The following is a 57,671-nucleotide window of genomic DNA, read 5'->3' as shown; positions in this document are numbered from 1 at the left end:
CAGCCAAGCGCTTGCCTGCCTCGACGCGAGTGAAGGTTTCAAGCGCCAGGCGTACCAGTTCAGGCACAGCAATACCGGGCGCTGCAACAGCGCGGGCACGGTTCACGACTTCGTCGTCGATCGTAAAGGTCGATCTCATGGCAACTCCTTTAACATCAAGTTTGATGCATTGTCGCATCAGACGGGATGTTTGTGAATGATGATTTGTATTGCACAATACAAATATGACCCAGCAGCCAAACCAGCTTGACCTTGTGCCCACGCCCTCACCCCGCTTGGCACCTACGCAGGAAACCTACAACGAGCTGCAGATGGCCTACGACCATTTCAACGAGCGGCTGTTTGAGGGGCAACTTCCAAGCTGCTTGATTACGCTGCAGCGGGAAAAGCGGACTTTCGGATATTTCTCGGCTGCCCGCTTTGCCTCAGTGGACGGCTCAACGACCGACGAGATTGCGATGAATCCGACCTACTTTGCTGTGGTACCAATCATCGAAACACTCCAGACCCAAGTTCATGAAATGACGCACTTGTGGCAGCACCACTTTGGCAAGCCAGGCCGAGGCCGGTACCACAACGAGGAATGGGCACGAAAGATGGAAAGCATTGGGCTCATGCCCTCTTCCACCGGGCAACCCGGTGGCGCGCGAACCGGTGATTGCATGGCGGACTACGCGGTCGCAGGCGGCAGGTTTCTGACTGCTTGCCAGGAGCTGCTGACGGCAAAGTTTCAGCTCAGCTGGTACGATCGTTTCCCTTCGGTAGATCACGTACTTGCAGGCCAAGCCAGCATGGCCAACCACATTCAAGGAATTGAGGGCAGCAAGCCGCCGATGGTCAGCATGCCCGCATTGGCAGAAGCTTTGAAGCCCGCCGGCCAAGCTTTCGCGACCGCTACCGATGAAGAGGGGGGACTAACTGCACCTGCGAACAAGTCGAACCGAGTGAAATACAGTTGCACCGGCTGCAAAGATTCGATATCCGTCTGGGGAAAACCGGGCATTAAGCTGATATGCGGTGAGTGCAGAAAAAGTTTTGACGTTCAATAAATCATCAACGACTGGAGATTCATCAAGCGCACGCATAAACTTCGCTCGTTTGACCGGACTGGCTAACATCTGCCTGCATTCCATTCTGGCTTGCCTTAGAAAGAACAACTGACAATCATTCGGTTTCCGGTATGGAAACCGACTGGACTGTCCCGCTACAGTAGTTAATTCCCAGCCTCTTGCTCAGGCACGCTCAAACGTTTTGAGCGCAGTCCGGCACCATCAAGCTCAGTGCTTGTATTCACCCGATGAATGACCCCGAGGCATTGAGCGGAACGGCCGCGTAAGTAAACTGAAAATCACCAATGTAACCGCTACCTTCTTAAACGCAGTGCATTGAAGATCACAGACGCCGAACTCAGGCTCATAGCAAGTGCCGCGATCATTGGCGACAGAAGCCACCCTGTGAACGGATACAGAACTCCCGCTGCAATTGGCACACCAATTCCGTTGTAGATAAAGGCAAACAGCAAGTTCTGTCGCATATTGCGCACTGTGTCAGTTGAGATTTCACGAGACTGGGCAATGCCACGCAAATCACCCTTGACCAGCGTGATCTGACCGCTGTTCATTGCTACGTCAGTCCCTGTTCCCATGGCTACACCTACATCAGCTTTTGCCAAGGCTGGCGCATCGTTGATCCCGTCACCAGCCATGGCAACCACATGGCCTTCACTTTGCAATCGCTCCACGAGAGCTAGCTTGTCGGCGGGCTTGACTTCGCCATGGACTTCATCAATTCCAAGCTTGGCACCAACAGCCTTGGCTGTGGTCAGACCATCTCCCGTTGCCATGACAATTCGCAAGCTGCTTGCATGAAGTGTTTGAATGGCATCCAAAGTGCTAGCTTTGATAGGGTCTGTTACTGCCAGGATGCCTGCGAACTTCCCATCAGCCGCTAAATGCATGATGCTTGCACCCTCTCCTCGCAGGCGTTCTCCGTCCGCTTGCAAGGAAGATACAGAAACGCCTTCTTGAGCCATCAGTGTGGTGTTGCCTAATGCCAAGCGCCGCCCCTCAACGGTTCCACGTACACCAATACCGCTGGCGGAATCGAAGTCCACAGGTTTAGCGAGTTGCAAGCCTTGTTCACGTGCAGCTCGGACGATGGCGTCCGCAAGCGGATGCTCGCTACCCTGATCCAAGCTAGCGGCAAGCCTCAAAACTTCGTCAGCGGTGAAATCTGGAGCAGGAATCGCTTTATCGAACGCAGGCCGACCTTCTGTAAGGGTGCCCGTTTTATCTACGATGATCGTATCCACTTCGCGCATTTTTTCGATGGCGCCTGCGTCACGGAACAAAACGCCTTGCTCTGCAGCGCGCCCCGTGGCCACCATTACTGACATGGGTGTGGCCAAGCCTAGCGCACATGGGCAGGCGATGATGAGTACCGCGACGGCATTAATCAACCCAAAAACCCAACTGGGCTCTGGGCCAAAAATTCCCCAGACGAAGAAGGTCACTACAGCGACTAGCACGACAACCAGAACGAACTTTCCAGCCACTACGTCGGCCATTCGCTGCATCGGTGCCTTCGACCGTTGGGCCGATGCAACCATCTGAACGATCTGGGAAAGCATGGTGGCAGCCCCCACCTTTTCTGACCTCATGACCAGAGCTCCACTCGTATTGAGTGTGGCGCCGATCAGTTTGTCGTCAACGCGCTTTGTCACAGGTATTGGCTCGCCCGTGAGCATCGATTCATCAACGGCGCTTTGACCTTCCGTGACAATTCCATCCACGGGTACTTTCTCGCCTGGACGTACGCGCAGCAGGTCTCCGACATGCACGTGGCTGAGGGGAACATCTTCCTCACTCCCATCTGAATTGATACGCCTTGCCGTCTTAGGAGCTAGGCTAAGCAATGATTTGATAGCGGCCGAGGTCTGAGAACGAGCCTTCAGTTCGATGATCTGCCCCAACATCGTCAAAGAAATGATGACTACCGCTGCCTCGTAATAAACCGCTACACGACCCATAGATACGAACGAGTCGGGAAACACGCCTGGCGCCAGCGTCGCTACGAGGCTGTAGACAAAGGCGGCTCCCGATCCCAAGCTGATCAACGTCCACATGTTCGGACTGCGGTGGATGATTGACTGCCAGCCTCGAACAAAAAAGGGCCAGCCCGTCCATAGCACCACGGGCAGGGAAAGTGCCAACTCGACCCACGTTTGGGTCTGCATAGTGAACCAGCCGAACTTGTGTCCGAACATGGCCAGAGTGGTAACAATCAGCGTGAGTGGCAGCGTCCACCAGAATCGCCGTTGGAAGTCTTGCAACTCACTGTTGTCCTCTTCTCCAACCGGGATCAGTGGCTCAAGAGTCATTCCACACTTGGGGCAGTTTCCAGGATGATCTTGCCGGACCTCCGGATGCATCGGGCAGGTATAGATCGTTCCGGCCGGAACCACGCCCGAGTCATCAAACGATTTCTGATCTGAATGACTTGCAGCCACATGAGCATGTTCGTGCGAGCTGAGCAACTGGGCCTCAGGCACCAAATTCATTTGGCACTTGGGGCAGCGCCCGGGATGATCTTGATGGACTTCAGGATGCATTGGGCATACATAGACTGTGCCCCCTCCTGCGTGATCAGTCTGCTCGTTACTCGATATGAATTGCGCGGGGCCATGAGCAAATTTTTGCTGGCAACCGTCACTGCAGAAGCGATAGATCCGTCCTTCGTGAACTATCCGATGGGGCGACTGTAGAGAGACAGTCATGCCACAAACAGGATCCAGCAGAGGCTCGGCGTCAGTTTTGGTGTTTTCCAACTCAACTGATTCTGAAGAAGATCGATGCTGATGATGTTGCATGCAGATGGCCCTTCGCGATGTTGGATCGATTCTTGGCTCTTACACCATGTGAATGTCAAGCCAGAATCTGCTTGAGAAATAACTCTGTCCACCTCTTCTGAGGTACCGCAACTTGAGTACGGTGTTTGTGGCCATCTCAATCCACGAAATGATTCTGGGGTTGAGGTGGCCTTTGCCATGACTACATGACACGGAGATCATCCAAGCATGAATCCTCCGAAGCGATGTACCCTTCCTCTGCGTGTGCAGTTCTGCCTTGTGCAGTCCCCGTGTCAGCTGTCGGTGGGTGATCTAAAGGTTCAAATTCCTTTTGGCGAAAGAATCCCTAGCCAAGCCACACTCGCCAAAACCAGAACTGCCAGTGTTGCTTCCATGAACAGACTCTGGCGTAGCTTGGCGACTGCTTGTGCATGATTTCCAGAGGTCAACGATGCCTCCAGACTTGGACTTAGCCTGAACCGATTTGCCGCAGCCAAAGCAAGCATTCCGAGAACCAGCATTAGCTTGCCTAACAGCAACTGACCATAAAGTGTCGAAACAAGCGGATCAAGCGAAGGCCCTGCGATCAATACGTAGTTGAGTACACCACTGATCCCCAGAACGACCACGATCAGCGTCCCGATCTGGGCGAAGCCATTTGATGTACGGCTCAATATTGCTACTGTGTTTGATGCCTTACTCGCACCCGTTACGGCCAACATCAAAAAGGCGAGTAACGCACCGACCCATGCCCCTGCAGCCCAGAGGTGCGAGATGTCCGAAGCCAGGTGAATGTATCCGCGCATTCCATCGTCCATCGCACCATGACCAGTCCAAGCCAGGGTCGCCAGTGCCACACCGCTAGATACGGACATGGCAACAAAGCGCAACGTTGGATTGAAGTTCACCAATGCGATCAAGATGCAAAGCACCAACGCAAGAATACGAATGCACCAAGCAAGGCCCATGTGGGTGCCGGTGATGAGCATCTCGAAAACATGTGTTGATAACTCGGCATATGTTTGCGCACCAGACATCGCCTTGGCAAGGACTGTCATGCTGACCACGGACAGCCCAATTCCGAATGCAGCAAATGCACCGACACATATTCGATAGCTGCGCGCAATTGCCAAGGATCGCTCGTCACGGCCAAGGGCATAAACGCCAAAAATGGCGACGCCAAAGGCCGCTGCCATGTCCAGATAAAGCGCAAGGCGCAATACGATGGTGAACCAATCCTCGGCCATTTGCTTACTTCACCTGGAATGTGACGTTGCCATTGATAGGGTGTGTGTCTGACGACACTGCACGCCAATCCACGCGATAGGCACCGGGTTGAAGTGCTTGCGCAGGAGTAATGATCATGGTTTTGCCATCGCTAGCGCCAGAGACGCTTGCGCTGACCTTCATTGCACCGTGACTCGGCATTCCGGGCATACCCGTCATGATCAAGTTCGCAGCCGAGAACTGAGGAACCAGCGTTTCCGAGAACTTCAGCTCAATCGTTGCAGGTGCAGCAACCTGCGACTTATCCGCAGGTGACGAGGAGACTAGCGAAGGATGGGCAAATGCTGCAGAAGCGAACAGAGTTGCGGCGATTGGTGCGATGAACTTAGCGACCAGGTTTGAGCGGTTCATAAGGACTCCTATCTAAGTGTGATGGTGGTTTGAAAATCGATGTCGAATCTAGCTCTATTGGGTTGGCGCCCCCGAGAACACGCCAACTAGGAAGTGCACATTGGTCTGGCTAGAACCAGAAGCGGACACCGGCCACCCAACGTGTTTGCTGAGCACGGCCGCCGTCTGCGCGAACGAGATCTGCAGTACGCCCGAAACTGCCTGCACGTTCGACACCGATATAGGGTGCGAACTGACGGCTGAACTCGTAGCGCAGTCGCAGGCCAGCAGATGCTTCAGCTAGGCCCTTGCCGATATGGCGCTCTGGATCATCCTTGCCGTAAAACTGCATTTCAGCCCTAGGCTCAAGGATCAGGCGCTGAGTCAACAATAGTTCGTAGCTTGCATTTAGGCGAAGCGCTGTTCTGCCGCCACTGCCGACATAAGCCGTAGCCTCAACCTCGAACCAATAAGGGGCGAGTCCCTGCACGCCAAATGCCAGCCATTGACGGCTAGGCCCCACTCCGTTGTCTAAGCGCAGACCAAGCTGTGTATCCCAATAGGTTGTTGCCGCGCGGCTCCAAAGTAACTCTGTGCGCGACTCTTCGATCTTTCCTTTGGATACATCGCCTTCTGCCTTCAATACAGCTTTGTTGAATGTGGTTCCATACCATGCCTGCAAGTCATAGGCCGTTGAATCATCACCCCTGCGTGAAAAACGGCGCTCCAGGGTCTCACCACGCAGCGAGGCAAAGGTATGTTCGTCCGCAAGCATCAAGCGCGGGACGCCAGGCACCGCGTAATCGCCCGATCCTAAGGTCAACCCATTGGAATACCCATGAGGGTCGCGAGCATCTGGAGGTGCGGATCCCCCTTGCATCTGCATGCTGCCGTGATCCATCGCAGGGCCGCTTGCAGCGCTGCCAGTCATAGCACCATGACCTGCATGTGGATCAGCTGTAGTTGTGGCAGGGCTTGCCGGTGCTTCCATTTGCATATCCGCTTGGCCATGCGATGAATGGTCGCTTTGTGCCTGGGCCGCAATGCTCACCAGAGCGAGGAGCGCAGTGGACAATGCACGAATTGGGAGTGCTTTGGACATTTTTGATCTTCCTTGTGAGGTTTGTTCAAGACACTACGACTTCGCGGAACATGCCTGCATCCATGTGGAACATCAGGTGGCAATGCCATGCCCAGCGCCCCAGAGCATCTGCTGTCACCAAGAAGCTGATGCGTTGTGCAGGCTGTACTGGCAAGGTGTGTCGACGGGCCAGGAATCGACCATCAGGGCTCTCCAGTTCACTCCACATCCCATGCAAGTGCATAGGGTGAGTCATCATGGTGTCGTTGTGCAGGATGACCCGTAAACGCTCACCGTGACGGAAGTGAACAGGCGTTGATTGCCCGAACTCCAATCCATCAAGAGACCAGGAATAACGCTCCATATTGCCCGTCAGGTGCAACTCCACTTCTCGCCCAGGACCGCGCGAGTCCATCGGACCTGAAGGTGTATGCAGATCTGCCAAGGTCAGCACCCGCCTGCCGTTATTGCGCAGACCGATACCGGGATCGTCGAGATTGGTGCGGGCCATATCGACTCGCATATCTGTTCTCGCGCCATATTCAGTGCGAGCATGGCGTGCGGTGGTGCTGGGCACTGCCAAGCCCCCCGCAGACATGGCATGCTGACTATGGTCCATCGCCATACCACCGTGATTCATGCCGCCCATCGCACCATGATCCATGCCGGCCATTGCCCCCGACATACCAGCCATACCCGTCATCCCAGACATGCCAGTCATGCCGGTCATCCCAGACATGCCGGTCATCCCAGACATGCCGGTCATGTCCATGTCGGCTCCGGAAGTGCCATGGCTCATGGCGCCCATCATGTCGCTCATACCCAGCCATTCGACGGGATCGAGTGCGGGGACAGGAGCTTGCAGACCTTCGCGCACTGCTAACGTAGCGCGTGCGTAGCCTGTTCGGTCCATCGACTGAGCAAAGATCGTATAGGCGTCATCACGTGGCTCGACAATCACGTCTATGGTTTCGCCAGGGCCGAATCGGAATTCATCGACAGTCACAGGCTCTACGTCGACGCCGTCAACATGCACCACCGTGAGCTTCAGACCCGGAATACGTACGTCATAGAAAGTATTGCCCGCGCCATTGACCATGCGCAGTCGGACACGCTCGCCTGGGCGGAAAAGAGCAGTCCAATTGCCGGCAGGTGTGACGCCATTTGCGAGGTAGGTCAGGGTCGCAGAAGAGAGATCGGCTAAATCCGTTGGATTCATGCGCATCTCGTTCCACATCTTGCGCTTGTCTAATGCCGCTGACACGCCATCACGCGATGCATCACGGAAGAAATCAAAGACCGTGGGCTGGTTGTAGTTGTAGTAGTCGCCCTGAACCTTGAGCTTTGCGAAAACGCGCATGGGGTCTTCGTCAGTCCAGTCAGAGAAGAGCACGACATGGTCACGATCTGCACGGATAGTCTCAGGTCCTGCGGGATCAATGATGATCGCTCCATACATGCCGGTGAGTTCCTGCATGCCTGAATGTGAGTGATACCAGTAGGAACCGCTTTGCTGAACCTTGAAGCGGTAGGTAAACGTCTCTCCAGGAGGAATGCCCGCAAAGCTGATGCCTGGAACTCCATCCATCTGGTAGGGCAAGATAATGCCGTGCCAATGAATAGAAGTGGCCTCGCGAAGCTTGTTCGTGACGCGAATCGTCACCGTCTCACCCTCTCGCCAGCGCAGGGTTGGTGCAGGAAGCGATCCATTGATCGTTGTCGCCATGCCAGGCTTGCCCGTAAAGTTCACTGCGGACTCGGCGATCACCAGATCGAACTCGTTACCCTTCAGCACCGGCGCGGCCCCACGGACTGTTGAGCTCTGCTGCGCGAATGCCATGAGCGACTGCGTTGACAGGCCCGCCAGCACGCCTCCTGCGGCCAGTCCCTGAACGAAGCGCCGACGAGAGAACCCTTGAGTGGGAGTGACAAAAAATGGCGAATGACGCGGCATAAGGTGAAATCCTCCAGAGCTTTCAACAAAATCGTTTTCGGCGACGCTTGCTTGAAGCAAAGAGCGCTCGATATGTTCAGTATGCTAGGGCGCGCTGAATTTCGGTGGAGTGACTCGCTCATTACATTCATGTAATGCTCGCGTCATGTTCACTGCGACTGGAGGCGTCTATCAAGAAATGCCTTCGTTGCAGCCAGGAGGTTCACTCTGCTCGCCACGCTTGATGACTGACCAGGAGGGAGCAACTAGGCAGTGTTAAGTCTTTCTATCGCCAGGATTTCAGGAGCATTACATTTTTCTTATCTTCATGTCAGAGGGCGTCAAACTAGGCACACTCTTGAGCATCTACTGCAGCGGAGCGATTACATGAGGGTTTTGATTGTCGAGGATGAGCCTAAAACAGGTGAGTACCTGCGCCAAGGATTGACCGAAGCTGGCTACATTGCTGATCTGGTTCCAAATGGTTCAGATGGCTTGCATATGGCTCTGCAAGGAGAATACTCATTGGTGATCTTGGACGTCATGCTGCCGGGTCTCAATGGTTGGCAGGTCCTCCAAGCTCTGCGTGATCGGGGACTACATATGCCGGTTCTGTTCCTTACTGCACGGGACCATGTCGAAGATCGCGTCAAAGGGCTAGAGCTCGGTGCAGATGATTACCTGGTGAAGCCGTTTTCGTTTGCGGAGCTACTTGCCAGAGTTCGCATCATTCTTAGACGCGGACATCCGGCCAACGAAGGCACTACTCTGACTGTTGCAGATCTTGAGCTAGACCTGCTGCGTCGCCGCGTATCTCGCAGTGGCAAACGTGTTGATCTCACTGCCAAAGAGTTCGGACTCCTGGAGTTGTTGATGCGCCGACATGGGGAGGTGCTGCCACGTTCATTGATCGCATCACAGGTATGGGACATGAACTTCGATAGTGATACCAATGTCATCGAGGTGGCCATGCGCCGTCTGCGAGCCAAAATTGATGAAGGCCACTCGATCAAACTGATCCAGACCGTACGGGGAATGGGCTACGTGCTTGACGTTCCTGAGGAGGAATAGGTGCAGCGTCTCAATCGCAAGGGAAAGCTCTCTTTAACTAGTCGTTTGGCCCTTTTCTTCACGTCTGTTGCGGCAGCCGTAGTGCTTGGCTTAGGTGGTTTGTTCCTAGTTGTTACAGAAAAGCATTTCGTGGAACTGGACCGAATGACGCTTCAGGACAAGCGCCATTTGATTGAGAAAATTCTCCAGAACACCAAGTCGGTCGATGATGCTCGTTGGCGTTTAAATGAGGCACTGAACTATCACGAGGATCTTCAAGTCCAGGTGAAGGATGCCCAAGGAGAAACCGTATTTCAATCGCCCGCATCCGGCTTTGCAGTGCCGGATCGCAACTCGGGTTTTATCGACAAGGAAGGATCGTTTGGGGTGTGGCGGCACGCAGATGCAGAATTCCACACCTTGAGCTTTGAGACGCTACCGGCCTACGCACCGTCACCATTAAAGGTACTGATCGCTGCAGACACAAAGCATCACATTCAATTTCTCGACGGAATTCGAGCAAGCTTCGCCATTTATGTGATTGCCGCAATTTTGCTGTGCTCGCTTCTGTCTTGGCTCGCCGCTCGACAAGGGCTGGCACCGCTGCGAGAGATGAAATCACGGGCGGCAGTTGTGACCGGGCAGAAGATGAGTGAACGCATGCCGGTCGAGGCTGTGCCCGTTGAAATGGCCGATCTGGCGCATGAGCTCAATCGCATGCTGGATCGGTTGCAGGATGATTTTCAGCGACTGACAGATTTCGCGTCTGACTTGGCCCATGAACTACGTACACCCATCAGCAACCTGTTGACCCAGACTCAGGTTGTGCTGGCGTCCAAGCGTGATGCCGCGACATACAGAGACATTCTTGCCTCGAATGCCGAAGAGTTTCAGCGTTTGGCTCGCATGGTGTCAGATATGCTGTTCCTGGCCAAAACCGAACGGGGCGTGAGCTTGCCGCGTAAGGAGCAGTTCTTCGCAAAACAAGAAGCATATGCATTGCTGGAGTTCTACGAGGCTGTCGCGGAAGAAAAGCAAATTCATTTGAAATTAAAAGGCGATGGACTCATTGATGGTGATCGGCTGATGTTTCATCGTGCTGTGAGTAATTTGCTATCTAATGCTTTGCGCTACACGCCGCAAGCAGGCATGGTCACCATCGACATTGAGACCGCAGCTTCTTGGACACTTGTCACTGTGGAAAATACAGGACAGGACATTGATCCCAAAGTCCTGCCCAGGTTATTTGACCGATTCTACCGAGCTGACCCTTCCAGGGCTCATCCGGACTCAGACGGTAGCGGATTGGGTTTGGCGATCACCCGAGCGATTGCTGAAGCCCATGGCGGCGCCATTACCGCCACTTCAGCCGATGGACGAACTCGCTTCACTTTGAAATTCCCCACTCCGCAGCCGAATTCCTCAGCAGATCAGAAAACAGGTTTTTCTTGAAAGAAAGAAGACACTATCCGCAGCAAGATGTCTTTGCTGAACTTGAGCCGCAGCATTTCGTCTGCGGCTTCTCAGCGTTAGCCAGCTCGGCTGCGGCTAACGCCAATAATTCTGGAGTGTATCCAGCTGCGAGCGCTGGTCTTCACTGACCATCATTCCGATACGAGATGACTGGTCTACTTGTACTGACCACTGCCAGCAATCGACCCGAAGCAGAAATCGGTGCATTTAAAGTAGATGACCTTGGATTCAACCGGCCAATACAACATGTATCTGAACGCATATGCTCCCCCAAAGCGAATTCAAGAGAACCAGCAGCAATAGTCAATGTTTATGGTCGTGCTGGTGATGAATGTCCGGGAAATGCTCATGGGTGTGCGTCATAGGCTCATGAGTGTGTAAATGCGCGTGCTTACCCGTTGGCATCGACCCATCCTCATGGACATGCTGATGATGCTCATCATGTTCGTGCTCATGACTATGTTCCAGCAACTCATGGGTGTGCTCGTGCTGATGGGTTTCAGTAAGGTGTAGCCAGACCCCGATACCCATCAGAACGCCAGCAACGAGCAGTCGAGGCGATGCAGGCTCTCCCAAAAAAGCGATGGCCAGCACGGCTCCAAAAAATGGCGCGATGGAGAAATACGCGCCTGTGCGGGCTGTTCCCAAGTAGCGCAAGGCGATCACGAACAAGACCAGACTCGTGCCATAGCTCAGGAAGCCAATCACCGTACCCAAGGCCACGACTCCTGGTAACGGCCAGACTGCGCCAGTCGCCAGAGCCAACAGCAAATTGGTAGCGCCGGCAGCCAGGCCCTTCATCATGGCAATGAAGGATGCATCGGCAATCGACACCTTACGGGTCAGATTGTTGTCAATGGCCCAGGACAGACAAGCACCGAGCACTGCAAACGTGGGCCAGAGGCTGGCAGTGCCTGTTTGGCTCGGCCAGCTGAGCACGATTGCACCAGCGACGATCGCCACCATACCCAAGGCGATACGGCGATCAAAGTTTTCTTTGAACACAAACCACGCGAGAACGGCTGTCAGTACGCCCTCGGCGTTGAGCAGCAAAGATGCGTCGGTCGCAGCCATCCCAGACAAGCCTGTCATCAAAAGCAGCGGCCCCATCATGCCGCCTGCTACAACGGCTCCGGCAAGCCAGCCCATCTCATTACGTTTCAGGGCTACGGCAGGAGCTTGCGTAACCAGCCTGTAGATCAGCAAGCCGATGCCAGAGCCGAGGTAGAGAATGCCTGCCATCAACCAGGGACTGGCATGCTCCAGCAGCATCTTGACTGCTGGTGTACCTGCACCAAACAGAACTGCTGCGCTGAGTGCGGCCACAACTCCACGGTTTGCCAAAACATTCATAACTACCTCGTCTTACCTATGCCTTGTCGAGCTGGGTATTACTTCACCGAAAAACGCACGGTGACAGTTTGGCCTTCAACGCCGGTGATTGCTGCAACAACTTTGCTGCCCTTGGCAACCTTGATGCCCATTGCTTCAAGTTTGTTGCCACCGGCAGGCTTGATGTCGGCTTCAGACTTTTCCGCACCGTTGAGCACGGTCAGTTTTCCGCCCATCTTGCTCACGTCAGCAGGATCGTCGTGATCAATTACGTAGATGGCCGCACCATTGGCTTGTGGAACCAGTTCAAAGGACAGATCGCTGGCCGATTGGACAATGCCGCCGTGCTGAGGCTTGGCAGTGCCATGAGCCATGGCGTTCATGCTGATCAGAGAAAGGCCGAGGACAGCTGCAGACAGCAGTTTTTTCATAACTATTCCTAGCTAAAGCGAGGCGCATCAAGGGCTGCGCCTCAAAGCCCGTAATTGCTTTAAAACGCTTCTTGCTGCTCAGGCGTGCCTTCGGCTTCTGGATTTGAAGCCAGAAGCTTTTCGGTGGCCTTTCGGCCAAATGCCAGGTACATCAGTGGAGTCAACAACGTATCTAGGAGCGTGGAGCTCACCAAACCACCGAAGATGACCACCGCGACAGGGTGCAAGATTTCCTTGCCTGCGGCATCTGACGACAGCAGCAAAGGCGTCAGGGCAAACGCAGCTACCAGCGCAGTCATCAGCACAGGTGTCAGGCGCTCCAGTGAGCCGCGGACAACCATGGACTGGCCGAACTGCTCCCCTTCAAACTTGCAGAGGTTGATGTAGTGGCTCACCTTGAGGATGCCGTTGCGAACTGCAATGCCTGTCAAGGTAATGAAGCCCACCATGGAGGCCACGGAGAGCGTGATTCCCGAAAGCCACATTGCAAGCACACTGCCCACCAGAGCCAACGGGATATTGGCCATGATGATCAAGGCCAGCGTCGTGGAGCGGTAGCGTGTGTAAAGCACCAGGAACACCAAAGCCAGAGACATCAGCGATAGCCACGCAATCTTCTGCGCAGCCTGCTCCTGAGCCTGGAACTGCCCCTCCAGAGAGATGGAGTTGCCTGTCGGCAGCTGGGTGCGATCTATCGCTGCGCGGATGTCACGCACGATACGACTCATGTCTGATCCATCCGTATTGGCATAGACCACGATGCGACGACGACCGTTTTCCCGGCCAATCTGGTTGGGTCCATCCGTCTCGGAGACCGTCGCAATCGCTGAGACAGGAATCCTGCCAGCCGGCGTGTCGATCAGGGTTCTAGCCAGGTCTTGCGGGCTGCGACCTTCATCGGGCAAACGCAACACCAGCTCGTAGCGACGAGTGCCATCCACGATCTGTGCACCATGAGCACCATCCGTCAGCGCTTGCAGCACACGAATAGCCTCACCGGGAGCCAACCCCACCTGGGCGGCTTTCTGATGGTCAAGACGCACAGTAATCTGAGGAATCAGCACTTGCTTCTCGACGGTCAGGTCAACCAGGCCAGGGATGCTCGAAAGGCTTTGGCGCATCTGCTCGGCCAAACCACGCAGCGTGTCGGTATCGTCACCGGAAATTTTCAGGGCGATCTGAGCGCGGACACCAGATAGCAAGTGATCCAGCCGATGAGAAATCGGCTGGCCCACCGCGACTTGTGCGGGAAGCACAGACAGCTTTGCACGAATATCGGCCATCACGGCTTCACGATCACGCTCGCTGCGCTTCAGATCAACGTCGATCTCTGCAGAGTGAACCCCTTCTGCGTGCTCATCCAGCTCTGCGCGACCTGTTCTGCGCCCAACCTGGGTGACCTCGGGCACTTCCATGATCAAGGTCTCAGCCAAGGAGCCCATTCGATTGGCTTCTGCCAAGGACGTCCCCGGATTGAACACCATGCCCAGAACCAGAGAGCCTTCATTGAAGGCTGGCAGGAACGCTCTCGGGAAGAAGGGAACGCTGGCCAGTGCAATCACTACTGCAGCCAAGGCCGCAGCCATCAGTGCCTTGCTTCTTGTGAAAGACCAAGCCAGCAGCTTTTCATCCCATTGCTTGAGGCGTCTGACGATGGGGCTGTCGCCGTGATCAATGCGCTTCATTCTCGGCAAGAGGTAGGAACACAGTACCGGCGTCACCGTCATCGACACCAGCATGGAAGCCAGAATGGAGATGATGTAGGCGATGCCCAGCGGCGAGAACAAGCGGCCTTCGACGCCTGGCAGAGCAAACAGGGGCACGAACACCAGCACCACGATGGCTGTGGCATAGACGATGCCGGAGCGAACCTCCACACTGGCTTTGCGGACAACCTCAAGCGTCGGCGCCGGGTGCTCCAGCTCCCGGTTTTGCTTGAGTCTGCGCAGAATGTTTTCTACATCCACCACCGCATCGTCAACCAATTCACCAATGGCAATGGCAAGTCCACCCAAGGTCATCACATTGATGGATTGGCCCAGCCAGTGAAATACCAGCGCCGTGGCAGCCAGCGACAGCGGGATCGCGACTAGTGAGATCAGAGTGGTTCTGGCTGAAAGCAAGAAGGCAAACAGAACGATGGCGACCATGATGGCTCCATCACGCAGTGCCTCTGTCACGTTGCCAATGGAGGCTTCAATGAAATCCGCCTGTCGGAACAGGGCTCTGGGTTCGTTGATGCCTTCAGGACGGCCCTTGCTGAGTTCTCGAAGCGCTTGCTCGATGTCACGCGTCACGCGAACGGTATCGGCCTCAGGCTGCTTCTGAACGCTGACGATGACCGCAGGAGAGCCGTTGTAACCACCGTCACCGCGCTTCATGGCCGGAGCAAACCGGACATTGGCAACTTGCTCCAGGCGGATCGAACGGCCATCTCGCCATGCCACCGCCGCTGACTGCAGGTCTTCGACCTTGTTGGTACGCCCAATGTGGCGGATCAGATATTCCCTGCTATTGAGGTCTATGAAACCGCCGCCTGCGTTGCCAGCAAACCCCTTGAGAGCCGTTTCCAGCTGAGAAAGGGTGACGCCGAACTGAGCCATCCTGGCGGTGTCAGGCTCGACACGCAATTGACGTACTTCACCCCCGATGGGAATGACTTGCGAAACCCCTTGGACCGCCAACAAGCGGGGACGCAGCACAAAGTCTGCATACTCCCGTGCCTGCATGGGTGTTGCGGCAGATGCGCCTTTTTCGCTCACATTCAAGGGCAGGGCCAGCAGCATGACCTCACCCATGATGGAGGACACAGGGCCCATCACCGGCACCACATCAGCGGGAAGTCGCTCGCGTACGAGCGCAAGCCGCTCCGCCACCAACTGGCGATTGCGGTAGATGTCAGTTCCCCAGTCAAACTCGGCATAGAGAATCGACAAACCGACCCCGGACATGGAGCGCACGCGAGTGACCCCCGGCATGCCATTCAATGCTGTTTCAATGGGGAAAGTCACCAACTGCTCGACTTCTTCGGGGGCCATGCCCCCGGCTTCGGTCAAAACAGTGATCAGAGGTTTGTTGAGGTCCGGGAAGACGTCAACAGGCGTTTTGACCGCCGTGATGATTCCGTAGACCATCAATATCGCAGCGAACGCCAGCACAAACAGCCGGTTATGCAGGCTGTTACGAACAATCCAGTTGAACATGTGTCACCTCACAGTTCAGCGGATTTGTGCGATCAGCGCCGCACCTTGAACCACGACCCGGTTTTCATCGCCAAGCCCCTTGGTGACGACGATCCGGTTCGCATCCAGCGCTTGGTACTGCACGGGTTGCGGGATATAGCGCTCTGCACCTGACTTGATCCAGACGACAGGCTCATTGGCAGGGTTGCGAGTAATCGCCTGTGCGGGAAGAACAAAGCCTTTGACACTTTGCTTGGAGTTGGCAATCACGGTGACAGGTTGGCCAATAGCAATCGGTAGCTGTTGAGTGCCATCGGACGCAACCGCCTTGAATGTCAATGGCAACACACCGTCGCGCAAGCTTCGACCAGCACCAATGAGCTCCAAACGGACTCCCGGCGTCGCTTTGATCGTTGCTGCACTGATGTTGGCTGCTAGAGCAGGATCGGCCGTTGTGGCCTCCACCATGACCTTGGCTGGATCGGTGATCTCAAACAAGACATCCTTGGATTCGACAACCTGGCCGAGCACCACATTGGCGCTGGCGATGACACCCGAAACCGGTGCGACAACGTTTTCCTTGGCTGCAAGACCGCCACCGATTGCGCTTTCACGTGCCCTCAGGCTTGCAAGTTCTGTCTGAGCTGCTTCAATCTCTTTGCGCGGGACAGTGCCTTCAAGCCCTTTAAGCCGCTCCACACGCTTTTGTGCGATTTCTCGGGCACCTCTGAGTTCGGCCAACTGGGCACGCTGTCCCGACAAGGCAAGTGGCTCTGCGTGATGGGCTACGACCGCCAGGACCTCCCCCTTACGTACAGTCTTGCCAGCGAACGGCAAGCCTTGGGCTCCGGCCTCGATCTTTCCGCCCACAACCGTCTGAACCAGGCCGCTTGCATTGGGGTCCGCAATGACTTTGGCGGGCAGCTCGGTGGTTGCGCTTGCTTCGGACATCAGGGCAATTTCCGTGCGAATTGCCAATCGACGCTGGGACAGCATGGGCACATTGACGCTGCCATCAGGCAGGCGACTCAAACCTGCTGCCGATGGAGTGGCCGAGGCCGTATCCAGATGCTCTCCGTTGGGGCCATGAGCGCCCGGAGAGGCTTGAGCCATGGTGACGGCCAAGACCGCAGACATGATGACGATGCGTTTCATTGGGCGCCTCCCTTTGCTACCTTGCTGTTAGAGCCGCGGCCCAAGAGCCATCCCAATCCACCCACTGCGGCCAATGCGGCAATTGCCAATGCGCCAAACAGCAAAGCGTTTTCATCTCCATGAGCATGGGTGGCCTCAGCTGCAGCTTGGGTCGCCCCGACTTCCAAAGTGCCGTCCAGCAGGTCAGACTCTTTGCCGTCCAGAATCGTGATCACCAGCGCGTGTGACCCTTTCTTGCCGAGCTCTGCCAAGAACTTCTCGTCAGCCACTGCATAGTCACCCTGGTCCGAGTGATAAGGCGCAGCGGCTTTCAGTTGACCCAGCTCGACTTCCACCTTGGCTTGATCCACGGGCTCATTCGTAGCAAATCGATTAATGAACATCGAAAACTCGCCCCCCTGCAGACGACCAACCAGCTCGTAGTCTTCGGACTTAGCCTCGAACCTGGGTGCAGAAGAAGTGGCTCCTGCCGTGGGGGCAGCATCCAAATGCTCTCCATTGGGACCGTGTGCACCAGGGGATGCCAAGGCGATCCCTGTAGTAAGGGCGAAGCCACCCAGTAAGAGCAAGCGCTTCACGGCGCAAGGAGTTGAAAACGGAGAATTCATGGCAGTTGTCCGTAGGCTTGTTGAAGACGTGCACGTGCGAGGCCAAATGCAGCCTCCTGCCGAGCAGCGCTGTAGTCGGCTTGAGCTGCGGCACTGGCTGCGCGCAGAAGCTCTGGGAGCGATGTCTCGCCTGCATTGAAGGCGGCACGAATCAGCTTGGCTCGTTCGTTAAGCAACGCGGCTTTTTCACGCTCGGTCTGCAACTGCAACTGACTTGCCGCTGCTGCAGCCTTGGCGCTTTCCATGCGAGCAGACAACTGAGCACGAAGCACCTGTTCCTTGCGCTGAGCTATGTCCAGTTCGGTCAAGGCGGCAGCTTGCAAGGGTGCATTTCTATCGTCTGTGCCGAACGGAATACGCACAGCAAGGCCCAGGCTGTAGGCGGAACCCTGACCATGGCCTGGAATGTCTTGCCTGAACTTGGTGATCAGCTCTGGAGCACTGCGATTCGATTTGGCAACCAAATCCAAACGCTTACGTGCCAGGTCTACTTGTTGTTCTGCACGCAACAGTTCGGGATGCTCAGCCAACTGGCGAGGCGATGGGCTTTCAGCACTCGCAAACGTAGCGTCAGGTGTTTGGGCCAATCCTGTCAGGGCTGTCCACTGGCGCTTTGCTGCTTCAAGCTGGGTTTCAGCCTGTGACTGAGTTGCTTGTGCGCTTAAAAGCTCCCCCTTGGCTGCCAAGGCATCTGCTCTTGCCAGATCACCGGCTTTGACACGTTTATCCACGTCTGATGCGATGGCCGCAAAAGTGCTGGTCTGCTGCTTTGACAAAGATTGGCTGGCCTGCAACTCGGCAATCTGCCAATGCAACTCACGGACGACCTCTGCAACACGCAGTTTTCCCTCGGCTTCAGATAACTGAGAGAGAGATGACAACGAATCTGCGGCTTGTTGCTTGGCGCTTTTCTGGCCAGGAAGCCAGAGCGGCACCGCCAAAGCTACCTCAGTCTCACGAGCGCCATTGTTGCGTTGCAGGCGGTCATTGCGGTGGCTTAACTCCACCGAGGGAGGTGCAGCCCAAAGAGCGCTTGACGCTTTCTTTGCTGCGGTGGCCTGCCGAGAAATGCCTGCCGCCTCAGCAGACGCAACGGCGCGGTTCCAGGCCCCTTCAACGGCAGTCGCCAAGGTTGTTTTTTGAATGTTGCTGCTCGATTTTGGCGCAGCAACGCTTTCCATTGGATGTGCGTACGACGTGCACGCCAACGTCAGCCCTGCAAGAATGCAGAGCCTCCATTTAATTTTGGGGTTCACAAAGCCTCTAAATGCTCTGGGTACATAGCAATACCGTCGCGAGGTACTGCGACAGATATGACATGCACGAACGAAGGGATGGCTTCAGACGGATGAAGCCGACCTAAAGAGAGCTAGGCTGTGAGTCTGGGAGGCCGTCGAAGACCTTCCAGGATGGGGTGTGGGAGTATGGAGTAGAGGGCTGCACTGGGTGGAGAACTTCCCCAGTCGGGCGCAGGAACGCTCAAGGTGGAAGCTTCAACCGCTGCAGATGGCATCCCATTGGCCATCATGTGCAGTTTGGAATCAGAGGATTCATCAAGCTCAACTGCACCATCGTCATTGTGATGGTGACCTTCCTCTTGAAGATGCATCGCCGCATGCTCAAGTGCTTCATGAGACGCAAAAACAGGCATCTGGCCAGCCACAGCAAGGGCTTGCCAGAAGACGCTCAGCATCACGAAGAACATGGCCAGACGGCGGATCATAGTTCAGGAATTATATGCAGCAGAGTTACCCCACGACATTTGTGGCTGCTGAGAAATTGTTGATGGCAATGGCCAAATCGGCATGGCTCATCGTGGCTGAGATTGAGCAACGCCTCCTTTGAGGCAGGAAGCTGTCACTCGATAAAAAGTCATGAAAGTCAGCTTCTGGCCGAACACAGCCGGTCACAACCAGCAGCCTGGTTAGCCGTAACCGGCACAGCTGATCAATTCAACCGGAATACCCATCCAGCGGCCTGGATAGCCAACATGTAGTCGGCGTCGCTCAGATCGCCGGAGACTTGCACTGTATATCTCGAGGACTCACTCCGATCTTTGCGGCATCATCTATCGCCAAAATGGAGCGCTGAATCCGCGCGGCACAGGCACCACATTTCATGTCATTGATGCGAAAAATAGCCATTACGTACTCCTCGAAAGCTTGTGGCTAAAGTTACATCCTTCACATGATGTGAATGTCAAGTATCTGCCTGCACAAGCACTGGAGCACGCTGTGTACACCAACTAGGTTGGTCTTCACTATTCGCTTTGGGCTTTTGGTGTACAGATTTGGGATAAGAACTGCCGCGAAAAAGCTGACAACAATGTCACCGGACAGTCCTGTTTTTGTTGGGCTCTGCTTCCTAAGATCAACCCATCTTCTCCTCACCTTGATCAAGGCCCAGGAGATGTGTTCATCAACTTTCTTAGGAGCCAACCATGTCTCAAAACCGCATCTCCATTTCCTCTGTACTCGCAAGCGTTGCTGCTGTTATCACACTGGCTCTTCCTGGAATTGCGTCCGCAGGCTATGAGCATCCAGCCAACAATGAACAAGGCGTGATCGTGCATCCAGAGCACTTTGTAAGCCAGAAAACCCGAGCTCAAGTCAAGGCCGAGACTGAAGCCGCCATGAAGCAAGGCCGCCTTTCTTACGGTGAAAGCAATTTCCCACGTGGAACTCCCGAGACAGGATCGAGCAAAACCCGCGCGCAAGTGATCAACGAAATGCGTAATGAATCGCCAGCTGAGCGAGATGCTCGCCTCCAATCATTTGCAGGCTGATCTCCATCAGAGACGCATGCATCGTGGATGCAACTCTTTCCTGCATCTTTGTGCCGATCTACCGCAGAGGCCTCAAGCAACAGAGGCCTCCGCGTGTAGAACATCAGCTTGAGCGAACTACAAATTGCCCGGAAGAATTTCGGCCCAGATGATTGCAATCATCACTTAGGGGGCCGACACTGGGTTCAACGATGCGCGGACTCACCGAGGTGGATATCGCTACCGAGCATCACATTGCATGTTTCCTCATCCATTAACTTGAGGATGGGACAGGACACCGCCTTCTTCAGAACTGCGTTGTACATACGGTGTCGCGCTTCATTCAGTCACGGCTGTATCGTTCGCTCTTAGGATGCGAGTTAACCGCTGGCTTGCCAAAGATCTGTAGCATTTTAAGATCGGTAGTCACGTATGGCCATCACCGCATACCACTGGTAGATTGACTACACTAACTGCTCCCATGCTGCAAAGTCGCATTTACCGCCTATCCACCGCAGTCCTTGTGGTGCTTTCGCTGCTGTTCGCACAGCTGGCGTTGGCGGGCTACGTCTGCCCACAGGAGGAAGGCGTTGATGCAATGACGGCCAGGATGGAGGCCGGCATACCATGCGAAGGTATGGACCAACAGCAACCGGTTCTGTGTCATCAGTACACCAATGCCCCGGATGTGACCTTCGAGGCAGTCAAACTGCCCGTGGCGTCATTACCTGCCATCGTGCAGGTATTGGAGCTGCCGCTAGTGCTCGAATTTGATGCTGCGCTTGCAGTGTCTTGGCCCATCACCTTGGAGGTTCGACCGCCTCCGGACCCTCTTTTTCTCTCTACTCTCAGACTCAGAGTCTGATCACTCCGTCGACTGACTGGTGCTGGCGTGGCTTGTCCATACGCCGGCAGTGCCCTCGTTCGTCTACGGAGTTTCCATGTCCCATATTTTTTTGCGAGCTGCCTCCTTGGCTGCCGTCTTTCTGCCGGCCGTTGCTGCTGCAGAATCGATTTCATTCGACCAGGCAATAAGCTTGGCCGTCCAACGCTCCGAAGCAGCCCGCGCAGCCCAGGCGGCGATGCAAGGCTCTGTCCATTCCATCCAGGCTGCGGGTCAGTTGCCAGATCCCATGCTGCGGGCCGGCATCGACAATTTGCCGGTTACCGGCTCAGACCGCTTCAGCGGCACCCGTGAGTCCATGACGATGAAGCGCATCGGTGTCAGCCAGGAGTGGCTCTCTGCAGATAAACGAGCCGCGCGCGAAGGTGTGGCTCGTGCACGGGCCGACCGCGATGCCGTACAAAAAGACATTGCCGAAGCCGAGGCTCGCCTGCAGGTCAGCATGGCGTATGTCGATGCGTGGTTCGCCACTGAAGCACTCAAGCTAACCACACAAACCGAGCATCACTTGCACGAGGAGCTGAATGCGGCAAAAAGCCGCATAGCAGCTGGCACAGGCAACAGCGCAGAAGCGTTGCAGCTCCTATCCGCCAAAGGGATTGCAGAGGATGAAAGCGAAGAGGTTCGCCAACAGCAGTCTGCAGCCATGGTCAGTCTGCAACGCTGGATCGGCATTCTTCCCGATGCCCTCAACAAGCCGCCTGCCTTCCCGGTTCCCGAGGAATGGGACTACGTGGCGAGATATCCAGCCGTCGCAGGCTTAAAAAGCGACGTCGAAATTGCTCGCCAGAGTGCAAACGTCGCAGCCAAGGAGCGCTCTCCCAACTGGACCTGGGAAGTGTCCTACGGCCAGCGCACCGGCTATTCCGATTTGGTTTCGGTCGGTGTCAGCATCCCGCTCCAAATCGCACCAAGCCAGCGCCAAGACCGCGAAACCTCGGCCAAGCTGGCCATGGTCGACAAAGCAGAGGCTGACCTGACGGAGGGAATGCGCGCAGCCATGGCCGATTACCGCACCTTGACTAGCGACGCCGCGCGCCTGCAGCAGCGTATCGAGAGATACCAAGGCTCCGTAGTGACCCCGGCCAGACAGCGCACTTCCGCCGCCCTGGCAGCCTACCGCTCCAATCAATTGGCCCTGACCGCTGTGTTTGAGGCACGACATGCCGAGGTCGAAGCTCAGAGAAAACTCCTCGCACTGCAGCGTGATTTGGTACGTACGCAGGCCCAACTGAACCTCAAACCCATCGCTCAAGGAGGTGCCCAATGAAGCGCACAGCACTGGTCACTTCATTGGTTACGGCAGGCGTACTGCTGGCAGCCGGTGGCTTCTTTATTGGCCGCTTGACCTCCGAAGGCGCTGCCCCCAAAGCCGTAGCCGCCTCGGAATCCAAGGCTCCCGCAGGCGAGCGCAAGATCCTCTACTGGCATGACCCCATGGTGCCGGGACCACGCTTTGACAAACCGGGCAAGTCGCCATTCATGGACATGCAACTGGTGCCCGTCTATGCGGACGATGCCAATGACACAGGCGTCAAAGTCAGTCCAACGGTGCAGCAGAACCTCGGCATCCGGACCGCGACGGTCAAGCGAGCCGACATCGGCGCGTCGTTCGACGCCGTTGGCACGGTGCAGTTCGATGAGCGCCTGAGTGTTGCCGTCCAGACCCGTGTCGCTGGTTATATCGAGCATTTGGCAGTGCGCGCTCCCATGGAACAGGTTCGCAAAGGTCAGGCTTTGGCCACTATTTTTGCACCTGAGTGGCTAGGGCCACAAAACGAACTGCTCGCACTCAAGCGTTCAGGTGTACCCCAGGAGCTTATTACGGCAACTCGTGAGCGCATGCGCGCCATGTCCATCCCTGCAGAGCTGGTCCGCAAGAGCGAGGAAACCGGGATAGCCCAGGCCCGCTACACCTTGCAGGCTCCGGTAAATGGCGTGGTGACGGAACTTGGTGTCCGAGATGGGGCCCAGGTGTCGCCTGGCCTTACGTTGTTCCGCATCTCCGGCTTGGAGAAGGTCTGGGCTGTGGCCGAAGTGCCGGAAGCACAAGCCATACGCCTGACGCGCGGCCAGAAGGTCAAGGCCGTTCTGCAAGCCGATGCCTCCCAAACCTTCGATGGCGAGCTGAAGGAAATCCTGCCGCAGGTCAACGCCAGCACGCGCACCCTGCAAGCGCGATTCGAGGTCGATAACCGCAGCGGCAAACTGATTCCGGGACTGCTGCTGCGCCTGCAGGTCGGCGTTGCTCCAACCTCCCGCCTGGTCCTGCCTGCTGAAGCCGTCATCCGTACCGGCACCCGTGCATTGGTTATCGTCCGCAGGGAGTCTGGCAACTTCGAGCCTCGGGAAATCAAACTGGGAGAAGACTTGGGCGATCAGTTGGAGGTGCTGCAAGGCTTGCGCGAAGGCGACGAAGTGGTCACCAGCGGCCAATTCCTGGTGGACTCCGAAGCGCGGCTCAAGTCAGCCCTGGGAGCCATGGAAGCCCGCCAATCCCAGCCTGCACCCACTGCAGCCACCGACGCCCCGGCCATCTATCGCGCCGAGGGCAAGGTAGAAAGCATCGATGACGACGGGATCACGATCTCGCATGGTCCCGTACCCGAACTCAAGTGGCCCGCCATGACGATGAACTTTGGCAAGGCCGACTCGATGACGCTCACGGGCTTGAAGCCAGGCGATCCGGTGCGCTTCGAGTTCCGAAAAGGCGGGCCCATGGATTGGGAAGTCGTCTCCGTGCAGAAAAGCGGCAGCGCCGCAGGAACCACCGGAGGCGCCAAGTGATTGCTACTCTGATCCGTTGGTCCATCACCAACCGCTTTCTGGTGCTGATTGCCACCGCGTTCCTCGTGGCGGCAGGCATCTGGTCAGCATCCCGCACGCCGGTCGATGCATTGCCGGACCTCAGCGACGTACAGGTGATCGTTCGCACCACCTATCCAGGCAAACCACCCCAGGTGGTGGAGGACCTCGTGACCTACCCGCTGACCACGACCATGTTGAGCGTGCCCGGCGCTAAAACCGTCCGAGGCTATTCGTTCTTTGGCGATTCCTTCGTCTACATTCTGTTCGACGACAAGACCGATCCGTACTGGGCACGGTCACGGGTGGTGGAGTATCTGAACCAGGTTCAAAGCCGCCTGCCAGCAGGCGCGACAGCCGCGCTGGGCCCGGATGCCACAGGTGTGGGCTGGGTCTACGAGTATGCGCTGGTCGATCGCAGCGGCAACAACGATATTGGCCAGCTGAGAGCCCTCAACGACTGGTTTCTGAAGTTCGAGCTGAAAACCGTGCCGGATGTGGCGGAAGTCGCCAGCATCGGTGGCATGGTCCGTCAATACCAGGTGGTGCTCGACCCGGACCGCATGCGAGTGCTCGGCGTTACGCAGTCCATGGTCGTGCAGGCCCTGCAGAAGGCCAATCTGTCGTCGGGCGGCTCGGTAGTGGAAATGGCCGAGACCGAGTACATGGTGCGCTCGCGCGGATTCCTTGGATCGCTGGAGCACTTCCGTACCATCCCGCTCAACCTCAGCGGAGCGACACCTTTGCTGCTGAGAGACGTAGCCACCGTCCAGATCGGCCCGGAAATGCGCCGGGGCATCGCCGAGCTGGATGGCGAGGGTGAAGTCACGGGCGGCGTGGTGGTCATGCGCTCCGGCAAGAATGCCCGTGCCACTATCGAGGCCGTCAAAGCCAGGCTGGAGACGCTCAAACCCAGTCTGCCCAAAGGCGTTGAAGTGGTGGAAACCTATGACCGCTCCAAACTCATTGATCGTGCGGTCGACAACCTGCGTGTCAAGCTCCTGGAGGAGTTCGCCGTCGTCGCCGTCGTCTGTGCCATCTTCCTATTCCACCTGCGCTCCGCGCTGGTGGCAGTTGTAACACTGCCTATTGGGGTGCTAGCGGCTTTTGGCGTGATGCACTGGCAAGGCGTGAGCGCGAACATTCTCTCGCTGGGCGGTGTGGCCATTGCTCTAGGGGCTATGGTCGATGCCTCGGTGGTCCTGGTCGAAGCTGCGCACAAGCATCTGGAGCACTTTGAAGAACGACATCGACGCCCACCGTCCGTGGCCGAGCGCTGGGAACTGATCGCGCAATCAGCCGTGGAGGTCGGTCCTGCGCTGTTCTTCTCGCTGCTGGTCATCACGCTGTCGTTCCTGCCCGTGTTCACCCTGGAGGCCCAGGAAGGACGGCTGTTCTCGCCACTGGCCTTCACCAAGACCTATGCGATGGCGGCTGCTGCTGGCTTGTCGGTGACTCTGGTTCCAGTGCTGATGGGATACCTCATTCGAGGACGCATTCCAAAGGAAACTGCGAACCCTATCAACAGAAGCCTTATCGCCATTTACCGGCCTGCTTTGGAGTTGGTTTTGCGTTTTCCTAAGTTCACGCTGCTGGCAGCGACATTGGCCCTGGCCATCACCGCAATTCCGGTCATGCGGCTGGGCGGTGAGTTCATGCCGCCGCTGGACGAAGGCGATCTGTTGTACATGCCCTCGGCGTTACCTGGTATTTCGGTCTCAAAGGCCGCAGAGTTGTTGCAACAGACAGACCGGCTTATCAAAACAGTGCCCGAGGTTCAGCGTGTGTTCGGCAAGGCGGGACGGGCAGATACTGCGACCGATCCTGCGCCGCTGGAGATGTTCGAGACCACGATCCAGTTCAAGCCACGTGAGCAATGGCGTCCTGGCATGACCCCGGAGAAGCTGGTTGAAGAACTGGACCGGGTGGTCAAGGTTCCGGGTCTATCAAACGTGTGGGTGCCCCCGATCCGCAACCGCATCGACATGCTGGCCACCGGCATCAAGAGCCCCGTCGGCATCAAGGTCGCCGGACCAGACCTCGCCACCATCGACAAGCTCGCGGCACAGATTGAATCCGCCGTGCGCGGAGTGCCTGGTGTTTCTTCCGCGTTAGCCGAACGCTTGACAGGGGGCCGGTACATTGACGTGGATGTGGACCGACAAGCCGCTGCGCGGTTCGGACTTTCTGTGGCAGACGTGCAGGCGGTCATATCCACAGCCATCGGTGGTGAGAATGTCGGAGAAGTCATTCAGGGTCGAGAGCGTTTTCCAGTGAACGTCCGCTACCCGCGCGAAATCCGCGATTCGCTGGAACGCCTGCGCAAGATGCCTTTCGTGACAGACAAGGGTGCCACTGTGCTCCTGCAGGACGTTGCCAAGATCGTCATCGCAGAAGGCCCACCTATGATCCGCAGCGAAAACGCAAGGCTCTCGGGCTGGGTCTATGTCGATGTACGTGGCCGGGACTTGCGCTCCGTCGTCCATGACATGCAAGCCATTGTCGCCAAGCAGGTGGCCATGCCTGCCGGCTATGCCTTGTCGTGGTCTGGCCAGTTCGAGTACTTGGAGCGGGCTACGGAACGCCTGAAAGTCGTCGTACCACTCACTCTGGCTGTCATCTTCATGCTGCTCTACGTCCTGTTTCGCAGTGCAGGCGATGCCGCATTGGTCATGGCAGCAGTTCCATTCTCGCTTGTCGGTGGATTCTGGTTCATCTGGGCGCTCGGTCACGCGGTGTCGGTGGCCTCTGCCGTGGGGTTCATTGCCCTGGCCGGCGTTGCCGCCGAGTTTGGCGTCGTGATGCTGGTCTACCTGCAGAACGCCTGGAGACAGCATCTAGCCTCAGGCGAGCCGGACAATGAAGAAACGTTGCTGGCTGCCATTCGCGAGGGAGCCGTCATGCGCGTGCGGCCAAAGGCCATGACCGTGGCTGTAGTCATGGCGGGTCTGCTTCCTATTCTGGTCGGACATGGCACGGGCTCGGAAGTCATGACCCGCATCGCCGCACCGATGGTCGGCGGTATGGTCACGGCCCCCCTCCTAAGCATGCTGGTCATCCCAGCTGCCTGGTACTTGATCCATCGCAGGCGTCCATCAACTGGGCGCCACGCTCCAAACCAGACCCCTCCCGCAATCGAAGCTTCCAAACCGCATTTTTGAAAGACAGACTCATGAAAGCAAACCACATTCTTGCCACAGTTCTCGCTCTGGTCGCGTTCGCGGTAGTCCACGCCCAGGACTTGAAAATGCAGATGGCGCCTGGAACTGGAGCCTCTGCAGCCACCATGCCCCTCGTTGATGGCGAAGTCCGCAAGATCGACGTCCAAAAGAACCTTATCGTCTTGCGTCATGGAGATATCCCGAACCTGGCTATGCCCGCCATGACCATGGGGTTTGAGGTGGCCGACAAAAAGATGCTCGACGGCCTGCAGGTCGGTGACAAGGTGAAGTTCCAGGCCAAGGTCATCAAGGGTAAGGCCATAGTTACGGAATTGAAACCGAGCCGCTAATAAAAAATAGACTGCCCTACCCATGACAGTCTATTTTCTGAAAAGCCTCGTTTATACCGCAAGACACAGCAGATACGCTGCATTGCCACAAATTGGAAGAATGGCGCTACACATGCTGATTTGCTGACAGTGCAGCGGGTAGTGCTTTGAGACAATGGCTCTGCGATATTCAAAAGCTCAGGCGCGTAGAAAACGCGGCAATGCTACCGATTCAGCCTCAACGGGACAAGACTACCAACGCACATAGCGCTCGAAATTCGCGCCACGTGGATGGTGCTGATCCGCCATGGCACGAATATCCTCATGCAAGATAGAGACATAGTGTGCAGTCGTCTCTTGACGCTCATGACCCAGCAGTAACTGGATAGTGTGAAGAGACGCTTTTCCCTGGTGCAGATGCGACGCAAAGGCGTGTCGCAATGCATGGGGTGTCAAGCGAAGGCCGCATTCGCGGCCGTAACGGCTGACCATTCTGCGCAACTGGTAGTAACGGTAGTCTGGATAGCGTCCGCTACTAACAAACAGTTTGGATGTGGATCTTTTGCCATGGCCTCCGGCTGCAAGGATCGCTTGTCGCGCCGCTTTGTATTGAGCAAGCCAATACCTAGCATGTTCTCCAACGACAACCAAACGCTCTTTGCTCCCCTTTCCCCATATCTGCATGGGCTTGCCGCTGGCGGGGACCTGATCGAGCGTGATGTTCAGCAGCTCTCCTGCACGTAGTCCAGATCCATAAAGCAGCTCCAAAGCTGCGCGATCTCGCATGCCGTTGGCAGTTTTCGTGTCCGGTAGCTCCATCAGCTTAGCGATCGCGTTACTCGATGGTGGGCGACGTGGGCGGCGCAAGCCTCCGCGCAGTGGTAGCAGCGCGCGGTGAACGCCAAGGTCCACGATGCCGGACTCTTTCGCCCAACGGTACAGCCGCTGCAGCATCCATTGTTTGAGTCGTAGCGTCGACACTGATCTGGTGTCTTTCCAGCTAAGTAGGAATACCTGCAAGTCGTCGACCGTAGCATGTTCCCAAGAGCGGCCGGTCGCTTCCAACAGCCATGCGTTGAAAGCTCGCAACTGGATCTGGAGCACCTGAAGAGTGCTATCTGCCAGGCCCTCTTGAAAAAATAGATCGGTTAGAAAATCTCCAAAACGGAAATCCCAGCCGGCGGGAACATCCATCGTGCCGGCAACAAGCAAATTATTCATTCATCTACCCGTGTGAATGCCCGCACGAAGAAGCCGCCTCATCGGCGCCTTCTTTGGCTGGCGAGACACACACCTCGACAGTTCAAAATATAGATCAATTCGAGTTTGATATGTCAAGCGGAAACCGTGATGTATGTAACGCACGGTTTCCGCTGGAGGCAACGCCGACCGCTCCCTACAGTGCGGTCCATGCAAAAGCAATCACATATCAAAGCAATGCCTCGCGTAGTGAGAGGCAGGCTTGCCGCAGCCGCGGCTTTGTTCGTTAGCCTGACGGCTGGAGCAATAGATGCAGACGTATCAGAGAAGGTTGCGGCGCAGATCAAGGCTGGCGTCAACGCAAACACGAACGGAGCGGTGCGTGTAGAGCAAATCAATACAACACCACTCACCAACATTTATGAGGTGATTTCCGAAGGGGAGATATTCTATGTGAATGAAACGGGTAGTTACAGTTTTGTTGGCGGCTCGTTGATGGATTTGAAGAGCAAAACAGACCTGACCGCCTTGCAACAAGACAAGAGGATGGTCATTCCATTCAACAAGCTTCCCCTGCAGCACGCGATTAAGGAAGTGCACGGAGATGGAAGCCGTGTGATGGCGCTCTTCGAAGACCCGTTCTGCCCCATCTGCCGAGTCTTCACAAAGTTCGTCGACCAGATCGACAACGTGACGATCTATCGTTTCATCTTCCCTATCACTGACCGGCGAAGTCAATCTCTTGCACGTATGGCCTGGTGCTCACGCGACCGTGCCGGCGTGTGGAAAGCCATCATGGACGGCGCACGGCCGCAATTGCCCGAGTCGTGCAACACCGATGGTTTGGTTGAGATCCTCAAGCTCGGCGAGCGCTATGGCATGAACAACACGCCCACCGTGGTGCTGGCAAGCGGCAAGCGCTTGGTTGGCGCCACACCGCCCGAGCAATTCATGGATGAGTTGGAGCGTGGCGGTCGTTTGAAGGCGGACCAACGATGATCGCGCCCGCCTCCGTTCGCCCCCTCATTTCTGCCCTATTCCCTGCGCTTGCCATTGCCATGGCGACAAGCTCTCACGCGCAGTCCTGGGAGATCATGCGAGAAGTCGTCTTCGACAGCTCGGTGTTTTCGTCCACGGGTACAGCGGAGGACCGGGAGATCCTCAAGACAGTTTGGGCAACAGAGCTTTCCGCTCCACGACTGGGCAGTGCAGGAAAGCGCATGCCTGCGTTCGCGCTGCTGGGTGACACCGCAACCGCTGAGGGCAAAGTCATCTTCAGCATGTTCGCCGCTGCGGGCAACACACTTTGCCTGGATGCACCAAATGGCGCGGCAGCCATGGACATCTACAGTGTCTGCACCATGCGTGTCATCGCTTGGCCGCCTCGGCCTGGACTGCGCGCCATTGAACTCCCCGGCTACTGCATGTTGTACGCCAATACCGACCGATCGCAGAACCGCGTCGAGTACCGCATAGAGCAGACCCAGCCAGCCCTGACGATTCGATTCCGCGCATGGCAGTTCGGCAAAGTCATTCCCGCATGCAATCGCGCCATGCGCCTGAGCTAGACATGACCTGCCGCTTTTTCCCGCGACTATCCAAGCTTGTGTGGCTATTGCCAGCCGTGGCTCTGGCCGCCATCGTCAGCTCTGCAGACATTACCCAAGCCATTCAAAACTCGCCAAATGCGAGTGCCTGGCTAAAGCAGAACGCGCAGGCTGTGGCCAACCTCGCTATCAACGTTGAATCGGGCGGCAACACCAGCGCGTTCAACGGCAGCTGCTGCTATGGCGTCCTGCAGATGAACAGGACAAACATCGCCAAGTATGCAGGGGTGACGCCTGAACAGTATCGCCAGCTGCCCCTGCAGGCCCAGATCGATGCTTGGTCCCAACTGACCGCCGACGCCATGCGTTCCGGGGTGGTCCGCCAATTGATTGGCTTGGGCACTTTTGATGGGCGCGCCGTCGACGGGAATCTGGTGCTCGCTTGCGTGCAGCTTGGCATCGGCAACTGCCAGCGAATGATTAACTCAGGGTCTTGCCGTGGCTTTGCCGACAGCAATGGCACATCTATATGCGACATGGCCGACAGGATGGCCAATGGACGACCTACCAACCCAGGCAACACCAACCCGCCCGGAAACGGCTCTGGAAGCACGGGTGGCAACGGTGGCACAGGGTTGAGTGGCAACAGCTGCCCGCGAGACGTCACCGGCGCATGCATGGAAGTTTCGGCGGCAATGCAGCAAGGCTTCCTGCAGGGCTCCGGGATACAGATGCCCAGCCTCAAGCAAATGCTGCTTGCAGGAAGCGGCGCGTTTTTCTTTCTTGTCACAGCCAGTGCCTTCAGCGGCCTTTACGGTCGCTACACATCGGGACGTGTTGCCACGGGCGAGCTTGTGCACTATCTCGTGAAAGGCACAACAACCTTGCTCATTGGGCTGTTGGCCCTCTCGATGCTGTGAGGCGCGGATGTTTAGCCTAGCCCACATCACTCGCAATCTGCTATTAGCAGCCCTCGTCGCCGCACATGGCCTGTCCCTGGCCCAGGTGCCGCCGAAAAAGCTCCCGACCTACGACTGCCTTCGCGGAAATTCCAGGTCTGCCCACTGTGAGCAACTGCTCCGCAACTATTGGCAGCACGAGCCGGCCATTCGCGCGATCGCTGTTCACTACGGACTGGAACCTGCGCTGCTAATGGCTCTCGTGGCTATCGAGAGCCAATTCAACTCGCGTGCGAGATCGCCTGCAGGTGCTCTCGGTCTCACTCAAGTCATGCCAGATACAGCCCGTGGCGAAGGCTTGCAGGACCCAAAGGTGAACCTGTATCAGCCCGAGCTTGGGCTGGCCACCGGCGCAGCTTACCTGCGAAAGATGTGGTTCGAGTTTAGAGACTGGGAGCTGGCACTCGCCGCATACAACGCCGGCCCTGGCGCCGTGCGTAAGCACAAAGGCATTCCGCCGTACCGCGAAACACAAGCCTACGTCCCCATGGTTCTCGCTTTGTACCGCGAGTTTGCCTGGGCAGACGCCATGGCCCGAGCAAGCAAATGAGGAACGCAATGAAATTTCATCACCTAGGACGATGCGTGGCAGCTGTCGCTGTTGCGCTTACTGCCTGGCCGACCATGGCACAGGAAGCTGAAGGCACCAGCGCCAAATCAACGCTCCTGCAATCAGAAATCGAAGTCACATGGCAGGACAAGGCGCAAGGCCTGGCTCAACTCTTGGCAGATCGGCTGGGCGTTCCCTTCAGCAGCCCAGTACCACTGGACACTCAGGTGTCCGTCAAACAGGCAGGTGGCTCCACTGTCGCCAATCTGATCTCGACGGTCAACAGCCAACTCCCTCCAGGGATCAAGCTTCAGCTCACCGAAACTGCTGCTGGCACCAAGCTGGAAGCAGTAGCAGCGAGCGCACGGACTACAGCGGTGGCCACTGCAGTGGTACAGGGAAGCGCACCATCGCGCGCGCAGATTGAGGGACTGTTCACAACCAGCGCAGTTCCAGGCTCGGGCTCGTGGGTGGACCAGGCGCGCCAACACTGGAAAGCCTCCTTCACTGACGGCTCTGGACAGCCTGCACGTCGCTGGGAGCTCAAGCTCCAGGACGTAACGCTGAACAAGGCCTTCACACGCTGGGCCGCAGAAGCCGGCTATCGCGTGCGCTGGGATGCGCGCAAGCATGTCGTGATCGGAAGCCCCGAGACCTACGAAATGCCATTCGAGCAGGCCGTGACCGCCGCCCTGTCGTCACCAGGCATTCAAGCGAGCGAATACCCGCTCGATGTCTGCTTCTACCCCAATAACCCGCCCTTGGCCCGTATCACCCGCCGTGGCGAGCAAGACAAGGAATGCACCCAATGATTCTGGCCAACCTAAAGCACAGCGTCGTACCCACGGCCCTCGTTTCTGCTCTGCTGCTCGCAGGATGTGTCTCGCCCGCAGTCACCCAGCAAGTTCGTGGCCACATTGACAGCTCCATGGAGGCCGCAGGTGTCATGAATCGGAGCCTGCGCGTAGAAGAGTCCACACAGGGCCACAAGACTGCCACAAATGCAGCGGCAGCCCGTCAGCTCTCGCCCATCGTTGCGCGCCGTGCATCGCGTCCATGGATCGGCTCGGAGATGATCGAGATCAGCTCCGAAGACTCCCTTCCCGCCATCTTCGATGAAACCTTCAAGCTCATCAGCTTTGAAGACAAAAGCACTGGCGGCAAGGTCAGCCTCGCAGTTTGGGCCGAACGCATGTCCCGCATAACTGGCGTTCCGTTTCGCATCAAGCAGGACGTATACAGCTCGGCGTCATCGGCAGTCGCCTCTAGCCCAAGCACCGCCCAGCCGGCCAAGCCCGCGACCGCCACAGTTGCAGGAATGAGCATGCCTGCACCTCTGGCCGCTGCTGGCCAGGCGAGCGTCGAGGTCATACGCCCTGGTCCAAACCTCCTGCTCGACACGGTTGAGATGGACTGGAAGAACAACACGCCGCGCGGCATCACTGAGTTCGTGACAGCCAGGCTGGGACTGTCCTATGCGTATCGCGATGGCGTGATCATTATTGAGCGCTACGTCACAGAAACCTTCGAGATCGCCGCTCTTGAAGGAAGCAAGGACTTTGCTATGAATTTGCAAGGTGGCTCAACCTCGGGCGCAAGCAGCACCACCGGCGCCACCGGCAATTCCCAGTCAAATTTCCGCATCGACGAAGCTGGATCACTGGACATCTTCAATTCATTCATGAATAGCCTGCAGCAGATGGTGGCTGCGGTGCCCGGATCATCCATCGCTATCAACCAGGGTACCGGTAGGTTCGCGGTGACGACGACCAAGGAAGCCATGCAGCGCATCCGCCAAGTGGTCAAGTCCGAGAACGAGTCGCTGACACGCCAGGTCCGCATACAGATGGATATCTACTCCATCACGACAAAGGACGGAGACGAGAAGGGAGTGAACTGGGGCGTGGTGCTCAATTCGCTGACCTCCAAGTGGGGCGCGGCCATTGACTCGCCCACTTCGCTAGTCGGTGATACGGCGGGTCAGATCGGCTTGACGATCCTCTCTCTGGCAAACGGAGGCAGCCCAAGCAGCGGCACGGTGGGCCGCTGGGGTGGCACACAGGCTGCGATCCAGGCGCTGAACGAGTATGGCACCAACATCCAGCATCGCCCCATAGAGATGCAGGCGATGAACCGCCAATGGGCACGCAAGACCAACCTCAACGACCGTTCTTACGTGTCTGAGACGCTGCCATCGACCTCTACTGCAGCCGGATCGGGCTCGGTGGGCATGAAGACTGCCAACGTCACTACGGGCGATCGCTTCATGATCCAACCCGCGATCTTGGAAAACGGCTCAGTGCAGTTGAGATTCGGCATCAGCATGACCAACCTGGTGGCGATGACTGAGACGACCTCGGGCCAGGGTACTTCGATCTCAAGGGTCCAAAACCCCGAAAGGTCGGGCATCGACGATCAATCGACGGTCATGCTCAAAGCTGGCCAAGTCATGGTCCTCACCGGCATGGCCCGCTACAAAGCCAAAGACAACCGCCGCCGTCTGGCTGAAGGTTGGAGTTTGCTCGCTGGCGGCTCTGACGCGCAAAGCCTGGAACGTGAGGAATTCCTCGTTGTGGTTCGTCCTGTGCTCATGAACTGAGGCCACCATGAGCGCATACCTCATTGAGCGGCGCTATGTGATCGGCGTGACTTGGCAGCAGACTGTCCAAGCCGTGAATCTCAAGAAGCACGCACAACAACTTGCCCGCAAGGGGAAGGCGGACTACTACTGTACGGTAGCACCAGCCACCGTGGGCACCGCGAAACTCAAAGTCTCCAACCAGGGGGAAAAGCTCATCGCCTTGGCTACCGGCGTGGCCGCCTTCGCCAATGGCCATGTGTTTGCAGCCATCAGGCTCCCACAAGGGATCTGGATCTGCGCCGCAATCGACGGAGCACCAGCGACTGGCTTCGATGCGCTGGTGACGGACGAAGAAGCGGCTCGCGCGCGGCTGGCTGCATTTGAGCGCTTGGCCACCTCGTCTATCTCGCTGTTCACGAGTGAGCCAGATCTACTTTACCCAGCACCAGAGGTACAGCCCGTAACGCTGAGTCAGGTCATCAGCGCAGCTGCCAGCAATGAGGCCAGTGAGCCCTTGGCCAAGGTCGGCACCAGCATCCCTCCAGCAGTGCTCTACACCGTCGCCGGCGCGATCCTTTTGCTCGGGGGAGTACGTGCTTGGGACTATTGGCAACTGGAGCAAAGACGCCAAGCAGAGCTCTTGGCCAACGCCAATGAGCTGGACCCGAAGACAGCTTGGACTCAAGCCTTCCAAGCATATGCACAGGAGAAGTCTACCTATGGGCATGAAGCGCTACGCGCATTGCGCGAAGCCACCGAAAAACTACCTACCAGCATCGCCGGGTGGCGCCTAAAAGAGACGGACTGTAAGCCAAGCGCTGACAGCACTTGGGGTTGCACCCTGAAATTCGACCGCACCGCAGATGTGGGTCTAGACCCTACCAACGAAGACTTCGAGCGTTTGCGCCCCCGCGAGTGGACCGTCCGCTATTCCACAGTGGATGAAATAGAGGCTGTCATGCAAGTGTCAGCGCCTGCACGTCACCTCAACTTCGATGAGCTGACCCCGCTGGCCATCCAGCAAGTACGTGGACTCAGTTCCTTGCAACTGATCTTGCGCGCTTTCAGCGGAAAAACCATCGGGCAATTCCAGCCTGAAGCAGTTCCAGCACCGCTCAACAAAGTCGGAGAGCCCGTATCCATGCCTGCTGAGCTCGGGCTGGCCATCTACAAAGCTGCGTTGACCAACCTTAGCGGTCCCCTGCTCAGTGTGGACCTGCTGATAGCTCCAGAGGTTCCGGTGGCGTGGACCTCATTCAAGGTTGACTTTGCCAGACTGCCCGACGACTGGCAGGCCAACGGCGAAGCGTCTCTCAAGAAAAGCCTCATGACGGCCACATTGGCCGGAGAAATCTATGCAAAGAACTAAGCCCGCCGTAGCAGCCGCGCTGATTGGCTTCGCTATGCACGCTGCCGCCCAGGATCTCGCTGCGGCCGCATCGCAGCCACAGCCAGGCTATGGCTTTGCGCCAACCGTGAAAAAGCTCATGCAACTCGAAGCCGATAAAGCCGTTGAGGCTGCGCTCGGCCAAACGGGCGGGTCCACTCCTGCAGCCGCAGCTCCACAAGCAGCCGCACCAACTGTGCAGCCAGCCGTAGAAGCACCGCCGGAGCCTCGCCCACTTCTTACCCTCAATGGCATCTATGGACGCGTAGGCCGCTGGACGGCCGAGGTCGCTATCGACGGTCGAATCTACGCCTTTACGCCTGCAGAGATGAAGGCAGGCTACACAGCGAAGCGCATTGATGCACGGTGCATCGAACTGCAGCACAGCAAGTTCCCGCAAAAGCTCTGCAGCGACCGCTGAGGAACCAAAGATGCAGTGGCCATTCTTCTCGCGTCAACGTTCAACAGTCCCAGCTCCGCCGACTGCGACCACTTTCGTCCTCAGTCAACGTGTCATAAAGACCGAGAGCGAGCTGCTCAAGGAAGTGAGCTTCCATCGCCCACTCGGGAAGGACAAGGACATCAACCTGGCGGGAAGTCTGGCCCAGCACATCTGTCCTCTCGAAACACGAAAAGACAGCAAGCAGTTCATTCTGCTCGTGAGCAACCGCCACCGAAGCTCGCAAGAACTACGGGCTACGACCGAGCTCCTCTTGTCCAAGAACTACCGTCTCGCACCAGGCGCCAACGTCTATCTGGTCGAGAGCGAAACCATCATCCATGCCGTCTCGCGTGGCCACATCGACGGGACCCAGGGGGAGCGCCTTCGCAACATCTTGGGCGACAGGGCAAAAGCCGGCTACTACCAGTCGTTCGAGGAACTGGTGCGTTACGGAGTAACCAACCGCGCCTCTGACATTCACCTGAACATCTTCACTGCCCAAACCCGCAGCGAGGTCCGGTTCACCATCGAGGGCAAGTACGTGGCCCCACCACGCTTCCACTTGCCAACTGCAACGCTTCTGTCCATCGCTGGAGTCGCGTACCAAACTGCCAAGGGCGTCAAAGACCCCGTTTTCAATGGCACTGTCGAATCCCAGTGCCGGATCTTCATCGACCTGGCCGAGCTCGGACAGTTCATGCTGCGCTGGGCGTCGATGGCCTGTGACGAAGGCCCGCAGATCACCATGCGGATAACGCCAATCAATGCCAAGAAAGAACCGCTGACGCTGGAGCAACTTGGCTATCTCCCCACACAGATCGCCATGCTAATGCGGGCCATGCGATCCGAGGGCGGTGCAATCGTCCTCTCGGGGGTCGTTGACTCGGGCAAATCGACAACGATATCGACACTACTCAGTGGAGTTCCAAGCACGCGCAAAGTGATGACAGTGGAAGACCCGCGAGAAAACATCTTGCCTGGCAGTCACTTCCACCAGAACACAGTGAGTCGCGACCTTGAAAGCGATGAAGACCCTTTCAAGCCAAAGAAGAGAACACTAAAGCGAACCGCTCTTAACGATCTATTCATCGGTGAGATTCGTGACCAGCAAACTGCCGCCCTGCTCCAAGATGCTATCGAATCGGGCACGAACTGCTATACGACTGTCCACGCTCGTAATTGCATGGGTATACCAGCACGCTTGATATCGCCAGGTATTGGCATTGACATCGATGTAGTTTCCACACCTGGAAACCTCAAGCTATTGGGGTATCAGGCATTACTTCCGAAAAACTGCCCTGGCTGCAAGCTAAAGGCCACAAAGCTCCTTCAAGGTGAAGACGCGATAGAGTGGGAGGATTACTTTTCACGCATCAAACGTCTTTACGACATCGATCCAGAAAAGATATATGTCAGAAACCCCGATGGATGCGATAAATGCCGGCGTGATGGCTTGCCTGAACTGAATGGCCTACTTGGCCGCACCGTCGTCGCTGAGTTGGTTGAGCCTGACGACTATTTCTTGGAATGTATTCGCGAATCAAAAACTATTGAACTGAGCCGATATCTGGCGTCATTGCGCACCTCACGATATGACGATCCAGATATGACAGGAAAATCTGCAATGGACTGCGCCATATACAAAATGAGCGAAGGTGAAATAGACCCTAGGGAGATCGAGCCACGATTTATGTCATTCGTCACCGTAGAAAGACGCCGTGAAATGGCTGCAGCTCACACAAAGAATCTTCAATCAATTATGAAGCTGCAGGCTGTGTGATGCGATCCATACTTGATTATTTCTCGCCACTAAAACGCGCAGCACGCCAATTTAGAAAGCATCGGGCCGACTACTATGAGTATCTCGCTGACGTGCTTTCAGATTCCGATGGGCGAATCCTTATGCACGACATATTCGTAAAGGATGCTCAACGCTACGCACCAAAGAACCGTTGGCAGAAGCTCCGCCCCCATCCACGAGCAGTGCTTTCCGAATACTGGGCAAGCAAGTTTCTGGACACCGGCACAGACATCGGCGCAACTTGGCAAGGCACGCTGCCCGATGCAGACATGGTGATTATTGCTTCGGCGGCTAACCACGGAGGCACTGGATCAGTACCGGACGCATTGAAAGAGGCTGCGCGCTTGGTGAGAGTGGTTGATGAGGCCCGCAGCCTGTTTCTCTCCATCATTGCTGTAGCAATATTCGCAATTATTGTTGTCCTTGCAACTCTCACAAGCGTGCCAGCTTTTGTGTGGCCACAAATTAAGGCCACTTTCGACTTTGTACCTGAAACACTTTATGGTCCGCATGCATTAGATCTGGACTATTTCTCCAAGGTCTTCGCGTCATATATCATTCCTCTAGCAATAGGAATACTAATACTTTGCATCGCATTTAGTTGGTCTTTGACACGTTGGAGCGGTCGCTCTCGTCAATGGGCGGAAAAGATAATTATCTACCGTGTCTACAGAAACTATCGCGGTGCGATGTTTCTTTCGACCCTATCCACTCTGGTGAAGCGCGGCTCTGGTCTAAACCTTCGAGAAGGCATAAAGGCAATCTCATTGCAGGCGGAGCCTTGGCTGCAATGGTATTGCCAACGCATTCAAGAAAATATCGAGCTCGGCTTTGTGGATGGTAGGCTATTCGATGTAGGCCTAATGGAGCCGGATGCTCTTTATTACTTGTTCGACATTTCTGAAGCAAAGTCTTTAGAAGCCGGCCTTCAATTAACAGGCCGCCGCACAGAGCGAGATATGGGCAAGAGCATTAAAAAGCGTGCATTCATCCTCCGATGGGGAATTCTGTTTGTATCGTTAGCAATAGTCGGTTGGGTTGTTTTCAACACATTTTCTGCCATTCAAGAAATGACCGATGCCGCAAAAATGGTTTTCCTGTAAGTCTATTTCAACCTGCTTTTTCAAGGAGCAAAAAACTATGCAGAGCTTTATCAATCAATCTCGTCGCATGCGCAAGTCGTTTCGACGCAAAGGAAAAGAAGATGGCTTCACGCTGATCGAATTGATGGTCGTTGCGGGCATTATCGTGATCCTCGCGGTGCTGGCATTTCCAGCGCTACAAGGACTCTATCGAGAATACCGTGCGCCGTACTTTGCGCGAGACCTTGCCAAGGCCGTGGCGTCGATCCAGGGCGCAGCAAACACCGTGGCCACTGCGACGCCGTATACGGGCGTGACAACGGCCACGCTGGCCAGCGCACTGAAAGACTCTGCTTTCAGCGTTTCCGGCGCTACCGCAACCCATTCCATACAAGCAACCGGATTGAACCCACAGGCAATTGCCGTAACCGGCACGCCTGGCGCCAACCTGCTGGTCACGGTCTCAAAGGTTCACGAAAAGGCCTGCATGCCGATGATTACGCAGATGGTGCGAGCAGCAGAAAGCATCAAGGTGGGAACGGTCGTCGTAAAGGCCGCTGGTGGCCAACCTGCTATCGCGACGCTGCAAAGCAGCTGCGCGGTGCCGGCGGGCGTCGACATTGAATACACCTTCCAATAACTCCCCCGCACGCCGTGCCGCATCTGGCACGGCCAAAGGACACTATGCTGCGCAAGCGCCCTCATCGCAAACAACAGGCTGGCTTCCTCCTGCTTGAGCTCATCGCTGTGCTTGGCTTGACTGCTGTTCTCGGCGTCTATGCATCCAAGGAGGCAATCGACAAGATCAACAGCGGCCGCGCAGAAGCTACTGGCGTCTACCTCTCGACGCTCAAGGATGGACTGGACAAGTTCCTGAACCTCAATGCCCAAGCCCTTGCCATGGGATCAGTTGTGGCCGGCTTCTCCGACCCCCTCGCCCCCACCGTCGACGAGTTGCGCACTGCCAAGTATTTGCCTGTCTCATTTCCTCTCATCGACCCGATGAGACGCCGGCAACTCATCACGGTGGATCGATCTGGCTGCCCAGGATCGACATGCTCGCTCACCGCATATTCGTATAGCCACCTACCACTGACTGCCAGCTGCAACGGATATGCAACCGATGGAGCCTGCGCGGCTGCAACGGGCTCCGTTTGGCATGTGCAAGCAGAAGAGATCAGATCCGCAAGCCAGGGGTATGGCACTACTGTGACCTTGCTTGCGCCCACTCGCCTGCGTGGTAGCAGCTGTGACTATCCGGCTCCAGGGGGCGCTGGCCCAGCCACTTATGGCGTCTGCACGACCAGGACTGCAGCGATCTATTCTCAATTCGTACGCATCCGAGACGACCGCGATCCCGATCTGCAAGGCGATCTGAGCGTAGTGGGGAAAGTGAAATCAGGTTCGCTCGCGTCTCAGTCGTTGTCAATCAGCAGTGGACCAACCGAGACAACCAGCATCAACAGCAGCGGCGACCTGACGGTTAAGAACGGCTCTGGCAACCCAACAGCTGGCATATCGATGAGCGATGGATCTGGTCGAGCCTATGGCCAAGTCATCAATCCAACTAGCATTCAAATCAAGGGTAACTGGTGCGCAGGAACAAACCAACAAGGCGATATTGCCCAAGACGCAAATGGCCAGGGGCTCGTAATGTGTATCAGCGGCTACTGGAAGGGAATATCGCCTCAGAAAGATGCAGTATCTGGCGGGTGGTGCCCACAGAATGGTGGAGTAGCGTGGAATAACCAGGACGTTGCCCTCTACTGTTCAGGCAATCAATGGGTTACGCTCGCAGATCGATTTGGTAAAAAGGTTTTCTCTGAATCATACTCTGCATCTAATGGAAGCTGGATACCAAAACCAACATGCCAATCTGGTACTAGCGGCTCCATGATTATGTTACTTCCAAAAAATCAGAGCACCGATGCAGTAAAACTAAACCATTATGCAGCGGATTATGGAAGTGCATGGGTGGTGTCAATTGTTGATAATGCTGGGAATGGCGCTGCCGGCGAGGCCATCGCTCAAACATACTGCATCTATTATTAGGAGAGATTATGATATCCAAGAATATTCTAGCCTTCTATCTGGGCTTGCTCATGGTGTCTGCAAGTGCTCAGACATATGACTCTACTGGTCCCGTAAGACTTTGGGCACCAAATAATTCCGGCGCTGGCGCGACTGAGATTGTTCAAGTCCCAGGATACGGATCATTCACTGAAGGAGGGGTAGTGAAGGGCTACGATATAGTTGAAAGCAACTCCGGTAACTGTTCCGCAAGTCAATATATTGGTGTCTGCTCCGCCAAAAAAGGTGCTCCTGGGTATAGATACTACCAATGGGAGGTTTGCCCGGTTGAAACTATTAAAGTCCAGATTCATGTGGTAGGTACTTGGCATACCTGCGGAGATTAAAAAAGGGAGCCGTGGGGCTCCCTTTCTTTGTCTGCTCTACTTTATTCTGCTTTCCTGTTTTGAAAGTGAAATTGGCGGTAAACGGTTTAGCATCTGCTGTCCCACTAATCGCCACAGAGTAGCTTGTATCTTCTGCCAAAGGCTGATCGGGAATAGCGAAGGCTTCAGAGTTCGCAACCAGTTTATGTACGTCATCCGCTGAATTCAGGATCTTCACAGCCACGGATGTGTTTGCTCCAACTGCCGTAATAGATGCTTTGGAAATTTCAATGCTGCCTCCAGCTGCCGACGCAAGCATGATAGGGGTTCCCATGGGCGAAGCGTTGAAATCACGAGCAGGATATGGGCTAGGAATCTCTGTTGTGAAAATTGGAGATACGCCGTCGATACCGTCGCAAGGGAAGCTGCGGATCTTACCCCCCGTGTAAACCGGAGCATTACTGCCTGCAGGCACTCCAAAGTTAACGACAGCAGCCGCATAGAACATGGTCTCACCGGGCAACTGTGTGAGATTTCCTGACGCGGAATATCCAATCCCCATTTCTGACCATTCTTTTGTAGCGCCGCTGAGATGATAAACAGTAGAGAACAAACTGTTGATCAGCGCTTGTCCCGTTGGGGCATCTTTAGATGTTTTGATACCAGACGGGCTTGTCCCTGCCAACAATGTTCCGCCGTTACTTGACCCTGCGATTTCGGCGAGCACAGAAGGCTGATAGCCAGCTGCGTTAGCGCGATTCAGCAACGTCGCACCCGTGAAATTAATGTTTCCACTGTTCTGGGTGTGTCCGATCGTGCTATTTGACTGAAGATAAATTGCATGTCCATTAGCAGCTGTGTCAAGCACTCTATTCTGCTTAATTGAGCTAAATCCGCATGTCGTGCGGAACTTATTAATCGTCAAGTAAATATCAACCTTGTTTTTTTCGGTATAGGTTGAACTCTCAATTGCCGTCGGATAGCCGCTATTAGAAGGAGGAATGACCTCGGCCGGCGGTGTAGACCCACCGTTGTTGTTGCTACCACCTCCACTGCTGCTGTCGCCGCCACCGCCACCGCCACATGCGGCGAGTACACAGGCAATTGCCACAATAGAAAGGGTGCTAGAAATCTTCATATGGAACCTCTGTTTCAAATATGGAGCCGCGCTCGATGATTCAAGTAATCGAGGGCTAAGAACTTATGGGAATCTTGGAAGAGATGCGACAGTCTGAATGGACTGTGCTTGGAACGATATGGCGTTATTTCATTGGTACTCCGCGTGGGACATATCTTGTGGGCTTCTCACAAGGGGTGACGCGAAGATTTCCAACAAAGCCTTGTGTAACTGTGCGTGACAATTGTATGTCTGTCAAGTGCCTCCAAAATAAAAAAATGACCACAAGCTGTGAAAACAGCTTGTGGTCAAAATGGGCTACATCGTCAAAAGGTCTCTCGCGAGAGCCATCTCAATGCTTTCGCCCTCGTTGTCGTTGAGAACGTCCAGTCCACTTTCAGGCATATCGCCAGAGGTGGACTGCGATACCGCGATTTTCTTGGCCATGAGGCGCAAGCATTCCATTTGTGAAGTGCCGGCGTAGCCAAGGAAGATCACGCGAACATCATGCTTCTGACCAATGCGCCAGGAGCGCCTGGCCGCCTGAAGCATCGTGTAGACGTTGAATCCCGATTGCATGAAGACGATCGTTGGGAACTCAAGCAAATCCAGACCAGTCTTCACCAGCTCAGGATTGGTGATGAGCACATCGATGCCTCGCTCTACCTGGTCCGCTACCCAGTCTTCACGCTTAGCCGCATCTACACTGGCGCGCAGCACAGCTACCTTGAACCCCCTGGCTTCGAGCAGCATGCGCAACCGGGCCGTGGTGTCGCGGGTGCCGGAGTAGATTGAATAGACCAAGACCTTGCGGCCGAGGGCTTTCTCATCCATGCAGAGCTGAATGAGCTTGGCCTCTTTCGGAGTGCATTCAACATCATCGAACAGAGCCGGTTGCATGTGCAGCAGCTCCTTGCTTCTTGGATGCCTTACCGTTTCCGAACGAAAGCAGCATTCTGGCCATGCAAGTAGCACGTTCATGACCACGCCCAACAGCGTGCTGTCCTTCATGGCCAAGGCCTGCTTCAGGATCTGCAACAATTTCCTCGACATATCGGCGTATGCCTCAGCTTGGTCATCGCGCATTTGCACGTCAACAAAGGACTCGTCATACGCCGGCAGCACCTTCTGCCCAATGTCCCGCAGCTTTAGGAATACCGTAATTGGCAGCACGTAACGCAAGATACCCACAGGGCCGAACCCTGGAGCCTTGCTTGTGCGAACAGTCACGCCTTTGCCCTTGGCTGTGCGGTGGGAAGTCGTCGAGGTCTCTTTGTAGATGTCCTTGAGCACCCCGTGCACGCGCATGAAGCCCATGGTCGCAGCAGCCATGGAGCCGGTCTTGGATGGCTTGAAGCCGTCCTCGATCAACACCCTGGGATTGACGCGCCAGAGCAGGTGAAAAAGATCATCCGCATAGCCGCCCATGAGTGTGCCCGTCAGCAACAGCACCTTTTCGCACTGACTGGCCAACACGCCCATTGCCTGACCCTGGGCTGAGCCCTCGTTCTTGTACTCGTGGCCTTCATCGACTACCAGCAAACCAAAGTAGTTGGTCGGCAGATAGCGCTTGATGAACTCCGTGGGCTGATAGCCCCCCTGCCCGATTGAAAACTCGAACGTGGCCAGGCTTCGCTCCATGCGCTTCGCCTGCTTGTCGCTGAATACCAGATCCCCGTTCTCGTCCATCAAGTTCAAGAACTCGTAGACGTTGTCCTCCAGCATCGCAGCCAGTGTTTTCTCTCCAAACTTGCTGAGCAGCCGCTTCGCAGAAACCGGGCCGATGGTTGGCATCTGCTGAAGTGCGTTGAGCACCAGGTCGGACATGGAGTCGATGGGCCGCCCATTGCGAATCAGCGTCCACAGCGTCGAGTTGCAGTGTTCGCACTTTCGCCGGCGGTCACTGAGGACCTGCTTGGCCAAGGGCACGGACATGGGCAAGGTCTCGTCGTCATCGCCCTTCGATTCGAGCGGCCGCATGCAGCAAGGGCAGCATGCAGCCACGATACGCTGGCCACCAACGAGGATGGTGCGCTCGATAAAGGACGGACGCCAATGAAACCCCATACGCATCCGCACACGGCCCAGCACGAAGAACTCCGGCTGGCTCGTTGTGATGCCCAAGCGGGCACGCATCTGCAGCAGCTTGCGCAGCGTGTCCGGGCCATTCAAGATCCAGACCCGAGCGCCGGGTACCGTGTCCAGAATCTCGCGCCGCCACTTGTAGACAAGGTGCGGCGGTGAGATCACAAGCGTGCGCGGATTGCGTCGCTGCAGCTGCTGAAGCAGCACAGACACGCAGATGGCCATCATGGTCTTGCCCGTGCCCATCTCCGCGTTCAAGACCGCAGCTGGCTCGCCTCGATCAGCCAGGAGCTTTACGATGGCCTGAACCGCTTCGGATTGCTCTTTGAATGGCTTGCGCTTCAAATTGTCGAGGATCTGCTGACGGGCCAGCCAGACCTCGGACAGTTGATCGCGCTGCGGTAGATAGACAGGCGGGTTCTGTGACCGTACCTGATCGAGCAGCCCTTGGCCAAACTCGCGTATGAAATCTCCAAGGGGCAGGGTTTCATCAATCACTTCGGCCAGAAAATCTGCGCCTTCGATCGTGCCAAGTTCATCAGCGACTTCCTGTGCCACCGTGGCTGCCTCGGCCGCAGTAGTCGATGCCTCTGTCACAGCGGGCTCAGCAACTGCCAAATCGTTCATTGTTTGCTCCAAAAAAATGAGCGCACACCCCACAAAGGAGTGCGCGCCCAACGGTTAGATGAATGAAGGTGAGAAAGGCCTCTGGCGAGGCCTTGATGGAGTTAAGGAAGGAGAACGCGGTTGCGAACGCCCGCGCTTACATGCCGAATGAAGTGATCAGAAATACTTACACGCAGCGCGCGAAGATTTCCGATCCGCGGATAGAGGCCACCCCCGAGCTCGTGGACAGCGCCCTTCTCACGACACCAGGCAATCAAGGGTGCTTGCCAGTGATCGAGCAGCGCAATGGGAGCCAAGGTTTTCACCAGGGCCCACACCTTCTCCTCGATGCCGGCGTCGACGTTGGACACGACCCAGCCAATGCGGTTGGGCTTGTCGATCTCCTGTAAGCGTTTGTCGTAGACGAACAGATGGTTCAAAGGTCCAAAGAGGTTCTGACGCGGCAAACGGCCGGTGAACTTTCCCAGGCGCTCCGCAGATCCAACCTGGACATGGTTTCGCGTTCCTTCAGGGCTCACCAACGTGAAATCCGTGATTCCGTGCTCAGTCCTGCCCAGCTCCATAGCCGCGATGAACTGCATGGCAGAAGCATCGCGCCCATAGAGCGAGAGAAACATGAGCTCGCCCTCATCGTTACGCAGGCAAGCGTCGGCCCATAGATCCGCGAAACCCTCTATTCGGTGAAGCTCTCTTTGCATGAAATGCTCCTTCTATGGAGCAGCCCACAAGGGGCGTGCCCCGCGTGGGTGGATGAAAGACTATGGATTCGGTATCCAGAGCCAGGCGGCGACGTAGGTACCGTCTTCCGCCGGCGCAACCAGCGGCAAGGCATCGATGACGCATTGGTTATCGGCGTGGATCTCCCTGGCACGGGCGATTGCATCGGCGCACTCAGCGCGATTCAGATCCTGGTTGTTTAGAAGCATGCCGAGCTGCGTGACAGCTCCGGCAAGATCGCCCGACTCCCAGGAGTTAACGACATCCCGCGCTGTTTCTTCCAGCTCATGCATGGGCAGCCACCTTTCGTTTCTCCAAGGCGTCGTAGTGCATTTCGACCTGCAGTTTGAGGTCCTCGATCTGCGTCAACGCCTGCGTATGCTGTTCGCGGACAACCTTCTCAGTCACTCGCTTAGGCTTTGAAGCCAGGAGCGTCTTGCTGAAATCGCCATCGCCGCCAAAGCCCATGACAAAGCGCTTGAAACCTCCCTCAACCAATGACACAGAGGCCGATGTGACGAGGGAGCTATTTAACTTACGTGTTAAGACGGTGAGCACACGCCGGTCGCCGAGATCAATCTCGGTGTTCCCACGGTGGCCATCACGGATGTTGTTAGAAAAAGATGTATTCATGGATCGCTCCTGGTTGAAATGGATGGAGCGAGCCCCTCCCCTGCGGGAAAGGCCCGCACGGGTGGTTGAAGAAATGCCAAGGTCTCTCGACCTGGTGCGCTTTCGTGGCTCAGCGCGCCTAAAAACCGCTTCTGATAGGTCAAACGGTTTTCCGCAGCTCACCCTACAGGTAGGCTGGGGAAAACCGGCTGCAGCCGGTTCTCGTGGGTTTAATTGGTCCTATCAGAATCCATCACTGATGCACGGCTTGCTGCTGGAAGCAAGCAGGCCAAGCGCCAGTGACAGATCGAAGGCAACCAGGTTGCGAAAAGTCCGGTCAGATTCCGTCATGCGCTCCCCGAGATGGAGCATGACGTTCTCAAGACTTGCAGATGCATCACACGCCTTGTTGAGCGCATCCAAGATCTGGGGGATCTTGGCGGGCAGCTCTGCGAGTACGGTGGCCATAGGCGCGTCCAGCAATGTCAGCCCCTGTTGATCGAGGCTGAGGATGGGTTCCAGCAGCTGGACGGTATTCATTGAGCTCGCCATTCGGATGGAAGCATCAACTTTGTCACCGACCAGTCAGCACTTGTCAGGACCCATACATACTCGCTGTTGACGAGGAATGCAGATAGTCGCTGGCCACGCGCCGCTTCCAAGTCGCGCGCAAGCATGACCAACTTCGTGTTGGCCAGCTCGCCTGGATCGCCACAGATGTGCCGCTGCAGGAGCTCGTGGGGATTGATGGTCCCCTGGCAAATTAGGTTGTCTAGGCCCAGCGTTGCTACGCATCGGCCCGGTCGAAACAGCGGTGTGTCATAGCGCTGCGCTGGTTGTGCTGGCTTCACAGCATTTTTCAAGGTCATCTCCAATCAAGTGAACGAACGAGGACGACCTTCCCCGGGAAAGTGTCCCCAGGGGGTTGCGGTTCGCTGACCGAGGCCAGCAGTGGTTAAGGAAAAGCTATGCGATGTTGACGATCCGACCCAGCCGGTGGTCGGGCGTGAACTCGATGGCATTGATGACGGGGACGAATCGGTCCAGCATCACCGTGGTTTGCGATGCTTGACCTTTCTCGTCAAAGTCAACGGACACCTTGCGCTCCTTGCGTTTGTAGGTATCCCCCTTTATCAGGAGCGTTCTGCCGCCGGCGCCGTGGATCATTCCGACCACCTGGCCAGCCGCAAGGGCAAGCGCAAGGTGCCATGGCGTCAGATCTCGCAACGGCGGTCGACAAGCGCCGCCGACCTGGCTGAACTGCGATGAAAGCCCGCTCCAAAGCAGACTCGATTCATACTTGTCCAGCTCGTCGCCGAGCTGCTCGGCATCGATCTGCACAGCGTGGAAGTCGAACTCCTGATCGACCTGCAGCGCAGGAATGACATATGGCTCCAACTCCCAGGAGTCTGGAATGACAGGGGCGCCCTCTTCCGAGGCCTGGGCCTCAGTCAGTGGCTGCAGGGCCGCCTTGGTGGCATGGGTTGCCCGGCAGCGCTTGCCAATCACAATGCATTGTCGAAACTGCTGCACTGGCGCCATGAAGATCCGCAGATCCTCAAAGTTGCGCACCAGGTAGCTGCGTATTTCGTCGTCGAGCGCGTAGTGCGGAATGATGTAGACAAGCACTCCGCCGTAGGCGAGATATGGCACAGTTTTGCGAAGAAAGGTTCGCTCCAAGCGCTCGGCCTTATCAGCCTCCGCTAACAGCGAGCGCTGGGCTGATTGATCGGCTACGCCGAAGCCATAAGGCGGATTTAGAAGCAGCAGGCCCATGCTTCTCGGCTTGAGCACCACATCGTGCACGTCCGAATGAATCACACGGTCGAGGATTCCCTTTGCATAACGCGCTCTGTCACGGTCGAGCTCGATGCCGAAGGCCTCGGCACCGCCGATTCGACCTCGATCGACGGTCAGTAGCTGCCGTAAATCGGCGAGAGCGCTGCCCTCGCCGCAGCAAGGGTCAAACATGCGTATGCCCCCCTTCTCGGGCATCTGCAGCAGGTTTGAGATCCGGCGTATGGATTCCTCGTCAGTGGGGTAGTAGCCGTTTTTGACATAGTTGTGCGCCAGGCGCGAGAACATTAAGGCCATGACAGCTCCAGAAATGGAAAAGCCAGTCTCCTTGTGGAGAGCTGGCTTGGTTAAAGAGGTGGTACTTCAGTACCGCTTAGAACGGGATCTCGTCTGGATCAAGGCCAACGCCGGTAAGCTCTTGAACCTTTCCGTAAATGTCGAGGCGCGGCAACGCGCGCTTCAAGGCTTCTCGGTAGAGAGGGTTAGAGCGTGCATGCACCGCGATGATGGACGCTGCCGACTGCTGAGCGGGTAAGTCTTGAATGCGGCGAAATGCCACGGTATCGGCAAGCGCCATCACTTCTTCTACGTCTGGCGACTGCAGCTCGTCAATCTCAGCACGCATCTCTAGGCGACGCATGATATGAAAGAGCGCCTCATGATCGAACAGCCTCTGCACGGTCGACAGCATGCTGCCGCCTTCATGCATCCATATGCCATTGACATACCGGATCTGCTCCACGGTGCGGTCCATGAGACGACACTGGAAGGCTGTCAAGCCCAGCTCAGTTGCCTTCGCAATAGCGTCCTTCGCGATATAGAGCCGGTAATTGACCTCCATATGCGTGTCGTAGACCTCGTAGCGATGCGCGGGCTCATTCTGAGTCCACAGGAGAAGCACTTTGAACGCAGCTTCATTTGCACTAATAGTCATAGAGTCCTCCAAACAAGGCTCAGGGAACTCCAGCCCATAGGGACCAAAGCCCCATAGGGAAAGAAAATGCCAGCCCTGATTTCTCAGGGACTGGCACGGGTTTAAAGGTGGTCCTTCTGCGACCAGTGACCCTTCGCCCAGGCCTTTTCAGCCTTGGCTTGGGTATTCCAAGTCTCCAGAGATTCACGAGTGAACGGGCCACGTTCGGTACAAGTACCGAGGTAGAAGCCGCCTCCACTACGCAGAACCTGCATCGGCAGAACCTCGCCACATTGAGCAGCGAGAACGCCGTAAGTCACACCAGTAGTTGCTTGCGATTGAACGATTTGCGTCATGTCTTTTCTCCTGTTAAGGGGGGAAAGGACGAGCGCGCCCGAATGGGACACGGCCCATCCGGCGTCGAGAGAGGTTGAAAACGTGAGAAACTTTCCAGATGACTGAAAAGCGTCCCCAGTTGAAGTTAATTCAAGGAACACCTCTTATCGAGGACCCCTTGGATCTAGCCCATCTTCTAGAAGTGATGGACGCACGTGATGCCCTGCCAATCCTCAGAGCGAGGATGCGACGCGGGAAGGCTGCGGCAAATTCCGCACTTGCATTAGTTGAATCAGGCTCGCCGGCAGATCATCGATCCAGTTCTGATGCTCAAAGCACATCCGAACCAGTTTGACGATCGAGCAGACTTCACCAGGCGCCACCCGCTCGCGCAATGCGAACAGCTGTGCATAGTCGTCATCGGTGCAAAGTAACAACCACTTGTTGATCAAGCGGCGGTCTTCCTTGTCCCACTCAATGACTCTCAGGGTTTGAGCCATGGTTATCTCCAAGATGCGGGGACAACCGGCCCATGGGGACGATGGTCCCCAATGGGTTTAAGAAAGCGGCTACTACGTCAGTTCATCAAAAGCTTGAAGATACCGAGCATTGCACCGTTGATGACGACCGAAAAAGTGACGAGTTTCCACGTCTGGTCGTTGATGGATCTTTGAACATCAAGAATTGATTTACTCAAATCAACTTTGACGCCCTGAATGGATTTCTCCAAGTCCATTCGGACACCTTGCATCGATTTTTCCAAATCGACCCGAGTCTCCTTGATAGACCTTTCCAAATCTGTCTTGACAGACGACATGGCAATTTCGAGGCGAGATTCAACCTCTCCTGCGTCAGTCTTCGACTGAAAGGATTTCTCAACCATGTCCAAGACCTCCTTTCGGCTTTGCTCCTGCACACGATTGTAGGCTTCGTTCAACGCATGTGCTCGATCCGCAGGGACATTGAATTCCACGAGGATTTCATACAGATTGAAGGCGGCGTATGTTGCGTCCATAAACTCCCCCCTAAAGGGAGCGGGCAACGCCTGCCCTTGAGGGCATAGTTGCCCGCAAGGGTGGAAAAAGAGAATTGCCCAGAGCATTGCTGCTTGCACATTTCAAGGGCTCAATGTGCGCGAAACCATATTGATGGTCAGATGGTTTCCCAGAAGATCCGCAATTGCTGCAGATACTCTGGGAACCCATCGGGCTCCCGGCATTGCCAGATTACAGTACCCTGGCCGCCTATAGGCTGGCCGGCTGTCACAACGGGCTCAGACAGCCAAGGAACGGCGCGGTCACGAGGCCGGCTTGGCTTTCACCGGACACGCACTATCGCAAAGCCGCTGCGCATCAGGTCGCAGCCACCCTAATTCCACCTTCCCGCTGCCTGGCTACCAGGTAGTAGGCTGATCCATAGACGCGCGTTCACGCATATGGATCAGCCCGCTGATGCGGGCGATGGGCTTTACTTTGGATGCCAAGTTTGATCTTGGAATACAAATTTATAGGAGCCCATTTGGCCGATGGCCTTGGTCTGCTCTCGCAACACCGAGCGATCGACAGTGGGATCGAGCTTCACTGGTTGAAGACCGCGGATCTGTTCCCAGTATTCTCGGAGCACTTCAGGAAGATCGGGCGTATCGACCTGACCTACATCTTCTACTGAGGACGCTTGTGCAATTGCTTGGGTTGGTTGCCCAGGGTTCCGCTTTATTCTCTCAATGCGCTCTCGCATCTGGTCACCCAACCGTGTCGACCCCTCGGTCTTCGACTCGGTACTCGGCGCGGACAACGGAGCTGACCACACAGGCGTTTGAGACGCCAGGGATGACGATTCAAGTAGTGGGTCGGGCTCGGCCAATTCGGTCTCGACAGGGGCGTCGGAGGCACTATCGAGCTGCATGTCATGCAGCGTTGCTCTCATCTCCGTGACGGCTTTTCCAAACGCAATGTACTGGTGCAGGAAGATTCGGCTGATCCACACAGTACCGTGATACTCGCCTTCTTCAAACTGATCCAGGAGTGAATCCTTGACCTTGAGTTCGCAGCACTCGTGGAATAGCTCCCCGACACAGAAATCGCCGTAGCGGCCCCCTCGAATTTGTTTGACACGCAACGTCACGTTTTCGAGCTTTATCAAGCTTTTGCTCCATCAGATTGCGGAGCACCAGTCCAACGCGGGGCCAGGCCCGCGTGGGTGAAAGAAAAACACTCCACACGCATATGCCTGTGGAGTGCTGTTTGGAATCGCCAAAGGACTTCCGATCCTTTGGGAATGAGACAGAACACACCGGTTCGAGGTGTGCGTCAACGAGTGAAGTGTGTACGGTCTATAAGTGCCTCGGCCCGTAGGGCGCGCAAGTTTCAGAGGCTCACCTGCTTCGCTAGTTGCCTAGCATCCGGTTTGAGTGATACCGGCAAACACTTGGAAAGGCTGAGAGCATAGCGCAATTCCAGGGTATTCGGGCCACAAATCACGCCCTGAATTGCTTTCGCAATTCAGGGGTGGGTGGCTACTGCTGATTACGCGTAATCATGTTCGCGTCGATCAGCATATCCGCCTTGCCGTTGATGGCCAGACGTACTGCCGTACCCGCCTGAGCGAGCTGGCTGGCGCGTAGGCGCCGAAGGTGTACGGCCCTGCGGAGCAGGAGCACGATACTGAGGTTGCTGACGTAGAGCTGGAGCTGGTGCACGTTCCTGCGATGCAGGTCCATGTGGTTGCTCATCCTGGCCGCCCTGCTCGGGATTGCCAACACCACGATCATCGTAGAACGCCTCATCGCCCTGCGGTTGACTGCCGACATGAGCAGCCTCCACATTCGACTCGGCACGTTGATACACGAGCTGACCATCGACCCTCACCGAGTTCACAAGAATCAGACGGCCCTTGATGAGGCCGGCCAGTTCCTTCTTCCCGGTGGGGCGTCCCTTCTGATCACGCTCCTCTCGTTCATACGGGTGAGCATAGAGGTCAGCTATACGGAAAGAGATCAGCACCTTGCGGCGCTCATCAACTTCCTTTTGCAGACTTTCGATGAGCTCGACGGCCTCGGCAGAGGACACGCGCAAATCGAAGTAGGTGTAGTCGGGAGAATCCGTTGCCCCACGCAGCGCACTGATAGCGCAAGCGAGGAACGGTTCAGCCTTGCGACCACGACCAGTGGGCGTAACCCAACGAACACGGGACAAATATCCAATGCCGTTAGCGTGCAGGTTGAAAAACTCACGTTGTGCAGGTGCTTGTTGTTGCTGCATGATGACTCCAAATTTCCAATGTTTGGACGGAGCACAGCCACACCTGACCGCAAGGTCTGGATGGGGCGATGATCCCCATCCGGGTTGCGAGGTAATGCTTTGACCGATCCTTGGGGGATCGGTTGACGACTCTCAAAAGCTCAGTCGTCTATGTGTGCCCAAAGGCGTTCACAGGCAGGAGAATAAACGGTAGATTTCCGCCCGTCAAACAGTGTTGACAGTTGGCGCGGCGAGTTTGCGGGCGCTGCCCTTCATTGACCATCATTCCGAGACGTGATGACCGGCCTGCTTGTACTGACCACCGGCAGCAACCGACAGCAGTCGTTCATACGTATGAAAAGCGGACGCTCAACTGAGGATTCACATCTTTAGTCCATTGCACGTTGCTCATAAGTTGGCTGCGAACCACTGGCCACAGCCATTTACATGTCGTAGAAGAATTTGGCACCTAGAGGTACAAGTGATGGCCGCGCTTTGAGCATTGTTGGGACGACTCTGCATAGAGTCGGTGTTTGGGAGACTACGATCGAGACCTAGATATTGAGATACTTGTGTATCGAGTCCATGATTTGCTCAGAATCAGGACCAACACCGCGAAGCGTTGCTGAAGCGAAATTTCTCTGCCTCGGCAATCCCACGAAGAAGATGCCTGGGTTCGAAGTGGAAACCCCATGATGTTGTTTGACGCCCTGCTGAAGATCTAAGATATCTAGTGGCTCAAACGGTTTGAGATTTGGACGAAAACCTGTCGCGAAGATGATACCGTCAATTTGATCTTCTGATCCATCTGGCCAGACTACGCCGCTGGACGTTACTCGCCCAAACATTGACTTGTGCGCAAACAGACCAGACTTGAGTGCATTTCGGTAAGTGCCGTCATCGAGTACCGGTGTACTTTGATCATTGAGCCAGCGTGTTTTTTCTAGGCCCGTCCATTTGAGCCAAGAATGGAAGTCGACTCCCAAAATCCGTTGTGGAAAGAACCGAACCTTTTCGCGTGTGGCCAGCGTTACTTTGGCTACTCGCGCAAGTTCGTAGGCGATTTGTAGCGCAGAGTTTGCGGCGCCTACGACTACAACCTTCTTCCCGACAAAAGGCTGCACATCTCGGTAGGATGAACTGTGAATTTTCATTCCCTCAAAGCTGTGGAGACCGGCAATGTTGGGAATGAAGGGACGACTAAATGCGCCAGTCGCGACAACAATTGCTCTCGTAGAGAACTCCATTCCATTTTCTGAGAGCAGTCGAAATCCACCGCTGTCCCGGTACACACGCACGATGCGAATGTTCGGCTGCACCGGCAGTTCGAAATGCTTGCTGTATTGCTCCAAGTACTTCACCACTTCGTCGCGTCGAGGGTACGCTGAGGGTGCCCCAGGAAAAGGCATTCCAGGAAGAGACGAGTACGAAGCAGGGGAAAACAGTGTGAGACTGTCGTAGTAGTGACGCCAGTTTCCCCCTGGTTTCTCCTGCTCGTCCAGTATCGTAAAGTCCAAGCCCCGCTGCTTCAGGTGCCAGCCGCAGGCAAGGCCTGCTTGGCCACCTCCAACGACGATTACATCGTGCCTTTTACTTAAATTGTTCATCTGTGCGCACATATACACATTTCATTGTAAAAAAATGGACAAGATCTACAGTGAGGTGGCGGGACAGCAGTGTGCCGCTATGCCTTGAGTATGTTTAAGAATGCCTTCCAAGCGCGCAATGATGGCTGGACCATCCACCTCGTAGAACATTTGGCGACCAACTTTGGTGGCTCGCACGATCCGTGCATCCAGCAAGACTTGCAAATGGCGCGACACAACTGATCGCTCTTGAGGAAGGTCAGCTGCAATCGCGGTCACATCCGCTCTGCCCAATTGCATGACACGCTTGAGCACAGCGACTCGTGCAGGTTCACACAGCGCTCGAAAAAAGTTGCTGTCTAGCGAGGCAATTGCGGCCTCAATCGCCTGAGTACGAATTGAAACTTCGGAGGACATAGTAGCAATCATATGTGCATAGATTTGCACATGTAAAGTTGCCTCCAACCGAGGTTGTCCTAAGAGCGCATGGACAAACAACTTTCTACGAGAGGTACTGCTCAACTTCCACGGCGGTGCTACGTGCTGTACGCATGACGCCAATGAGCGTGGCCGACGCTGGCCCGGTCCACTCACCGTAGCCCACAAGCCATAAACCAGGGACGCCATGCACCTGTGTGCCGTCTACCGTGACTCTGGATTCGTTGACAACGCCAAGAGTCTCCAGAGGCTGTAACGCAGGCCTAAAGCCGGTACACCAGATGATCGCGTCGAAGGGCTCGGTACTTCCGTCGCCCCATTGAGCCCCGTCCGCCATGAGCTTCTCAAATGAGCCGACAGAATGCAGCACGCCGCGCAGGCGTGCGTCAAGGACAGGGGGAACCATCACGATATCGCCAAAGCCGCCTGGCAGGCTCTCCGGATCTTTGCCTTCCTGCAATGCCTGCCAGCGTGCGGTAGCCCTCTCGAAGAGTACTCGCCCATCGACCTCGTCCGGTAAAAAGGCTGGAGGCTCCAGCGTAACCCAGGTCGTGGACTGCGCAACAAGCGAGACCTCCGCCAGGATCTGTGCGCCGGAGTTTCCTCCGCCGACCACCATCACCCTCTTGCCTGTGAACGGCTCAGGAGATGCGTACTGAGCTGAGTGCAACTGTTGCCCCTTGAAGGACATCAAACCCTCAACGTTGGGGACAAATGGATTTCGCCATGTTCCCGTGGCAAATACAACGGCACGCGAATGCCAGCTTCTCACTCCGGCATTGACCTGGAAGCCTTGCTCAGTAGGTTCAATGCCTGTGACGCATACCGGCCTCTCGATCTTGAGTTCGTAGCGTGCTTCGTACTTGCGAAGATAGTCAACCACATGGTCACGACTTGGATATTGCTCACCCGAAGCAGGCATTGGCCATCCCGCGATGGAACTCCAGGAAGCGGGAGAAAAAAGCCTCAGCGAGTCCCATCCATGCTGCCAGGCCCCGCCTCCGGCTTCCTCGGCATCCAGCAGCAGCACCGACAGATTGGAGCGACGCAGGAAGTACGCCACCGATAGGCCTGCTTGACCAGCTCCGACGATGATCACATCGTGAAACGCCATTGTTGACCTCCTTTTGCCTTTATTGCTGTGCATTCACACGCATGGACCACAGAGCCGCAAATGCACTGATCGCCAGCACAGAAGACAGCCACAGAGCCTGGCTGCCCCAGCTTGCGACAGCCAGCCCGAAAAGAAACGGTGACCCGGCTTGCACAATGCGTGCAGGCACCATGAGCCAGCCTTGACGCTGGCCATATCCTTGAGAGCCAAACACCTTGAGTGGCAGCGTGCCTATGGCAATCGTCAAGATGCCGTTACCCAGACCATGCAGGATGGCAAAAATGCTGGCTGCTGGTGCACCGGCAAGGCCCAGACAGACAGCGGCCAGCGGATGGGCAAGGATGGCTAGGCGAGCAGAAAGCAGTGGGTGTGCTTTCTTGAGAAAGCTGTACTCCAACACCCGACCTGCCACCTGGGCAGGCCCGACCAATGCAGCAGCAGCAATCGAAGCCGCCAAAGTTGCACCGCTGGCCTGAAGAATCTGAGGCAGGTGGGAAGCCATGGCAGTGCTGATGAACCAGGACGCTGCGAAAACGTAGGCCATCAGATAGGCAGTGCGCTTAAGACTGATGCCTGCGTTGTTTCCGCCCTGAGACTCAGCTCCAGGCGGCTTTTGTTCTTCGACCACTTCCCTCGGGTTGGGCTTGGCACGCGATAACAAGGCATTGAGCGGAAGGCCGAGCAGCAGGTGCAAAGCGGCCCAGAACATGCATACGACGCGCCAGTCGTAAAGGCCTTCCAGATAGCTGGAAAGCGGCCAGCCCACGGTGCTGGCAAAGCCAGCAAAAAGCGTGATTCCGGTAATGGCTGGGCGCGCATCCTGGCCATACAGATGCACAACACTGGCAAACGCGGCTTCGTAGAGGCCGCTGCCCATCGCCACGCCCATGAACGCCCACGCCACGAAGATATGCAGTGTCTGCGCGGCCTGGCTCAACATCAGCAAGCCACAGGCAAAAACCAGATTGCTGGCGAGAAGCACCGGCCTTCCGCCAAAGCGATCAATCAGTCGGCCCGCGATGGGGCCTACCGCCGCAGCCACCAGCAAGGCTGCAGAGAAAGCGCCGAACACCAGAGAGTACGAGGTGCTTGTCGACTGACTGATTGGCCTGGCCAGCACCGCGAGCAAGTAGTACGACGAGGTCCAGGACAGGGTCTGGGCAATCCCGAGCATGACTGTGACTTGCGTGCGGTTCAGTGCCATCTGTATCGTTTAAATGCTGCGTTGGTTGACCCGTTTGGATAGTTCCTCGGCGCTTTCACGGCGCTCGCTGTAGCGATCCACCAGGTAGTCCGAACAGTCTCGCGTCAGCAGAGTGAACTTGACCAACTCTTCCATCACGTCCACGACCCGTTCGTAATACGAAGAGGGCTTCATCCTGCCAGCCTCGTCGAACTCGGCAAATGCCTTGGCAACAGACGACTGATTCGGGATGGTGATCATGGGATCGTCTCAGAAAACGGAAAATAAAG

General features: G+C 56.1%; 53 protein-coding genes and 1 pseudogene (1 of these 54 running past the window's edge). 21 read left to right on the top strand and 33 right to left on the bottom strand.

Annotated elements, in window-relative coordinates:
- Positions 1 to 139 carry the 5' portion of a DUF2191 domain-containing protein gene (locus P353_RS15410; protein ID WP_034371179.1) on the bottom strand. Its footprint begins 77 nt before the window's first position, so 139 of the gene's 216 nt are visible here — the first part of the coding sequence; the start codon lies at positions 137 to 139; its stop codon lies beyond the left edge, outside the window.
- 85 nt (positions 140 to 224) lie between these two features.
- Here P353_RS15410 and P353_RS15405 point away from each other — a divergent pair, with 85 nt between their 5' ends.
- Positions 225 to 1,049 (top strand): SprT-like domain-containing protein, encoded by an 825-nt coding sequence (locus P353_RS15405; RefSeq protein ID WP_034371176.1) that lies wholly within the window; start codon positions 225 to 227, stop codon positions 1,047 to 1,049.
- A gap of 314 nt (positions 1,050 to 1,363) precedes the next feature.
- On the opposite strand, the gene P353_RS15400 is transcribed toward P353_RS15405, so the two are convergent.
- The 5 genes from P353_RS15400 to P353_RS15375 all read right to left on the bottom strand — a co-directional run bounded on the left by P353_RS15400 (position 1,364) and on the right by P353_RS15375 (position 8,499).
- Positions 1,364 to 3,868 (bottom strand): heavy metal translocating P-type ATPase, encoded by a 2,505-nt coding sequence (locus P353_RS15400; protein ID WP_080750556.1) that lies wholly within the window; start codon positions 3,866 to 3,868, stop codon positions 1,364 to 1,366.
- 299 nt (positions 3,869 to 4,167) lie between these two features.
- Complete coding sequence (gene copD / locus P353_RS15390; RefSeq protein ID WP_034371167.1) at positions 4,168 to 5,094, bottom strand: copper homeostasis membrane protein CopD; 927 nt, start codon at positions 5,092 to 5,094, stop codon at positions 4,168 to 4,170.
- A gap of 4 nt (positions 5,095 to 5,098) precedes the next feature.
- Positions 5,099 to 5,485, bottom strand: a complete 387-nt coding sequence (gene copC / locus P353_RS15385; protein WP_034371164.1) for a copper homeostasis periplasmic binding protein CopC — start codon at positions 5,483 to 5,485, stop codon at positions 5,099 to 5,101.
- 109 nt (positions 5,486 to 5,594) lie between these two features.
- Entirely contained in the window at positions 5,595 to 6,566 is a 972-nt protein-coding gene (locus tag P353_RS15380) for a copper resistance protein B (protein WP_198529078.1), read from the bottom strand.
- A 25-nt stretch (positions 6,567 to 6,591) separates the two neighbouring features.
- Entirely contained in the window at positions 6,592 to 8,499 is a 1,908-nt protein-coding gene (locus P353_RS15375) for a copper resistance system multicopper oxidase (protein ID WP_034371161.1), read from the bottom strand.
- A gap of 366 nt (positions 8,500 to 8,865) precedes the next feature.
- Between P353_RS15375 and P353_RS15370 the strand changes: the two genes are divergently transcribed.
- A complete protein-coding gene (locus tag P353_RS15370; protein ID WP_034371158.1) occupies positions 8,866 to 9,549 on the top strand; it encodes a heavy metal response regulator transcription factor in 684 nt (227 codons plus the stop codon).
- The gene (locus tag P353_RS15365) at positions 9,550 to 10,980 is read left to right on the top strand and encodes a heavy metal sensor histidine kinase (protein WP_034371155.1); all 1,431 of its coding nucleotides are present in this window, start codon (positions 9,550 to 9,552) and stop codon (positions 10,978 to 10,980) included.
- Positions 10,981 to 11,304: 324 nt separating this feature from the next.
- On the opposite strand, the gene P353_RS15360 is transcribed toward P353_RS15365, so the two are convergent.
- The 8 genes from P353_RS15360 to P353_RS29950 form a co-directional block, all read right to left on the bottom strand.
- Positions 11,305 to 12,354: a DMT family transporter gene (locus tag P353_RS15360; protein WP_034371152.1), complete on the bottom strand. Its 1,050-nt coding sequence runs from the start codon at positions 12,352 to 12,354 to the stop codon at positions 11,305 to 11,307.
- Positions 12,355 to 12,392: 38 nt separating this feature from the next.
- Positions 12,393 to 12,764, bottom strand: coding sequence for a hypothetical protein (locus P353_RS15355; protein ID WP_034371149.1), 372 nt, complete (start codon positions 12,762 to 12,764; stop codon positions 12,393 to 12,395).
- Positions 12,765 to 12,823: 59 nt separating this feature from the next.
- Positions 12,824 to 15,967 carry an efflux RND transporter permease subunit gene (locus P353_RS15350; RefSeq protein WP_034371147.1) on the bottom strand — a complete coding sequence of 1,048 codons (3,144 nt, stop codon included), beginning with the start codon at positions 15,965 to 15,967 and terminating at the stop codon, positions 12,824 to 12,826.
- 15 nt (positions 15,968 to 15,982) lie between these two features.
- Positions 15,983 to 17,101, bottom strand: coding sequence for an efflux RND transporter periplasmic adaptor subunit (locus tag P353_RS15345; RefSeq protein WP_034371144.1), 1,119 nt, complete (start codon positions 17,099 to 17,101; stop codon positions 15,983 to 15,985).
- Positions 17,098 to 17,589: a hypothetical protein gene (locus P353_RS15340; RefSeq protein ID WP_034371214.1), complete on the bottom strand. Its 492-nt coding sequence runs from the start codon at positions 17,587 to 17,589 to the stop codon at positions 17,098 to 17,100. Before P353_RS15340 ends, P353_RS15345 begins: the two co-directional genes overlap by 4 nt.
- Positions 17,590 to 17,705: 116 nt before the next feature.
- On the bottom strand, positions 17,706 to 18,890 hold the full coding sequence (locus P353_RS28195; protein ID WP_080750555.1) for a TolC family protein: 1,185 nt from the start codon (positions 18,888 to 18,890) through the stop codon (positions 17,706 to 17,708).
- A gap of 188 nt (positions 18,891 to 19,078) precedes the next feature.
- A complete protein-coding gene (locus P353_RS29245) occupies positions 19,079 to 19,432 on the bottom strand; it encodes a hypothetical protein (protein ID WP_157839603.1) in 354 nt (117 codons plus the stop codon).
- Positions 19,433 to 19,715: 283 nt separating this feature from the next.
- The gene (locus P353_RS29950) at positions 19,716 to 19,829 is read right to left on the bottom strand and encodes a hypothetical protein (RefSeq protein WP_232776551.1); all 114 of its coding nucleotides are present in this window, start codon (positions 19,827 to 19,829) and stop codon (positions 19,716 to 19,718) included.
- 320 nt (positions 19,830 to 20,149) lie between these two features.
- Between P353_RS29950 and P353_RS28180 the strand changes: the two genes are divergently transcribed.
- The 6 genes from P353_RS28180 to P353_RS15305 all read left to right on the top strand — a co-directional run bounded on the left by P353_RS28180 (position 20,150) and on the right by P353_RS15305 (position 27,693).
- Entirely contained in the window at positions 20,150 to 20,494 is a 345-nt protein-coding gene (locus tag P353_RS28180) for a DUF4148 domain-containing protein (RefSeq protein WP_080750554.1), read from the top strand.
- Between the two features lie 460 nt (positions 20,495 to 20,954).
- Positions 20,955 to 21,338, top strand: a complete 384-nt coding sequence (locus P353_RS15325; protein ID WP_034371139.1) for a hypothetical protein — start codon at positions 20,955 to 20,957, stop codon at positions 21,336 to 21,338.
- Positions 21,339 to 21,414: 76 nt separating this feature from the next.
- Positions 21,415 to 22,647 carry a TolC family protein gene (locus tag P353_RS15320; RefSeq protein WP_034371136.1) on the top strand — a complete coding sequence of 411 codons (1,233 nt, stop codon included), beginning with the start codon at positions 21,415 to 21,417 and terminating at the stop codon, positions 22,645 to 22,647.
- The gene (locus P353_RS15315) at positions 22,644 to 24,164 is read left to right on the top strand and encodes an efflux RND transporter periplasmic adaptor subunit (RefSeq protein WP_034371133.1); all 1,521 of its coding nucleotides are present in this window, start codon (positions 22,644 to 22,646) and stop codon (positions 24,162 to 24,164) included. Before P353_RS15320 ends, P353_RS15315 begins: the two co-directional genes overlap by 4 nt.
- Complete coding sequence (locus P353_RS15310) at positions 24,161 to 27,343, top strand: efflux RND transporter permease subunit (protein WP_034371130.1); 3,183 nt, start codon at positions 24,161 to 24,163, stop codon at positions 27,341 to 27,343. Before P353_RS15315 ends, P353_RS15310 begins: the two co-directional genes overlap by 4 nt.
- A gap of 11 nt (positions 27,344 to 27,354) precedes the next feature.
- Entirely contained in the window at positions 27,355 to 27,693 is a 339-nt protein-coding gene (locus P353_RS15305; protein WP_003075106.1) for a copper-binding protein, read from the top strand.
- Positions 27,694 to 27,924: 231 nt separating this feature from the next.
- On the opposite strand, the gene P353_RS15300 is transcribed toward P353_RS15305, so the two are convergent.
- On the bottom strand, positions 27,925 to 28,893 hold the full coding sequence (locus tag P353_RS15300) for a tyrosine-type recombinase/integrase (protein ID WP_232776540.1): 969 nt from the start codon (positions 28,891 to 28,893) through the stop codon (positions 27,925 to 27,927).
- A gap of 216 nt (positions 28,894 to 29,109) precedes the next feature.
- Here P353_RS15300 and P353_RS15295 point away from each other — a divergent pair, with 216 nt between their 5' ends.
- From P353_RS15295 to P353_RS28175, 12 genes are all read left to right on the top strand, one after another.
- The gene (locus P353_RS15295) at positions 29,110 to 29,871 is read left to right on the top strand and encodes a DsbC family protein (protein ID WP_034371125.1); all 762 of its coding nucleotides are present in this window, start codon (positions 29,110 to 29,112) and stop codon (positions 29,869 to 29,871) included.
- The gene (locus P353_RS15290; RefSeq protein ID WP_034371121.1) at positions 29,868 to 30,440 is read left to right on the top strand and encodes a hypothetical protein; all 573 of its coding nucleotides are present in this window, start codon (positions 29,868 to 29,870) and stop codon (positions 30,438 to 30,440) included. The genes P353_RS15295 and P353_RS15290 overlap by 4 nt, the downstream gene beginning before the upstream one ends.
- Before the next feature lie 2 nt (positions 30,441 to 30,442).
- Positions 30,443 to 31,339 carry a hypothetical protein gene (locus P353_RS15285; protein WP_232776538.1) on the top strand — a complete coding sequence of 299 codons (897 nt, stop codon included), beginning with the start codon at positions 30,443 to 30,445 and terminating at the stop codon, positions 31,337 to 31,339.
- 7 nt (positions 31,340 to 31,346) lie between these two features.
- Positions 31,347 to 31,928, top strand: a complete 582-nt coding sequence (locus P353_RS15280; RefSeq protein ID WP_034371114.1) for a lytic transglycosylase domain-containing protein — start codon at positions 31,347 to 31,349, stop codon at positions 31,926 to 31,928.
- A 74-nt stretch (positions 31,929 to 32,002) separates the two neighbouring features.
- The gene (locus tag P353_RS15275) at positions 32,003 to 32,740 is read left to right on the top strand and encodes a TcpQ domain-containing protein (RefSeq protein WP_034371111.1); all 738 of its coding nucleotides are present in this window, start codon (positions 32,003 to 32,005) and stop codon (positions 32,738 to 32,740) included.
- Positions 32,737 to 34,527 (top strand): hypothetical protein, encoded by a 1,791-nt coding sequence (locus tag P353_RS15270; protein WP_034371108.1) that lies wholly within the window; start codon positions 32,737 to 32,739, stop codon positions 34,525 to 34,527. Before P353_RS15275 ends, P353_RS15270 begins: the two co-directional genes overlap by 4 nt.
- 7 nt (positions 34,528 to 34,534) lie before the next feature.
- Positions 34,535 to 35,878, top strand: coding sequence for a type 4b pilus protein PilO2 (pilO2, locus tag P353_RS15265; RefSeq protein WP_034371105.1), 1,344 nt, complete (start codon positions 34,535 to 34,537; stop codon positions 35,876 to 35,878).
- Positions 35,865 to 36,317 (top strand): hypothetical protein, encoded by a 453-nt coding sequence (locus P353_RS15260; RefSeq protein ID WP_034371102.1) that lies wholly within the window; start codon positions 35,865 to 35,867, stop codon positions 36,315 to 36,317. Before pilO2 ends, P353_RS15260 begins: the two co-directional genes overlap by 14 nt.
- Before the next feature lie 10 nt (positions 36,318 to 36,327).
- Positions 36,328 to 38,118, top strand: coding sequence for an ATPase, T2SS/T4P/T4SS family (locus P353_RS15255; RefSeq protein ID WP_034371099.1), 1,791 nt, complete (start codon positions 36,328 to 36,330; stop codon positions 38,116 to 38,118).
- Positions 38,118 to 39,242: a hypothetical protein gene (locus P353_RS15250; protein ID WP_034371097.1), complete on the top strand. Its 1,125-nt coding sequence runs from the start codon at positions 38,118 to 38,120 to the stop codon at positions 39,240 to 39,242. The genes P353_RS15255 and P353_RS15250 overlap by 1 nt, the downstream gene beginning before the upstream one ends.
- A gap of 37 nt (positions 39,243 to 39,279) precedes the next feature.
- Positions 39,280 to 39,861 carry a prepilin-type N-terminal cleavage/methylation domain-containing protein gene (locus tag P353_RS15245; RefSeq protein WP_034371094.1) on the top strand — a complete coding sequence of 194 codons (582 nt, stop codon included), beginning with the start codon at positions 39,280 to 39,282 and terminating at the stop codon, positions 39,859 to 39,861.
- A 44-nt stretch (positions 39,862 to 39,905) separates the two neighbouring features.
- Positions 39,906 to 41,273, top strand: a complete 1,368-nt coding sequence (locus P353_RS28175; RefSeq protein WP_080750560.1) for a type II secretion system protein — start codon at positions 39,906 to 39,908, stop codon at positions 41,271 to 41,273.
- A 315-nt stretch (positions 41,274 to 41,588) separates the two neighbouring features.
- Here the strand turns inward: P353_RS28175 and P353_RS29240 are convergent, their stop codons facing one another.
- The 18 genes and pseudogenes from P353_RS29240 to P353_RS15150 form a co-directional block, all read right to left on the bottom strand.
- Complete coding sequence (locus P353_RS29240) at positions 41,589 to 42,755, bottom strand: CAP domain-containing protein (RefSeq protein WP_157839602.1); 1,167 nt, start codon at positions 42,753 to 42,755, stop codon at positions 41,589 to 41,591.
- Between the two features lie 297 nt (positions 42,756 to 43,052).
- Complete coding sequence (locus tag P353_RS15240) at positions 43,053 to 45,446, bottom strand: DEAD/DEAH box helicase family protein (protein WP_034371090.1); 2,394 nt, start codon at positions 45,444 to 45,446, stop codon at positions 43,053 to 43,055.
- A gap of 101 nt (positions 45,447 to 45,547) precedes the next feature.
- The gene (locus P353_RS15235) at positions 45,548 to 46,144 is read right to left on the bottom strand and encodes a hypothetical protein (RefSeq protein WP_034371087.1); all 597 of its coding nucleotides are present in this window, start codon (positions 46,142 to 46,144) and stop codon (positions 45,548 to 45,550) included.
- A gap of 60 nt (positions 46,145 to 46,204) precedes the next feature.
- The gene (locus P353_RS15230) at positions 46,205 to 46,456 is read right to left on the bottom strand and encodes a hypothetical protein (protein WP_034371084.1); all 252 of its coding nucleotides are present in this window, start codon (positions 46,454 to 46,456) and stop codon (positions 46,205 to 46,207) included.
- Complete coding sequence (locus P353_RS15225) at positions 46,449 to 46,796, bottom strand: hypothetical protein (protein WP_034371081.1); 348 nt, start codon at positions 46,794 to 46,796, stop codon at positions 46,449 to 46,451. The genes P353_RS15230 and P353_RS15225 overlap by 8 nt, the downstream gene beginning before the upstream one ends.
- Positions 46,797 to 47,018: 222 nt before the next feature.
- The gene (locus tag P353_RS15220; RefSeq protein WP_232776537.1) at positions 47,019 to 47,315 is read right to left on the bottom strand and encodes a hypothetical protein; all 297 of its coding nucleotides are present in this window, start codon (positions 47,313 to 47,315) and stop codon (positions 47,019 to 47,021) included.
- A 426-nt stretch (positions 47,316 to 47,741) separates the two neighbouring features.
- Positions 47,742 to 48,869, bottom strand: a complete 1,128-nt coding sequence (locus tag P353_RS15210; RefSeq protein WP_034371075.1) for a DUF6094 domain-containing protein — start codon at positions 48,867 to 48,869, stop codon at positions 47,742 to 47,744.
- Positions 48,870 to 48,945: 76 nt separating this feature from the next.
- On the bottom strand, positions 48,946 to 49,506 hold the full coding sequence (locus P353_RS15205; protein WP_034371072.1) for a hypothetical protein: 561 nt from the start codon (positions 49,504 to 49,506) through the stop codon (positions 48,946 to 48,948).
- 101 nt (positions 49,507 to 49,607) lie between these two features.
- Positions 49,608 to 49,841, bottom strand: a complete 234-nt coding sequence (locus P353_RS15200) for a hypothetical protein (RefSeq protein ID WP_003054981.1) — start codon at positions 49,839 to 49,841, stop codon at positions 49,608 to 49,610.
- Positions 49,842 to 50,054: 213 nt separating this feature from the next.
- On the bottom strand, positions 50,055 to 50,321 hold the full coding sequence (locus P353_RS15195) for a hypothetical protein (RefSeq protein WP_034371069.1): 267 nt from the start codon (positions 50,319 to 50,321) through the stop codon (positions 50,055 to 50,057).
- 77 nt (positions 50,322 to 50,398) lie between these two features.
- Positions 50,399 to 50,923 (bottom strand): hypothetical protein, encoded by a 525-nt coding sequence (locus tag P353_RS15190; protein WP_034371066.1) that lies wholly within the window; start codon positions 50,921 to 50,923, stop codon positions 50,399 to 50,401.
- A gap of 365 nt (positions 50,924 to 51,288) precedes the next feature.
- Positions 51,289 to 51,963 carry a DUF3275 family protein gene (locus P353_RS15185; RefSeq protein WP_034371063.1) on the bottom strand — a complete coding sequence of 225 codons (675 nt, stop codon included), beginning with the start codon at positions 51,961 to 51,963 and terminating at the stop codon, positions 51,289 to 51,291.
- A gap of 383 nt (positions 51,964 to 52,346) precedes the next feature.
- Positions 52,347 to 53,081, bottom strand: a complete 735-nt coding sequence (locus P353_RS28170; protein WP_080750553.1) for a DUF3577 domain-containing protein — start codon at positions 53,079 to 53,081, stop codon at positions 52,347 to 52,349.
- A gap of 533 nt (positions 53,082 to 53,614) precedes the next feature.
- A complete protein-coding gene (locus P353_RS15170; protein ID WP_034371211.1) occupies positions 53,615 to 54,667 on the bottom strand; it encodes an FAD-dependent oxidoreductase in 1,053 nt (350 codons plus the stop codon).
- Between the two features lie 45 nt (positions 54,668 to 54,712).
- Positions 54,713 to 55,063 carry an ArsR/SmtB family transcription factor gene (locus P353_RS15165; RefSeq protein WP_034371208.1) on the bottom strand — a complete coding sequence of 117 codons (351 nt, stop codon included), beginning with the start codon at positions 55,061 to 55,063 and terminating at the stop codon, positions 54,713 to 54,715.
- Between the two features lie 85 nt (positions 55,064 to 55,148).
- Complete coding sequence (locus P353_RS15160; protein ID WP_034371055.1) at positions 55,149 to 56,198, bottom strand: ArsO family NAD(P)H-dependent flavin-containing monooxygenase; 1,050 nt, start codon at positions 56,196 to 56,198, stop codon at positions 55,149 to 55,151.
- A 19-nt stretch (positions 56,199 to 56,217) separates the two neighbouring features.
- On the bottom strand, positions 56,218 to 57,402 hold the full coding sequence (locus P353_RS15155; RefSeq protein WP_034371052.1) for an MFS transporter: 1,185 nt from the start codon (positions 57,400 to 57,402) through the stop codon (positions 56,218 to 56,220).
- A gap of 9 nt (positions 57,403 to 57,411) precedes the next feature.
- A pseudogene (locus P353_RS15150) lies at positions 57,412 to 57,642 on the bottom strand (arsenical resistance protein ArsH); the annotation flags it as partial.
- Between the last annotated feature and the right edge of the window lie 29 nt (positions 57,643 to 57,671).

Origin of the sequence: Comamonas testosteroni (genome assembly GCF_000761245.1) — a bacterium.
GTDB classification, from domain to species: Bacteria; Pseudomonadota; Gammaproteobacteria; order Burkholderiales; family Burkholderiaceae_C; genus Comamonas; species Comamonas testosteroni_C.
Note: the sequence above shows the minus strand (reverse complement) of the source record. Positions and strands in the feature narration are given on the sequence as shown.

What these genes read in the sequence shown, in the direction of transcription:
- P353_RS28175 (WP_080750560.1), top strand. Translation starts at nt 39,906, where the DNA reads ATGCTGCGCAAGCGCCCTCATCGCAAACAACAGGCTGGCTTCCTCCTG.
- P353_RS15380 (WP_198529078.1), bottom strand. Translation starts at nt 6,566, where the DNA reads ATGTCCAAAGCACTCCCAATTCGTGCATTGTCCACTGCGCTCCTCGCT.
- P353_RS15375 (WP_034371161.1), bottom strand. Translation starts at nt 8,499, where the DNA reads ATGCCGCGTCATTCGCCATTTTTTGTCACTCCCACTCAAGGGTTCTCT.
- P353_RS15225 (WP_034371081.1), bottom strand. Translation starts at nt 46,796, where the DNA reads ATGAATACATCTTTTTCTAACAACATCCGTGATGGCCACCGTGGGAAC.
- P353_RS15160 (WP_034371055.1), bottom strand. Translation starts at nt 56,198, where the DNA reads ATGGCGTTTCACGATGTGATCATCGTCGGAGCTGGTCAAGCAGGCCTA.
- P353_RS28180 (WP_080750554.1), top strand. Translation starts at nt 20,150, where the DNA reads ATGTCTCAAAACCGCATCTCCATTTCCTCTGTACTCGCAAGCGTTGCT.
- P353_RS15290 (WP_034371121.1), top strand. Translation starts at nt 29,868, where the DNA reads ATGATCGCGCCCGCCTCCGTTCGCCCCCTCATTTCTGCCCTATTCCCT.
- P353_RS15320 (WP_034371136.1), top strand. Translation starts at nt 21,415, where the DNA reads ATGTCCCATATTTTTTTGCGAGCTGCCTCCTTGGCTGCCGTCTTTCTG.
- P353_RS15295 (WP_034371125.1), top strand. Translation starts at nt 29,110, where the DNA reads ATGCCTCGCGTAGTGAGAGGCAGGCTTGCCGCAGCCGCGGCTTTGTTC.
- P353_RS15250 (WP_034371097.1), top strand. Translation starts at nt 38,118, where the DNA reads ATGCGATCCATACTTGATTATTTCTCGCCACTAAAACGCGCAGCACGC.
- P353_RS15300 (WP_232776540.1), bottom strand. Translation starts at nt 28,893, where the DNA reads ATGAATAATTTGCTTGTTGCCGGCACGATGGATGTTCCCGCCGGCTGG.
- P353_RS15245 (WP_034371094.1), top strand. Translation starts at nt 39,280, where the DNA reads ATGCAGAGCTTTATCAATCAATCTCGTCGCATGCGCAAGTCGTTTCGA.
- P353_RS15210 (WP_034371075.1), bottom strand. Translation starts at nt 48,869, where the DNA reads ATGGCCTTAATGTTCTCGCGCCTGGCGCACAACTATGTCAAAAACGGC.
- P353_RS29240 (WP_157839602.1), bottom strand. Translation starts at nt 42,755, where the DNA reads ATGAAGATTTCTAGCACCCTTTCTATTGTGGCAATTGCCTGTGTACTC.
- P353_RS15315 (WP_034371133.1), top strand. Translation starts at nt 22,644, where the DNA reads ATGAAGCGCACAGCACTGGTCACTTCATTGGTTACGGCAGGCGTACTG.
- P353_RS15405 (WP_034371176.1), top strand. Translation starts at nt 225, where the DNA reads ATGACCCAGCAGCCAAACCAGCTTGACCTTGTGCCCACGCCCTCACCC.
- P353_RS15275 (WP_034371111.1), top strand. Translation starts at nt 32,003, where the DNA reads ATGGCACAGGAAGCTGAAGGCACCAGCGCCAAATCAACGCTCCTGCAA.
- P353_RS15240 (WP_034371090.1), bottom strand. Translation starts at nt 45,446, where the DNA reads ATGAACGATTTGGCAGTTGCTGAGCCCGCTGTGACAGAGGCATCGACT.
- P353_RS15260 (WP_034371102.1), top strand. Translation starts at nt 35,865, where the DNA reads ATGCAAAGAACTAAGCCCGCCGTAGCAGCCGCGCTGATTGGCTTCGCT.
- P353_RS15155 (WP_034371052.1), bottom strand. Translation starts at nt 57,402, where the DNA reads ATGGCACTGAACCGCACGCAAGTCACAGTCATGCTCGGGATTGCCCAG.
- pilO2 (WP_034371105.1), top strand. Translation starts at nt 34,535, where the DNA reads ATGAGCGCATACCTCATTGAGCGGCGCTATGTGATCGGCGTGACTTGG.
- P353_RS15325 (WP_034371139.1), top strand. Translation starts at nt 20,955, where the DNA reads ATGCTGCAAAGTCGCATTTACCGCCTATCCACCGCAGTCCTTGTGGTG.
- P353_RS15255 (WP_034371099.1), top strand. Translation starts at nt 36,328, where the DNA reads ATGCAGTGGCCATTCTTCTCGCGTCAACGTTCAACAGTCCCAGCTCCG.
- copD (WP_034371167.1), bottom strand. Translation starts at nt 5,094, where the DNA reads ATGGCCGAGGATTGGTTCACCATCGTATTGCGCCTTGCGCTTTATCTG.
- P353_RS15230 (WP_034371084.1), bottom strand. Translation starts at nt 46,456, where the DNA reads ATGCATGAGCTGGAAGAAACAGCGCGGGATGTCGTTAACTCCTGGGAG.
- P353_RS29950 (WP_232776551.1), bottom strand. Translation starts at nt 19,829, where the DNA reads ATGAAATGTGGTGCCTGTGCCGCGCGGATTCAGCGCTCCATTTTGGCG.
- P353_RS15400 (WP_080750556.1), bottom strand. Translation starts at nt 3,868, where the DNA reads ATGCAACATCATCAGCATCGATCTTCTTCAGAATCAGTTGAGTTGGAA.
- P353_RS15270 (WP_034371108.1), top strand. Translation starts at nt 32,737, where the DNA reads ATGATTCTGGCCAACCTAAAGCACAGCGTCGTACCCACGGCCCTCGTT.
- P353_RS15200 (WP_003054981.1), bottom strand. Translation starts at nt 49,841, where the DNA reads ATGACGCAAATCGTTCAATCGCAAGCAACTACTGGTGTGACTTACGGC.
- P353_RS15220 (WP_232776537.1), bottom strand. Translation starts at nt 47,315, where the DNA reads ATGAATACCGTCCAGCTGCTGGAACCCATCCTCAGCCTCGATCAACAG.
- P353_RS15285 (WP_232776538.1), top strand. Translation starts at nt 30,443, where the DNA reads ATGACCTGCCGCTTTTTCCCGCGACTATCCAAGCTTGTGTGGCTATTG.
- P353_RS15350 (WP_034371147.1), bottom strand. Translation starts at nt 15,967, where the DNA reads ATGTTCAACTGGATTGTTCGTAACAGCCTGCATAACCGGCTGTTTGTG.
- P353_RS15190 (WP_034371066.1), bottom strand. Translation starts at nt 50,923, where the DNA reads ATGCTCTGGGCAATTCTCTTTTTCCACCCTTGCGGGCAACTATGCCCT.
- P353_RS15195 (WP_034371069.1), bottom strand. Translation starts at nt 50,321, where the DNA reads ATGGCTCAAACCCTGAGAGTCATTGAGTGGGACAAGGAAGACCGCCGC.
- P353_RS28195 (WP_080750555.1), bottom strand. Translation starts at nt 18,890, where the DNA reads ATGGAAAGCGTTGCTGCGCCAAAATCGAGCAGCAACATTCAAAAAACA.
- P353_RS15370 (WP_034371158.1), top strand. Translation starts at nt 8,866, where the DNA reads ATGAGGGTTTTGATTGTCGAGGATGAGCCTAAAACAGGTGAGTACCTG.
- P353_RS15205 (WP_034371072.1), bottom strand. Translation starts at nt 49,506, where the DNA reads ATGACTATTAGTGCAAATGAAGCTGCGTTCAAAGTGCTTCTCCTGTGG.
- P353_RS15280 (WP_034371114.1), top strand. Translation starts at nt 31,347, where the DNA reads ATGTTTAGCCTAGCCCACATCACTCGCAATCTGCTATTAGCAGCCCTC.
- P353_RS15360 (WP_034371152.1), bottom strand. Translation starts at nt 12,354, where the DNA reads ATGAATGTTTTGGCAAACCGTGGAGTTGTGGCCGCACTCAGCGCAGCA.
- P353_RS28170 (WP_080750553.1), bottom strand. Translation starts at nt 53,081, where the DNA reads ATGCAGCAACAACAAGCACCTGCACAACGTGAGTTTTTCAACCTGCAC.
- P353_RS15305 (WP_003075106.1), top strand. Translation starts at nt 27,355, where the DNA reads ATGAAAGCAAACCACATTCTTGCCACAGTTCTCGCTCTGGTCGCGTTC.
- copC (WP_034371164.1), bottom strand. Translation starts at nt 5,485, where the DNA reads ATGAACCGCTCAAACCTGGTCGCTAAGTTCATCGCACCAATCGCCGCA.
- P353_RS15235 (WP_034371087.1), bottom strand. Translation starts at nt 46,144, where the DNA reads ATGCAAAGAGAGCTTCACCGAATAGAGGGTTTCGCGGATCTATGGGCC.
- P353_RS15165 (WP_034371208.1), bottom strand. Translation starts at nt 55,063, where the DNA reads ATGTCCTCCGAAGTTTCAATTCGTACTCAGGCGATTGAGGCCGCAATT.
- P353_RS15345 (WP_034371144.1), bottom strand. Translation starts at nt 17,101, where the DNA reads ATGAAACGCATCGTCATCATGTCTGCGGTCTTGGCCGTCACCATGGCT.
- P353_RS15355 (WP_034371149.1), bottom strand. Translation starts at nt 12,764, where the DNA reads ATGAAAAAACTGCTGTCTGCAGCTGTCCTCGGCCTTTCTCTGATCAGC.
- P353_RS29245 (WP_157839603.1), bottom strand. Translation starts at nt 19,432, where the DNA reads ATGATCCGCCGTCTGGCCATGTTCTTCGTGATGCTGAGCGTCTTCTGG.
- P353_RS15170 (WP_034371211.1), bottom strand. Translation starts at nt 54,667, where the DNA reads ATGAACAATTTAAGTAAAAGGCACGATGTAATCGTCGTTGGAGGTGGC.